We start from the raw sequence: 55,689 nt of genomic DNA, 5'->3' as shown, positions 1-55,689 counted from the left end.
CCAGCGCGGCTTTCGATCCTGCGATGACAATCTCGTTGTCGTTGACCATTACGCTGGACACCAGCAATCGAATATAGGCACGACGCATGGCCCTGTTTTCGGCAACGATCCGTGCGCAGAGTGCTTCCCCCAACCTCTGGATCGCCTCGTCGGTGATTTGGCGCGAGGCGCTGCCGAGTTGTCCGGTCAGGCTACGCTCGGTCTCGCACAGGGCGGCGATCGATGCATTGGCCTCAGCGAGCTTCGCGGCAAAGATCGGATCGCGCACGCTCATCATTCCCTCTTCGACGATCTCGAGCAGTCGGCGGAGCCGCGTATCCGCTCCGATCCGTTCACGGCGGACCCGGTCGAGGTCCTGCGCGCGGCGCTGTCTGGCGTCGTCGGAGCGGTCGAGAACATCCGCAAGAAGCTCGCGCAGGCGGTCGGGCGCGAGCACGCGGTGGAGGAGACCGTCCAGCATGATGCCGTCGAGCGCATCCTCCCGAATCGACTTGCTTCCACACGCATCCGCGCCGGCCGTCGCTTTCCGATTGTACACGTAACATCGGTATTGCCCACCCTTACCGCTTCGGATGACCATGCCGGCGTTGCATTCTGGATGCCCGCAGGTCGCAAGGCCTCCGAGTAGGACCGGGGAGTTGATAATACGCGGCGCCGTCACGCGCGGTGCCGCCTTCGAGCGGATCGCGGCGACCCGGGCCATCACGTCAGGCTCGATGATCTTCGGACATTCGACAACGATCTCATCGACGATACTGGGCGTCACGCATTGATCGTCACGAGTGTGGTCGCGGTAGGAGCCGGCGTAATGCTCGCGCGTCAGGATGCCGTCGACGTTGCTGTGGTAGAACCGTCTCCCGCGCATGGTGTAGCCATGGTCGTTGAGATGTTTCGCGATGGCTCGGGTGCCCATCGGCTGTCCCGTCAACCCGGAGCAGGCCAGCTGAACGGTCAGGCGAACCGTCTCCGCTTCATCCTCGCGCACGAACAGCCTCTTTCGCTCCTTGCGGCCATCGACGCTCACGACGCGGGATTCGTAGCCGAACGGCACCGGGCCGCTGTTCCAATATCCGACTTCGCGTTGCCGCGGCGATCCCGACAGGTGAACGTCGAGGCATCGTTGGCGTATTTCTCGTTCATCACCGCGATGAACCCGCGCATCATCCGGCTGTTAGAGTCATCGCCCATCCCCTCGATCACGGAGATCAGCTTCACACCGGCCTCGGTGAGCTTGTGCTCCGCGGTGACCTGGGTGAGCAGGCGCCGGGTGAACCGGCTTAACATGTAAACGACGACGAAGTGGACCGAACGTGCGGGGGACGTCGCCATGGCGATCATACGGTCGAACTGTCGGCGCTGCAGCTTTCGGCCCGACACGTTCAGTTCTTCGAACACCTCGGCGACCGCGATGCCCTCGCGTTCGCACAGTGATTGGCAGGTGGCCTCCTGCGCCGCGCTGGAGGCGTTGTTGCCGCCCTCATCGTCGTTGCTGACCCGCAGATAGATGAAGGCGCGTCGCTCATCCGTCATGATTTATCCCCTGCGATGCAAAGCTACGGATCGAATATGTTGGCTAGCGCATCTCCGAGATGCTGAAGGATGAGATCGCTTTCGCCGGGCAGGACCGGAAGCGTCTCCGAGATGTTGGTGTGGATCGAGCGTGGTTGGAGGGGACGCTCCATGACGCCACGCACGACCGCCGTGCGCGCGGAAATCTCGTCGCTGGCGGCCAAGCGGTCCATGGCCCGAGCCTGCCACCCCGGCCCACTCCTGAGCTTGGGACATTCTAAAAAAAATATTGGGTGAGGGAGTGGAATGCGATCCGGTTGGGATCGGAAAAAAGGAACTACAGCATGTTGCTCATCATCAGTATCTTGGCTTGGCCAATACTGGCTCACGCTGCTCGTCTGAGCACTGCAGCGATCGCGATCGGCTATGGCGTGGTGCTCGCCGTTCAGATCCGGCGCACAGACAAACCATTCTCGCCTTCGCTTCGGCGGGCGATTATTCGCTGGCCGACTTCGATCGCAAGCCAACGCGCGGTCAGCGCCGCGCGATGCGGACAAGCCTGAAGCTCGCGCTTCGTCAAACCGAGCTCACGAGCCTGTTTCCCGGCATTCACCGGGGTGCGGGCGATGGCTGGAGAAACGTCTTAAACCATCTACCTCGCAGCTTCGGCCTGTCCAAGTCGAAGATCACGATGTTCGAGCAATGCTCCAAGCGCCTGTCGCTATCGGTCCATCGCCGCGATATAGCCGAGCAGGATGAAGGTGCCGAGGCGCGCTTCGCCACCGGGCATGAGGTCGGAGCAATCGCGTGCGCATTGTTGCCGGACGGCGTGATGGTCGTGGCCGAGCCGGATCTGGGCGCTGCGATCGCCACCACGCGGTCGCTGCTCGATAACGGTCATGACCGCGCCCGGCGCCCATTGCGAGGCGCCGTTCCCGTGCGAGTTCGCCGGTTATTGCCACGCGGCGCTGCCGGCCGGGCCGGAGTGGCCGGTGACGGTGCTGCCGCACGGCGGAGGCAAACGCTGGGCCGAGCAGGGTATCGGCGATCTGCTTGCCGTCGATCCCGCGGCGCTGACCAACGTTGTCCACGCACGAGTCCACCGCGCCACGGTGTCGGACGAGGTGTATCACGATGTCGAGGGTGCCCGTGCGGCGATGGTCGGCTGGGCATTTCCGCGAACCTGGCTCGATTTCGAGACGATCGGCTTCGCCGTCCCGCGCTGGATCAGCACGCGCCCCTATCAGCAGGTACCGTTCCAGTTCTCCGCCCATGTCGAGACGGCGGACGGCGCCATCGTCCACCGCGAGTTCCTGAGCCTCGACGGGAGCGATCCCCGCCGTGCCTGCGCCGAGGCGCTGGTCGCGATGGTGCCGGCGACGGGCGCGGTGATCGGCTACAACGCCGGCTTCGAGAAGGCGCGCATCCTCGAACTGGCCGCCGCCTTTCCGGACCTCGCCGACGCGCTGACGGCGATGGCGGCGCGCGTCGTCGATCTGCTGCCGGTCACCCGCGCCAACTGGTATCACCGCGACCAGCGCGGCAGCTGGTCGATCAAGGCCGTGCTGCCGACGATCGCCGCCGAGATGGATTACGCCGCGCTCGAGGTGAAGGACGGCGGCAGCGCGCAGGAAGCCTATGCCGAGGCGATCGCTGCGGATTGCACGGCCCAACGCCGGCTGGCGCTGAACGCCGCGCTGCGCGCCTATTGCGGCCGCGACACCGAGGCGATGATTGCATTAGCGCGACGATTGATCTCAGCCTGAGTTTGCGGGTCGGCATGGACGGATACAATCTGGAGGTAACTAATGAAGCCGACTGCGATTCAGATCGATTGGCCGATCTCGCATGACTACGAAGATTTTAACATCCGTGAGCAACTCGAAGCTGGCGGCGACGAGGGGCCTCTGCTGGTGTTGTCCGCCGAGGGACGCCGGCGGCCAGGTCGCGAACAATTCGTCGCAGTCTTCCGCAATGTAGACTGGTATATTGCCAGCCTCGAGCACGACGGCAATGTACCGCGCGAGCGATGGGTTGGGCTGGTGCGAGGATCGGACCGAGAGAATGGCGATGCCGCAATTGTCGCGTTGCAGCGTCTGGCACATCGGCTTTTGTCGAAAGTCGCTCAACGTCCGAAGCCAATTGGGTCGCGCGACAGGGATCAGGTTTCCATAGCATATGGTGCGCTTACAGACGCCGTTGATTGGGATGGCGATTTGGCCATTGAAAATCGAGGCGAAGGATTTGCTAACGTATCGCGGATGTATCCGGCCTGGAACCCGCGATGCGGGTTTGATTGACCGGAAAGCTGAACATTGGTTCGGGTACCCGCGAGTTTTCCGGCGCGCGCGCTTGCCGATCTGGCAGCTGACCAGTTAGATCAGCACGTCAGTGGGACCGGGCTGCCGCTGTATATTTCGAACAGCTCGCGGAAGAAGCGGTCGCAGCTAAGCAGACGCGGATTACGCTTCACCGACGCCCGCAAGGTGACGTGGCGTTCACGAGACTGGCCGCGCCCGACACGCACGAATTCATCGTACCACACCTCGCCGATGACGCACACATTGTCCGCCTGGCGGGCAACTTCTATCTGGGAATAGCACCATAGCTGCGCTCAAACGTTCGGCCACAGGTTGGTCGGCACGAACATCTTAGTGTGCTTGATCTCGACGATCAGCACCTTCCAAAGCGACTGGTTCTGATACGTCAGGTCCGGCGACACCCGCAGGGGGCATGCCGCCGACCCGCAGGTAATCAACGGTCAGATAGTCCACCGGCTGGCCGTCCGGTTGCTTGATCCCGTTATGGATCAGCGCCCAGTTCGACACGGCTTTGCGCAGATAGGCGTTGTCGACGCCAAAGTAGATGGCGCGCCTGCGATCAAGCGCTGCCTGTTCGACTTCCTTGCCGCGCTCACGGTCATCATCCTTGCCGATCGCGCTGCTGGAGAGCGAGTAAATCCACGACGAGAACCCGATGCGGTGGGTTGTGGATCGACTGGAGGCTGTCGACGCGCCTCGGCAAGGAAGTCGGCAGGCACAATATTAAACGCTTCGGCCTCGCGTTGCCTTCGACGACGAAAGCCGGTCTCGTCGTCATAGTCTGGATCGTCGAGGTATGTGACGATCGGATCCTTCACCTCCAGCGATCTGAACAGAGAGAGCATCCGGCGTTCGTTGGCGTGGTTGATCCACTGTGGATGCGCCATCGGCTGCGCGACCATGACGTGTATTCCGGCACGAAGCTGACGCGCTGCCCGGACGAACCCGTCGGGGTCTCGTCGTGCACCCCCTCTTCCTGATCGTCTGGCTGCTCCTCGTCCATCGGCCGTGACGATATCGCTGATCAGTGCTCGTGTGAACGGCGCGCGGCTGGCGCGGGAATAGGGATTGACCCGCCCCTCGGTTACAGACGGCGTAGGGAAATTGTCCAGTAATCTGAGTGCCCGGGAAAGGTTCAGATCTCTGCAAGTCCCCCCTCGAGCCGCGCAAGCCGTTCCTCGATGGCTGCCCTCACGCTCTCATGGATCTCGGTCGCGAAATCTTCGGGCATCTTGGCAAGTGCCCGCTCGGAAGCTGATACCGCATTGTCGAGCACGTCGCGAATTGCCGCGAAGATCATGGCGCGACCCATCCCTCCTTCGAGGCCGGTCTCGACGAAATGGCGCCCGGAGATGTCGAGTATCTTATATTTCCGGCTCTTTCCGGCCGACATCGCCAGTCTGAAGCTCCTGTGGGGGATCTGTCTCCTGTCGAAGGCGGGCTGTGCGGTAAGCACGTCGTAGAAGGGCGTCAGGGCATATCGACCGCCCGGGCGGAGAAAGATGCTGAAGTTTTTTCCGTGTCCGTCGGTCGCGCCGATGAGCCAGAACAGAATGATGGCCCTGAAGAACGCCGCCTGATCGTCGATGGGTTCGTCAGCCTGCTGCAGCAGCTTCAGGATGCCCGCTGCGCTGGGACCGCCCTCGCTCTGGTACTTGCGGGCAGGCGGAACGCCGAGGGCCTGACAACAGTCTTCCTGAGGCAGGCGCAGCAGCTCTGCGCCGCCCCGCCACAGGCGATCGAAACGCTCGACCACGAGGACCCGGCGCTTCCCAAACGTGTCGATGCGGGTCTGTGCGACCTTGAGGCCGAACTCCTCGAGGAGCGTCAGGCAGTAGTGCTCGTTGTCGACGCTCGCATCCATGTCGATCGGCCCAACCGCGGTCGGTATCAGTCCGAGCTGTGGTTTCAGGATGTGGGTGGTTGGGGTGGTGCCTCTGGGTCGCAGCCACCTGCCTCGATGGTGGAGCAGTGCCGTCTTCTCCTGCGCTCCGGCAACCGAGATGCGGAATTCTTGTTCGACATCCATGCCGAGAGGCGCCCGTGCGAGGTTGGCCAGGATCTTTTCGATTTCCTCGATCAAAATCCGCTCTCCCTGAACGTCGCTCAGCGGGCTCGGCTGTTCGCCTTCATGGAGAAACTGCATGGCGCCCACGCAGTCCCGACCGATTTCCTCCAGAAGGCTGTATGCGTCAGTTCCATCTGCACCGGTCCGCTCGGCAACTCGTCTGCGGATATCGGGATTGTCGGGGAGCAGGTTGTCGAAGACAGCGGCCACGGGTGCGCCGGCATATTGCGTGGGTCGCAGCGGCAGAGACAGCGAGACAGCGAAGGCATTCTGCCATTCGAGCCAACGGCTGTCGTAGCCGAACCGGATAGCACCGTCGTTCTCCTTGGCCAAATGGCCGACAAGCCGGTTGTTGATGAAAATGTCGAGTGGGGCGTGTGCTCTCCTGCGTGGCATCAGAAGATGTCCTCGATGCCTTGCGTGTTGCGGGCGTTTCGTTCCTCGACGATTAGATCGAGGTCGAGCACCGCAAACAGCGATTGGATCGACGAAAGCTTCGTGCCCTCGTGGCCCGTCTCGATCCTCGAGATGAGTTCCTGACGCAGGCCAGAGAGGGCGGAAAGATCGTGCTGCGTCCATCCCCGCTCCTTGCGGGCGTTGCTGATGGCTGTTCCCAGTTGCAGTGGGGATCTGATGATCTGAAACATTCGGTGCATCCACTGAGGCATATGCCATAAATCGCATAAGAAGACAATATGCGCTTTTCCACATAAGACTATTTATGTCAAAAAACGCATAAATTGTCTTTATGTCATTAAGCGCATAAGATGGCGGTATGCTATTTTTCGCATCCGAACGCATTGCCCCTCGCAAGCTAACGCTGGCCTGACGGGAGGGGAGTGATTAGCACGCCGCCATGCCGCGCTCGTCTTTCCTCGCCTTCCTCAAGCCTCGCATTATCAAGGCCCATGAGGCCGTAATGCCAGAGCGACCGACGTTCTCACGGCTCTTACGGATCGCCTAAACAATATCGACGTCAACCATCGCGCGGACAGTTTCTACGCCATCCCCGCCTATGCAATCGTCAATGGGGTGGTGGGCGCTCGAGTCGATCTGGTGCTTGGCCTACTGCGTCAATGTCTGGGGGGCAGCGTTCAAGCTAGCGATGGAGAATGGCGAGACCGCGGTTTCGCTCGATCGGGTCGCCAACTCCTACATCGGCATGGGACTGTTCCATTGGGCGGTCAATAATCTCGCTAACGGAGGCGATGAGCCGTGGACGCATGAAAATACGCCGGACTTTCCTTATGACGTCGTGGGCCAGCCCTTTGACGAGAATGTAAGCTCGACCGAAAGCGTCTTCCTGGGCGCTGTCGGGTGGATCCTCCTGCACGAGCTTGCCCATATCGATCACAAGCACGGCGATAACCCGGATGTGCACGCTAAGGAGGAAGAAGCGGACCGAAGCGCCACGGAATGGCTTTTCAAGGACGCGCCATTTGGAACGGTCAATGACAGGTTCACGGGTCTCGCCACCGCCCTGCTTTACATGTGGATCCGCGAAGACCGGATGCTGGCGCCAGATGGCGACCACCCAACAGTCTCCAATCGGATCGAAGCCGCTATCCGCAATGCGGGCTTGATCGACAATGCATGGTGTCTTTGCGTTTTCGCCGCGATGATGGACGCACACGAGCAGCGCTACGGCTCAGGGCATCCGGTCGCATCCCTTACAACGTTCGATACGTGCAAGGACTATGTCGACGCGTGCCTTGAGACGAGGAGGACCAGACAGAGCGCTTAGCCGCTCTCGACGCAAACCTTTCCCGCCCACTGTCGGCCATTATCGACCGCGCCGAACCGATATTCTCCAATGATCTGAGTGCCCATCTTTGTCCTCTGTGGGGCACCATTTGCAGAAACCGCAGAAAAGCGCGGGTCTCTGCGACCCCATAGTGGACTATCTGAGAACCAGAGCCGATCGACCGACAGCTTAGCGCCCTAGTTCGGTCATCCAATGCGATCACCAAATTTTCCGAAAGCCGCCGTTCGGTTTGGTCGGTGGTTGAGGTCCGCGGATCGTGAGTTTCCTTCAGTCTGCTCGCACTAAGAATATGGAAAGCAGCATTTCGTAAAATCGCATAGGTGATGGGTCCTGCCCCCATCGGCCTGTGTCGCCGTTTACGCGCCCGGTGTCCGCGAGGCGCGTGACAGCACATTCAATATGAGGAACGCGCTGGTCAACGCGGTCAGGACCAGCAGCAGCTCGACTGCAAATATCTCCCGGTTTTCTGGAAGCAGGCCTGCCTGCAATCTCCCGAACACCTCGTTTGCCAGCGCCGGCTGCGATCCACCGAGATAGGAGGCCCTGGTATTTTCGTTCAGCGAGAGCGTGAAGGACAGGATGCCCGAGGCGGTGATCGCCCCCCAGTTTATCCATCGCACTACGTGCATCGCGACTGACGACGGCGTCCGGCCTAGCTCGAATGCGCCTTCGATGACGCTGCGTCCGATCGACGCGTTGGCGAGCATCAGGCTTCCGGTCGTAAACGGGACGACCCATACGAGCTGGGCGATGCCTGCGAGGAAGGGAGCGCCTTCCTCCACTCCCGCCAGCTTCGCCACCTGCAGCAACCCGAGGGAGAAGACCTCGCCCGGGAGCAGCGCGAGCACCGCCATCGCCAGGAGTATCCGCCGCGCACGTGCGGGATGCCATGTCGTCAGGCTCAACGCGAAGCCGAACGCCATCGCCAGGGTCCCAACAAAGAGCGCGAGTGTCGCCGACCTGCCTAGCGCCGCGAGCAGCTCGGTCGATGTCGCGAGAAGCCCGAAGTTATCCGGGGTCCAGACGCTTCCGTCGGGCGTGGTTCGCCGAAATGCCTCAAGCGATACCGCCACCAGCGGGCAGAGCGTGAGGAGCAGCGCGAGGCCGGTAGAGGCACCCGGCAGTAGGACGACGGCCAGATCCACCCCCGATCGTGCCGCCCGGCGCCTCGGTGCCGGCCCACTCGGGGCGTGGGGGGGGCGTCAGACCGATGACCCGGCGCGGAGCTCGGCTCGCTCGCTGGAATCGCCCAGATGGCGAGGACCGGCAGTGCAACGCCGAGCGCGAGCACCAGCATCAGCACGCCGAAGGCCATCAGCGCAGGGACGCCGATATTTGAGAGAGGACGCGATCGTCAGCATGCTCGAGCGGGTCGGACCATCGAGGAACTGCGGCTCGGCGGACGCGAACAGACAGAGCAGGAACGTCATGCACGTACCGAAGGCGACTCCGAGCCGTGCACGCCCCAGTGTCATCAGTCGGAAGATGTGTCCCGGCGAGCCGAGTTCGCGGGCCGCTCGCCATTCGCTGCTGTCGGTCCTGGGCAGTGCTGCGAAAGTACTCATGACCGAGGTCGGCAGCGTGGCGGAAACCAGGCCGACGAGAGCGGCGGCGTGGTTGTAGCGCAGCCCCTCGATGGGGGCGCGACCCGATAACAACGTCCAGGCTCCGTTGACAAGGCCGGCCGGCGAGAGCGCCAACTGCCAGCCGAAGGCGCGGAGCATATCGCTGACAAGCCACGGCGCGAGCATCAGCGCAAGCAGCAGAAGCTGGACCGATTGGTTCTTGAGCTGCCGGACCTGAAATGCCGTCGGCACGCCCAGCGTGACCGCGATCGACGTGGCGATGGCCGCCCGGAAGAACACCTGGGAGACTTCGACGACGCGTGCCGGATCCAGCACGACCCTATATCCCTCCAGTCCCAGGTGATCACCGTCCAGCGCCGTGAAGCTGAACACCACCGCCGCCATGAGCGGTGCCAGCCCGAGGACGAGTAGTGACATCCCGGCCGCAAAGGTCGCCGGCCGGGTTGCCATCCGGCCTAGTGAACTGGCGTGGACCGTGTTCATGGCACTGATCAGGCGCTTCTGAACCGGCTCCACCATTCCTCGTAGAGACGGTAGTTGTCGGGGCGGACATTCTGCCAGAAGATTGGACCCGACAGCTTCTGCTGGACGTGCGTCAGCGTCTCATTGATTTTCGCGCTGTCGGGCAGCGCGTTTCCACGCGCGAAGTCGATGGTCGATGCATTCGGAACGGCGTAGCCCCGTGAGGACGCCATGTCGGCGCCGTAGCGTCCGCCATGCAGCCAGTTCGCGACCTTGTGGCAGGCGTCGACGAGCCCCCGCTTCTCCGCGCCGCGGTGGAGCAGAAGGTCGATCGACCAGCCCTCGTATCCCTCCTTCGGGACGGCGTACTTGGCGTTGATACCCTGATCGACGAGCGCTTTCACAACGGGCTCCCAACCGGTCATGACCCAGACCTCGCCGCTGCGCAGCACCTCGACGCCCTGTTCCCATCCGTTCCAGAGCGTGCGGAACTGCCCGCCCTTCTTCTTGTCGGAGAGGAACTTCATCACGCCCTTCAACTCCCCCTCGGTCAGGTTGCCGGGATCGCCGATGGTCAGCTGGCCGCTCTGCTTGAGGTAGATGGCGGTGAAGATCGCGCTGTTGGTCCAAGTGTCCTCCATCGCCGTCCTGCCCCGCAGGCGCGGATCGAAGACCGCCGCGTAGGAATCGACGACGCCTCCCTTGTAGCCCGTAACGGACTTGATGCGATCGGGCAGGTAGATCATTGAATCGGCGTTCACCACGAGCGGGATGCCGTATTGCTGCCCTTTCCAGCGCGTGTGCTCGATCGACTTCGCCCACTGCCACGCGGTCGACCAGTTCGGAACCTTCGACATATCCCAAGGGAGGATGGTGCCCTTCTCGGCCAGCACGGCCTCAGCGCCGCCCAGCAGCCCACCGAGATCGTAGTCGGCGGCCGCGGTGCCCGCGATCATCTGCGCGATGACCGACCGGCATCGTTGCCGTTGTCCTTGAACATCAGTCGAGCGTATTCGTCCTCAAGGAGCTTGGCCCAGCCCTTGGCGCCGATGTCGAGCGTCCCCGTGCCGAAGAGCCGGATGTCGAAGTTGGACGTTGTTCGCGTACAGCCTGGCCCGATGAGCGCAATGCCGGGGAGTGCGACCATCGCCTGCAGTATCCGCCTGCGCGACAGGTTCATCTCCATGGCTCTTCCCTTCGATCCTCAATTGGCACGAATGAGACCGCGTCCTGCGCGATCGCGAAGCGGACCTCCGCGCCTGGCAGCAGGCCGGTGGGAAACAGTCGCCCGAGCGTCACCCCTGTAAGCGTCAGGTGATCCCCGATCCTCAGCGTGAAGCGCGTCATCGCGCCAAGGCTCGCGACCGAGGTAAGCATTGCGCCCTGATTCCCTCCATCTGGCTGTGGCTGGAGGATGACCGCGTCGTGCGGGATGAGGGCGATGCACGTGCCCACCTCTGACAGGTCGCCGGACTCCAGCGGGGGGAGGTGGATGTGCGAGAGGAACGATCCGTCCTGTTCCAGTCTGACCGCCACGAGGTTGTGGTTGCCGAGTATTTGGGCGACCCGAGCCGAGCCAGGTCGGCCGAGTACCGCGGTGGGATCGCCGAACGCAAGCAGCCGCCCTTCGTCCATCACGCCGATTCGGTCCGCCACAAGGCAGGCGAAGTCGAGGTCGTGGCTCACCAGGACGACCGGCAGGTCGGGCCGGGTAATCCGCAGGCGGCGTAGCAGCTCGTGAAGGGCGCCACGCTGCAGTTGGTCGAGCGCGGCCGTCGGCTCGTCGAGCAGGAGGAGATCCGGTTCCGCCATCAGCGCGCGAGCGATGGCGACGCGCTGTTGCTCGCCTCCGCTCATCAACCGCGGAAGTCGCCCGGCGCAATGCTCGATGTCTAGCTCGCGCAGTTGCTGGGCGGCGAGCCAAAGCCGCTGCGACTTCGTTCTGCCGACGAGCCGGTGTGCACCCTCCGCCACGTTCTCGAGCCCGGTCAAGTGCGGGAAAAGCCCGAAGTCCTGAAAGACCGTCACGATGCCGCGACGCTCGGTTTGCTGACCAGACACGTCTAAACCGTTGAGCCTCACGGCCCCCGTGGCCGGGATGTGGCCCGCGATCGCGCGAAGGAGTATAGTCTTACCGGCACCGCTGGGGCCGACGATCGCCGTCACGCCCCGCGCAGAGAATGAGACGTCGTGGAGGTCATTCGCGCGGAAAAGCGCGCTGGTCGAACGCTTGCCGCCCGCCAAATAGGACAGGCCATCGACGGCCAAGGGGGGCACATCGTCGTCGGGAACGACCGTCACGTGACGAAGGGCGAGCGAGGCGAAGGCCTCCAGTCGCCCGAGGAAGCGCGGCGGCTCTGCGCGCTGGACGCGCGCACCATCGAGCAGAAACGGGGCGCGCTCAGGCTGGTCTCTCCCGTGCGCGGCTTCTTCCGGCCGTGCACTGGCGCGCACCTTCAGCGGACGGGTGAGATCGGCGCGGTCGTCTTCAGGAAGGTGCGGCTCAGGGACGGAGAGCTCTCGATCAATTACGAACTGGGCTAGCAGCCCTTAGTGGGGCCCGGGCGAGCAGATGCTCATCCAGTAGCAGGACTCGCCGCCGACCGCCGCCCAGTCGTTCATGATTACGGTGTTGGTGTCGCAGCCGCGCGAAGTTGTGACCCCTTAAGCGACAATGGCTAGCGCGGCAGCACGGCCCGAAAACAGTAGGCCCGCTAACGGCCAAGGTAGAGCCGTTCACGTGCTCAACCTGGCGACGTCAGCTTTAATGTGCCGCAATTCCAAATGTCGACAGGCAGATAGCGGCCCCTTATCGGCCGCGCCGAACCGATATTTTCCAATGATCTGATTGCCCATCTTAGTCCTTTGTGGGGCACCACTTCCCGAAACCCGCAGAAAAGTGGCGTTTTGGTCGACCCCATAGAGGACTATCTGAGAACCGGCGCGTGTGAATGATTTCCGTGCGCTGTGCAGGCGTCATTCCTGATCCCAGAATGCCGTCATGAGCCCGGGAGATGAGCGGGGCGCATCTTCTTTGAATCCAAGCGTCGGGTCGGACGAATAGTAAGAAGTCAGCCGTTGTCGCATGTCGCGATAGGCGGTGCTGCCGTGCTCCAAGTCGTAAGGCGCTGCCTGCAGCCCTGTATACCAAGCCATCCCGGCGTGCATCCTCTTGAGATATCGAATTAACTCAAGGCCGTGCCGGTTGCCGGCGGCTTCTGGTTCAGTTCGGATCGCAATGATGCCGATGAAGCCCGACACGAACGGCTCGTCTTCACCATGGCGGCCTATCATAGATCGCCTTCGTTTCCGGACTTCTTCGGCGAGGCCAAAGGCGAAGGCACTATGCTCATCGAAGGCCGCAACCAGATTGTCGGCCCGACTGATTTCGAAACACGCTTCGGCCCACCGCAGGCAATCCAAAGTGCATAACAGTCGACCGTCTTCGGCCTTCCCCACGACCGTGATGGTCTGCATAGCGGGTCGATCATAGTCCGGCCAGCAGATCGCTTCGATGTTCATGTCCATGGTTGAGCGGGCTTCCAGCGGGAGCAACCGGAATGCAACCGGTCGCGGCGCTCGATATTGAGCCGAAGGCTCAGATTAGTTCAATGACAACCGATGTCGGAACGCCCGCAGGCTCGATCGCGACTGTACGCCGCGCCAGAGTTTTCACGATCTCTTCTACGAAATAGTGCCTCATGTCGTCCGGGAGATCGCCAGAGACGATCTTGATGGTGACCCTGGCGAGCATATCGCGGTCGATTGCTCGGCGGAGTATTCGCTCGGCGTCGACGGCCAGAATCAGCGAGACAGCCGAGACCATCTCCGGGAGAGTGGCAAGGTCGATATATTTTCTGCTTCTGTACAAAAGCAAATCGCTGAAGCTGGCTTCCAGCACCGCTTTGCCCGATATGTTATAGATCGACCTGTGCAAGGTTATGCACGTCCCCCAGAACTCCGTGGCACTGATGACAGCAACGGCCGCACGGCCATCAACGCCCGGCCGCTTGATCGTTTTGGGTCGCCATGGGAAATCTCTAAGGTCGTCGCCAGACGCGGCGATTCGCAACGCTCGAGGATATTCTGGAAACAGCTGCCTGCATTGGTCGGTCCAGCCGCGAAAGATATCGTAAGGCGAAACGGTTCCCCATCGGTCATCGCCTGCCACCCATCTAGCATCCATCGGCTGAAGCGGCGCGGGTGTGAGATCAGGCGCGACTGGCAAGGGATCGATGGTGTTCAGTCGCCCATTGGATTGTGGATGGAGAGGCACGATGTCGTCGTCGACACGGCCGCCCCGCGCGCGATCGTAGATGAGCCTGCAGGGCACTCCGAGCGAAGCCAGATCGTCCATTCCGTCTTTCGCGCCCGCCAACAGGGGGTGCCGACGAGCACCGAAGATTGCTCGGCGATATAGCCAGTCGATCCGATTCCATGGCCATGCCCAATCCCGCGGTGCGTCCGGGAAGTTTGTCAGATGTGTTTTGGCCTGACGGACTTGCGCGTCGAGGTTTTCAAAGCGCTCCGAACTTGACCTAGCTATGGCCAGATCGATGTCGCCAACGGCGGCCTCATCTCTCATCAAGCTCCCGAACAACCAGACTTCGTCGACCCGGCTAATCGCTTCTGGATCGTGATTGAGCTGGTCCACTCGCTCAAGAAAGCTATCAAGCACCACCTTCGCCTTTTCCAGCGGGGTGCGCGGCACCACCTTAGAGCGGACTAGGGTCAGTCCGGCCTCGGTAACTTTTCCGGTGGCGCGATCGATCAAACCACGATCTAGGCTTTCCTCATAAACAATCGCGCCGTCCCTACGGTGAGGAAACACGTTTTTGAGGTCAATCAGGCTGGCAGGGCTTATTGTTCGAAGATAGCCCGAAAGGGCGTTCTTAAAGGTCGATGTTCGGTAGCCTGCGATCCGTAGGTCGCGATCAAATGAGATGCCCATTCAGTGCTCGTGATCAAATGTATCGCATCCAATTGCCACAGCCCAGGGCCGTTGTCGCTACGCTTAAGGACAACCCTAGCAACGGCTGACGCAAATTCTCCAATGATCTGAGTGCCCATCTTTGTCCCCTGTGGGGCACCATTCCCGAGCAGAAGAGGGCACCGTCGGTGTCTGATCATCGGGGTCTTCGCCGACCGCGATTTCGAGCGGCTTGATTGGCCGCTGTTGGTGATCGTGCCGGGCGCGACGACCATTCTGTCGATGAACCGGCGGGCATAGCCCTGCCGCAGGATCTGGTCATCGGAGCGCAGCTTGCGGAGAATGACATCGCCGGACGGCCCGATCGCTTCGGACGTGACGCGACGATCGGTGGCGACAACTGTCGCTCGACCAGCACGATTTCCTGTTCGAGGTCGGCGCGGCGGGTGCGCCGGGCGGCGAGGCGAGCCGTGACTTCGGTGTCGCGAGCGCTGGCCACGCCCTGTTCGATGACGTCGAACATGTTCTGGATCGCGCCCTCGTCCCGCCTCCGCTAGGTCCGCAACGCCTTGAGATGCGCCTGCCGCTCGCGCGTCGCGGCCGACCTGTCGTCGAGAAGATTGGCGAGCAGTGGGTAAGACGGTCGGGCCGCCACAGCCACTCGGCCATCGCGTCGACCTGATCGTCTCGGGAGGCGGGCAGGCCCAAGGCATCGCCGCGGACCTGCCCCGACGTGCAACGCCGTGCCGCGACGCCGGATGCACGGCGCGGCTCGCGGCAGCGGTGCGCCCGGCCGACCGTGAAGGTCAGCGACTGGGGCACGACTAGCGCTCCGTTTTTGATATCGCCAAGACGAGTTTGGTATGTCCTTCGGAGCCTCCGCGCCGGTTACATGTCCGGCATAATAAACGTCGGAGGGGGGAGGATCGTGGCGCCATTGACGGCATTTAATGGATCGCCGCTTCGCTTTCTGGCGTGCGGTGGGGCGGCGACCGTCACGCTCCTGGCGTCGCTAGACCTCCCGCAAGCCGATGCTCACGCCCAGAAGCCTGCCGCACCTTCGGCCGCCGTTCGGTCCGCCGGATGCGAGGGCGCCCGCGATCTTGCGCTGCGCGGCGGCAAGATCGTCACGCTGGCGACACCGGCCATCGTTTCGGAAGTCGTCATTCGGGACGGACGCGTCGTCCATGTCGGCCCCGGCGGCCGCGCCGGCTACACACCCTGCACCAGGGTGATCGACCTGAAGGGGCGCACCGCGATCCCCGGGCTGATCGACGGCCATATCCATTTCGTCACCTGGGGTTTCCGGCCCGGGCGGGACGTCCGACTCGATCTCGCCGACGGGCTCGCCGATGTCCGCCGCGCGATTGGCGAGCGTGCCAGAGGCGTTCCCTCCGGCGAATGGATCACCGCGGTCGGCGGCTGGTCGCGCACGCAGTTCGCCGAGAACCGGCTGCCGACCCGCGCCGAGCTCGACGCGGCCGCGCCCGCCAATCCGGTGTTCCTGTGGGAGCGCGACGGACAGCCCGCCGTCGTCAACACGCGCGGGGCGCAGTTCCTGGCGGCAAGGGGCATCGCCGCCGCCGCCGACGGCACGATCGCCGCCGCCGCCGGCCAGGCCGCGATCGCCTATTCGGCGCTGGCGCGCACCCAGACCGACCCCGAGCGCGGGACGGCCGAGGCGTTGGCGCATCTCGCGACGCTCGGCGTGACGACTGTGTCCGACATGGGCGTGAACGCGGCCCCCGAAGGCAATCGGCCCCCGGAGAGATCGTGGCATTCGGGCCATGTCGACGTCGATACCGCCTATGACCCCGTGCTGGCGCTGGCCCGCGCGGACCGGCTGACGGCACGCGTCCGGATCAGCTTCATGGATACGCCCGACGGTCCGCCGCACGACGCGCAACGGCTGAGGTACCAGTTCCCGCTGTTCGGCAACGACATGATCAAGACCTTGTGCATGGGGGAGTTCATCACGCCCGATGCCGCCAAATATCCCGAAGCCGCGCTCGCCGTGGCGCGGCGCGGCGGCTGGTGCCACGAACAGCATGTGATGGGGCGGGCGGAGATCGACAAGTTCGTCGCCGCGTGGGAACAGGTCGACGCCAAGGTGCCGCTCGCCGGGCGTCACTGGCGGCTCGCGCATGTGTTCGGGATCGACGACGATGCGCTCGCTCGGCTGAAGGCGCTCGATGCCGGCGTCGATATTGCCGCGATGCTGTATGCCACGGGCAATCAATTGCCCGGCCCTTCGCGCGAGATCCGCTATCGGTCGATCGTCGCCTCGGGCGTGCCGGTCGGCGGCGTTTCCGACGGGCCCAATTACATGCCGATCGACCCCTGGGTGCATATCGCGCTGATGGTGCGGGGGACGGACAGCCTCGGGCGCCGTGTCGTCGCGCCGGACCAGACCTTGTCGCGGATGCAGGCGCTGGCGCTCTACACCCGCAACAACGCCTGGTTCATGGCCGACGACCGCTTCGGGTCGATCAGGCCGAAGGCGTTCGGCGACATCGTCGTGCTCGATCGCGATTATCTGACGGTGCCCGACGACCAGATCCGCCGGATCCACGCGGCGATGACGATCGTCGACGGCAAGGTGATCTACGGCGATCTGGCGCCGGGCCGCGCCGGACGCAGCCACACGCCGGGAACCAACTAGAGCGACACCAGCATGTCGCCTCACAGGGAGAGGATATTATGACAACAACGACATCACGGGCCGCGTTCCTGGCCGGGGTGAGCGCACTGGTGCTGTCGCCCGCCATGGCCAGCGCGCGGGCCGCCGCGCCCCAGACCACCGCGCCGGCTCAGCCCGCGCCCGATCAGCCCGCGCCCAATCAGCCCGCGACAGACGGCCGGCAGGACACCACCGCCCCGATCACCACCCCAGCCCCCGCGACCGCCCCTCCCGCCGCAGCCGCCCCCGCCGATGCCGCGCCGGCCGGCGATGTCGTCGTCACCGGTTCTCGCATCGCCCGCCAGGGCTATGCCGCGCCGCAGCCGCTGACCATCACGTCGGCTGCGGACATCGCCACCACCGCCAGTCCCAACGTCGCGCAGTATCTCAATACCCTGCCCGTCTTCGCCGGCAGCATCTCGGCGCAGGGCGGGCAGACCGGGGTCGGCATCGGCCTGTCGGGCGCCAACGTGCTCAACCTGCGCAATCTCGGCACGCAGCGCACGCTGGTGCTGCTCGACGGCCAGCGCTCGGTCGGGTCGCTCATCACCGGCGCGGTAGACATCGACACCTTTCCGCAGCAGCTCATCCAGCGCGTCGAGGTCGTCACCGGCGGCGCGTCGTCGGTCTACGGGTCGGATGCGGTCGCCGGTGTCGTCAACTTCATCCTCGACAAGAAGTTCTCCGGCCTGAAGGGCGAGGTCTCGGGCGGCCTGACGAGCTATGGCGACGACCGCAACTACCGGATCGCGCTGGCGGCGGGGTCCGACTTCGCCGGCGGGCGCGGCCACGTCCTGCTGTCGGGCGAGCACGTCTTCGATCCCGGCGTGCCCGAAGGCGTCGGCAAGCGCACCTGGAACGCCGACGGCTATCAGGACATCATCAACCCCACCTATACCGCGACCAACGGCCAGCCGCAGCATCTGCTGCTGCGCCAGGTCGGCATGGCGAGCAGCACTTTCGGCGGCATCGTCGTCTCTGGCCCGCTGATGGGCACCGCCTTCGGCCAGGGCGGGGTGCCGTACAAGTTCACCTATGGCGACATCGTCTCCTATCCGTTCATGCGCGGCGGCGACTGGCAGGCGACCGAGATCCAGCGCACGCCTTTGGTCTCGCTGACCCCGCGCGAGAACCGCAACAACGTCTTCGGGCGCGTATCCTACGATCTGAGCGACGCCATCAGCGTGTTCGGGCAGGCGTCGTGGTCGCGTTCGACGGTGATCGGGCGAGGGTCCAACTCGTTCCTGCCGGGCACCGCCGGGCCGCTGATCCGCGCCGACAACGCCTTCCTGCCGGCGTCGATCCGGGCGATGCTGACGCCGACGCAGACGCTGCAGATCGGCACGCAGAACCTCGACATGGGCCCGATCATCGCCAACAACACGCGGACGGTGCAGCGCTACGTGATCGGCGCGAACGGCAGGTTCGGCGCGCTCGGCACGCGCTGGAGCTGGAACGGCTACGTCCAGTTCGGCGTGTCGGACAATGACAACACGACCTTCGGCAACCTCAATCGCGCGAAATACCGCCAGGCGACCGACGCGGTCTTCGCACCCGCCGGCATCGCCGGGGTGACGCCCGGGGCGATCGTGTGCCGCTCGACGCTGACCGCGCCGACCGACGGCTGCGTGCCGTACAACGCGCTCGGCATCGGCGTGAACAGCGCCGCGCAGCTCGCCTATGTCCAGGGCAGCTCGTCGCAGCAGCTGCGCCAGCGCCAGCAGGTCGAGGCGGCGACGATCCAGGGCGAGCCGTTCTCGACCTGGGCCGGCCCGGTCTCGATCGCGCTGTCGGGGGAGCATCGCTTCGAATCGATCCGCGGCGTCGCCGATCCGATCAGTCTCACGGCGGGCTGGCTCGCCGGCAATTTCTCGAACATCTCGGGCCGGTATCAGGTGACCGAGGGGGCGGCGGAAACACTCGTGCCGCTCGCCAAGGACCTGAGCTGGGCGCGCAGCCTGGAGCTGAGCGGCGCGGTGCGCGTGACCGATTACTCCACCTCCGGAACGGTCACGACGTGGAAGGTCGGCGGCGTGTACGAGCCCGTCACGGGCGTGCGCTTCCGCGCGACGCGATCGAGGGACATCCGCGCGCCGTACCTGAACGAGCTCTACGCGCAGGGGTCGGTCGCGGCGGCCAACGTCTTCGATCCGTTTACCAACACCTCGCCGTCGATCCGCTCGACCAATACCGGCAACCCGCTGCTGACGCCGGAAAAGGCCGACGGCACCACCTTCGGCCTCGTCCTCCAGCCGGCCTTCGCGCGGGGCTTCAGCCTGTCGGTCGATTACTGGTCGGTGAAGATCAACGACGGCCTGGCGAACACGGTAGCGCAGGATATCATCAACCAATGCTTCCTCGGCAACCAGAGCTATTGCAACCAGATCCAGCGCACCAACAACGTCATTACCTTCGTCACCGGCGGCGCGTTCAACCAGGCGACGCAGAAGGTCCGCGGTATCGATATCGAGGCGGGTTACCGCGTGGCGCTGTCCGATCTCGCGGCATCGCTGCCCGGCACCGCGTCGATCCACACCAACATCACGCGCTATCTGGAGAACCGCACCGACAACGGCCTGACGCCGGCGACGATCAGCAGCTCGCTCGGGCTGCTGCCGCGCACGCTGGTGACGACCACCACCCTGTCCTATGAACTGGATACGCTTCGCGCGGCGCTGGTCGCGCGGACGTCGTCGGCCGGTCCGTTCAACCCCAACGGCATCACCTGCACCACCGGCTGCCCCGCCTCGACCACCCAGAACCCGACCTACAACTACAACCGCCTGCCGGGCGCCTTCTACCTCGATGCATCGCTCAGCTACGGGTTCAAGGTCGGCGGCGCGACGATCGAGGCGTTCGTCAACGTCCGCAACCTGCTGAACCGCGATCCCGCCGACGTGCCCAACGCCAACCAGTATTTCGCGGTGCGTACCAACAGCGCCATCTACGACGTGCTGGGCCGCGTCTACCGCGCCGGCCTGCGCTTCACGCTCTAGGCATGGCGACGGTCGCGCGGCAACGCTACACCAGGGTCGCGGTCGTCCTGCACTGGACGATCGCGGCGCTGATCGCCCTGAACCTGGCGATCGGCTGGTTCATGGAGGATCTGGCGGAGCCGTGGCGGACGATCGTCGTCCGCCTCCACCAGTCGTCGGGCATGACGGTCCTGGCGCTGACGGTGGCGCGGATCGCGTGGCGCCTGACCCACCGCCCGCCGCCGTTCGATCCGCGCGTTTCGGTCGGCGAGCGGCGGACGGCGGCGGTCGTTCATGCCGTTCTGTACGTCGCGATGCTCGCGATCCCGCTGTCGGGATGGGCGCTGATCTCCGCCAATCCGCCGCGCTACGAGACGCCGGTGGCCGGCCAGGGGCCACGCCAGAAGTACATCATGCTGTGGGGGATGATCCGGCTCCACCCGATCGCGCCGATCCAGGCGATCGCGGCGGCGCCGGGCGGCGTGGCGCGGCAGCATGTTCTGCACGACCGCATCGTCGGCGCGCACAGGATCGCGGGCTATGGGTTGCTCGCGCTGCTGACGCTCCACGTCCTCGCCGCGCTGAAGCATCAGTTGCTCGACGGGCAGGCGGCGTTGTCGAGGATGGGCATCGGTCGTGCGCGCAGCGACGACGCGCTCGGGCTCGAGGGTTAGGCGCGGGCGGCGTGCCGCCCCGCACCGCAGCATATTGGCCGCCTACGCACCATCGGATACGGATATATCATGATCAATGCAGCGATCCGCGACAAGGCCGCCATCCGGGACGTGATCGAGAATTGGGTACTATGGCGCGATAGCGGCGATTGGGAGGCGTTCGCCGGCGTGTGGCATTCCGACGGCGTGATGATCGCGACCTGGCAACAGTCGCGCGCGCAGGATTTCATCGCGGCGTGCAAGGCCGGATGGGAGAATGGCGTCGACGTTTTCCACGCCCTGGGAGGATCGGCGATCGAGCTCGCCGGCCGGCGCGCGATCGCGCAGACCCGGATGACGATCAACCAGCGCGCGACGGTCCACGACGAACGGGTCGATGTGACGTGCATGGGGCGTTTCTACGATTTCTTCGAGCAGCGCGACGAGCGCTGGGCGATCGTGCTGCGCCAGCCGATCTATGAGCGCGACCGCATCGACCCGGTCGATCCGTCGGCGAGGCTGACGCTGGACGACACGCTGCTTGCCCGCTTTCCGGCGGGCTATCGTCACCTGGCCTATCTGCAGACGCTGCAGGGCATGAACGTCAAGACCGACCTGCCGGGCACGCGCGGCGCGGGCGTCGAGCAGCTGTATGCCGACGGGGCGGCGTGGCTGCGCGACGGCCGCCTGCCGCCCGCGACCGGGCCACGCTAACCGGGGTGACCTTGCCCGCCGAGATCGCCGCCGCCGGGTACGAGCTGCGCATGGTTGGCGGCCGCGCGCCGGAACAGGTCGCACAGATGCTCGGCGGCCGGCGTGAGCGGCAGGCCGGCGCGCCGTACGCAGCAGATCACGGGGGCGGGCATCCGTTCGCGCACCATGATGCGTTCGACCAGCGCGGTCGCGGCCACGACGTGGAGCCATTGTTGCGGCAGCATCGCCAGCGTGTCGGACGCGGCGACGGCGACGAGCATGCCGACCGCGGTTTCCGCCTGGATGCCGATCCGCGGCCGCGGCAGGCCGAGGCTGTCGAATAGCGGCGCGAGTTCGGCTTCGCCGACCAGCGTGATCGAGGTGGTGACCCAACTGGCGGCCGTCAGTTCGACCAGCGATGTCGCACCGCGCAAGGGGTGCCCGGCGCGGCACACGACGACCTTTTCGTTGCCGAACCATCGTTCGACCAGCAGCTCGACCGGCTGGACGTGTTCGGCGAGCGGGCCGACGTAGAAATCGATCCGGCTCGCCTGGATGTCGGCCTCCATCGACGGAAACAGGCCTTCGGACAGCTTGACCAGGACGTCCGGGAAGCGCTGGCGGAAGGCGTCGAGCACTCTGGGCAGCAAGGCGATATAGGCGACGGTCGACAGGCCGACCGAAACGGTGCCAATGCCGAACCCCTTCAGCTGCTCGATTTCCGCGCGCGTCCGCTCCATCTCGAGCTGGATGGCGGTGGCCCGGCGCAGGAAGGCCTGTCCCATCGGCGTCGGCACCATCCCGGTCACCCGCCGTTCGAACAGCGTGACGCCGAGTTCATGCTCGAGCTCGCGGATGCTGCGCGAGATGTTGGGTTGCGGCACGCCGAGATACCGCGCCGCGCTGCGCAGGCTGCCGCATTGGGCAACCGCGACGACATCGCGCATGTGGTTCAGCTTCACGACGATCTCTACCTTGCCCACGATGGTCGACACGGGGGACGGACGCGGCGACCTCAATCATCTTCCGGGTCTGCTGGCAATCTGCACGGACGGACGATCCGGCGCACGAAGCGCTTCGAGGCGCGCCCGCGTGAATGGGCATCGCGGCGGGTGGGGAGGGCCCCTCGCCGCGGCCGATAAGAAACAATGGCAATTGCAGCCAGGCGTTGCTAATCCGGTAACATCATGAAGTTGACCAATATCCGTGACTTGGTTGCAGTTGCCGAGTTCGGGGGGCTCCGCCGCGCCGCGCGTCATCTCGGCGTGGCCCAGCCCGCGATCAGCCGCAGCATCCGCGACCTGGAGCACGAACTGGGGGTGACGCTGTTCGAGCGCGGCGCGACCGGCATGGTCCTGACGCCGATCGGCGCGGCCTTCGCACGCCGCGCCGCCGCCGTGCAGCTCGAGATCGAGCGCGCGCGCGACGAGGTCAACCAGCTGAAGGGTGCCGGTGGCGGCAGCGTCGCGATCGGCCTGTCCACGGCGCCGCACGTGTCGCTGCTGCCGCGCGTCCTGGCGCCCTTCCAGCGCCGCTTTCCCGACGTGCGTCTCAAGCTGGTCGAGGGACTGTTTCCGGCGATGGAAGCCGAAGTGCGCGAGGGCTCGATCGACTTCTACGTCGGCCCGCTCGCGGAGGACAGGCTGGCCGGCGACTTCACCGTCGAGAAGCTGTTCGACAACCGCCGGGTCGTGCTCGGGCGACGCGGACATCCGCTCAGCGGGGCCAGGGGATTGTGCGACCTGATCGGCGCGCGGTGGGTCGCCACCTCCGTTACCACCAACAGCGAGGCGGAGCTCAACCCGATCTTCGAACAGCGCGGCTTGCCCGCCCCCGTGATCGCGGTTCAGGCGCAAAGCGCGCTCTCGATGATCACCGTGGCGGCCACCACCGACATGCTCGCGATCCTGCCGCGCCAATGGCTGGGGTTCGCCCATGCCACCCGGCTCCTGACCCACATCCGCCTCGACGAGGACCTGCAGGCACCGGCGATCTGCATCGTCAATCGGTCGAAGCTGCCGCTGACCCCGGTCGCGCAGCATCTCTGCGACCTTTTCCGCCGCGCCGCCCTCAATCAGGAGCCGGAACCGCCCGATCTCGCCGCCGATCTGCTCGATCTGGGTTGACGGTCGCTGGCGGTCGCGCGGATCGCCATGCGTCCCGACACGGCCATCGGCGCGGCGACCGCGTCAGTGGATCGTCGTCAACTTGCGCGCTCGGGCTGCCGCTCCAGCGATGTCGGCGATTTCCGGTCCTCGGAAGGGTGGCTTCCCGCAAGGCGATCCCATCCCGCCGCAAAGGCGAGGATGCCCTCCGCCCAGCTGTTCCCGCGCCACGCCACGAACTGGTCCGGGCGCACCAGCGTGAGAGAGCAGGGATAGCGGTCCGCCGCCTCGTCGACGCTCAGGTCCACCACGACGAGCGGTTCGCCCTGTGCCGAGGCCTCGGCGACGGCGCGGCGGGCATCGGCCGGGTCGGCGTCCGGACGGCATAGCAGCGCAAAGCCCTTGCCGAACGCGTCGTAGAGCGAACTGGCGTCCGCGCGCCATGCGTGGGGGGCAAGACAGCCGGGGCGGCTGGAGGGTTCGTAGACCCGCGCATCCCCCCCGCCGGGAGCCGCCGGCGCCGGCTCGGTGGCAATGATCGGCGACGCGGCATAGCAACCACCGAGCACGGTCCCGAGCGTATGAAACTCGCGCTCCTTCGCAGCGTAGATCCGCTTGCCGACCGCCGCGCGCAGCGCGTCGCCGTCCTCGCCGGGCGTCTCCAGCCCCTCCGACCAGAAATCGTTCGACAGCACCGCATGATTGGCGGCGGCTTCGGCGATCACCTCCTCGTGGATCGCACGCCGCTCCGTCTCGTAGCTGTCCAGCAGCGCCGGACCGCCCCAGCCCTGCAGCACCGCCGCGATCTTCCAGCCCAGGTCGACGCCGTCGGCGACGCCCATGTTCATGCCGTATCCGCCGAACGGGGGATGCAGGTGGCAGGCGTCGCCGATCAGGAAGACGCCGCCCTGCCGGTATCGATCCGCGATGAGGCTGCTCGCCACCCACTCGTCGCTGCTCCGGATTTCGTAGGACAGGTCGATCGCGGTCGCCTCGCGGATCAGCGTCGCCGCATTCTCCCGGGTGATCGTGAAGCCCTCGGGCAGCCGGGTCGGCATGAAGAACCAGAGGTCGTCCTCGTCCATCGGCCCGATCAGGCTCGGCGCGGCGGGGTTGACCTGCCAGTACATGGTCGCCTGTCCGTGAGGATGGGCCCGGGCGAGGCCGGGTGCCCTGAACACGATGTTGTAATTGCGTGACAGCCCGTATTTACCGCTCATCGTGGCGCCGATCAGGTCGCGCACGGCACTGCGCGCGCCATCGCCGCCGACCAGGTAGCGGCAGCTTACCCGGCGCTCCGTTCCGTCCGTCACGTCCTCCAGCACGACGTCGACCCCATCCGCGGACTGGTCGGCGGACTTGAACGCGGTGTTGAAGACGATGCGGACCGACGGCAGTGTCTCGGCGTGCTCGCGCAGCACCTGCTCGAGCTTGTACTGGGGCACCCACTGGCCGTGCTCGGGATAGAAGTCGTTGCGCGCGGGGGCGCAGTTAGACGCGTTCTCGATCGTCGCCAGGCCGAAGCCGCCGAGCCGCGTCACGAACTTGACGTCGGAGGGATAGTCGATCCCGAAGGGGGCCACCGACGCCAACTTGTCCGCGATACCCCAGCGGCGCAGGTGGGTCCGGGTCCGCACGTTCGTCGTCTTGGCGCGCGGCGCGTAGCCGACCCGATCGTTGCGTTCGACCAACAGGCAATCGACCCCGCGCGAGCCGAGCTCGATGGCCAGCGCAAGCCCGCTGGGGCCCGCGCCGATCACCACCACCGCGTGTTCAGCCGCCTCGCTCATCGAATCGCATCGCCCCCACGTCCAGGTCGGCCGACGCCCGTTCGTCCGCCCGCCCCAGCTTTTCTTCCTATTGGCTCACGACTAGCGAAGGTCGCCAAGGTCCGAATGATGGCAAATCCGGCAAGGCGTTGCTCGACTGGCATCACGAATGGGCCCGTCCCCTCGTTGGCGGCGGTGACGGGCGCGCCGGCGGTCGAGCGAGCGCGATCTGGGCCTTGCGCTCGCGCCGGTGCCGCGGAACGTGGGTTCGCGAACGCCATCCGGAGCAGCCTGCCATGCAATCACGCCATCTCGTCACCGCGAGCCTGCTGGCCGCCGCCTGCGCGACCGTATCCGCCGCGCAGGCGCCGGTGATCCCCGCCAACCTGGACACGGCGGTGGTGCCCGAGACCGTGGCCGATCTCGGGCGGGGCGTGCACGTGATCACCGGCGCGCTGAACAACACCACGGTGGTCGAAGGACCGCGCAGGCTGATCGTCATCGATACCCAGTTTGCGCCGCGTTACCAGGCGATCGCCGCGCGCATCGCCGCGATCTCGACCAAGCCCGTGCTCTACGTGGTCAACACCCATTACCATTACGACCATACCGGCGGGAACGCGCAGTTCCGCGCGCATGGCGCGCGCATCTTCGCCCAGGCGAACGTCGCCCGGCGGATGGCCGCGCCGCCGGTCAACCCGCTCACCGGCCTGCCCGACGTGCCGGCGTCGCCGGACGCGCTGCCGACGGAGTCCTATGCGACCTCGCAACGATCGATGACGCTCGGCGGCGTCGCGGTGCGGCTGATCCACCCGGCGCGCGCGCATACCGATGGCGACACGGTGCTGGTGCTGACCGGCCGCGACGTGATCGCGACCGGCGATATCGTCGGCAACCACTATCCCAATATCGACGTCGCGGTCGGCGGCGGGATCGACGGCGTCATCGCAACGACCACGGCGATCATCGCGCTGCTGGACGATCGCACCCGCGTCATTCCCGGCCACGGCCCGGTGCTCGGCAAGGCGGACGTGATCGCCTATCGCGACATGTTGCGGACGGCCCGCGATCGTATCGCGCGCGCCAAGGCCGCCGGCATGACCGAACAGCAGGTGCTCGCCGCGAACCTGCTGGCCGATCTCGACGCGCGCTGGAAAGGCCCCAGCCCGATGGCGAACCGCTTCCCGGTCAACGTCTACCGGTCGCTGCCCTGACGGTCAGCCGGGCGCTGCCGCGGCCTGCGCCCACAGGTTCCACGCGCGATCGATCTGGCCATCGTTGGCGCGCGCGGCCGCGGCCGCCTCCTCCGCCGTCAGATAGATGGCCGGACCGAGCGCCGCCGCCTGCGTCTGGACGCGCGCCGCGACCTCCAGATAGACGGCGCGGAACACCGCCTGGCGCAGCGTCGCGCCGACCACCGTGGCGCCGTGTCCCCGCATCAGCACCGCCGCATGAGGGCCCAGCGCCGCCGCGAGCGCCGCGCCGAGCGGGCCGGAACGAATCAGCATATCGCTCCCGCCGCCCGCCGTGTCGCGGATCTCGAACACCGGGGCCCCGTCGCCGAGAAAGGCGGCCATATGATAGCTCGCGCGCAGCGGGGCGTCGCGCACGATCCCGAAGGGAATGACCGACGGCGAATGGCTGTGGACCACCGCCGTCACATCGGCCCGCGCGCGATAGATCGCCGCGTGGATGAACCGCTCGATGAAGGCAGGCCGGTCGTCGTCCAGGACGGCGCCATCGCCATCGACCGTCATCAGGTCGTCGATCGTCACCTGCGCGGGCGCCAGGCTGCGGGAGATCAGAAAACGGGCGGGGTCGCCGGGATCGCGGACGCTGACGTGGCCGAAGCCGTCCACCACCTCGCGCGCGGCGAGGATCCGGTTGGCCGTGACCAGTTCGCGGCGGATTTCCTGCGGGTCGGTCACGACGCCCCTCCCTCGACCCAGGTCCGCGCGATGAGTGATTCCAGTTCGGGTACGGCGGCCGCGACCTGACCCGGGGCGAAGCGGGCGGCGACATATCTGTCCGGGCGCAGCAGCAGCAGCATGCCCGCGTGGTCCGCCAGCTCGGGCGCCCACCCGGTCGCCACCGCGACCCGCCGCCCGAGCAGCGCGGTCCAGCCCGCCCCGAGCGCCACCGCGTCCACGCTCCGCTGGTCCAGCCCGACCCCGAGCAGGACGAAGTCGCCGCCGAGCAGTTCGTCGAGCAGCGCACCTGCCTGCGGGCCACCGCGGAGGCGGGGTTGCGGCAGCATCCGGCCCACGACGCCGCGGCGCGACGGCATCGTGCCGGCCACGAAGCCATCCTCGAAGCGCGGCGGCGGCTTGTAGCGCATCTCGGCGAACCACGTCCGCGCCGCCGGCCAGCGCGACAGCAGGCCGAAGGCGGCGCGGTGCAACGCACCGTGTCCCCGCGTGCGCGGCCCCATGATCGCGCCCATCCGTCGCGCCAGCCTGATCATCTCCCCGACATGCGCGCGACGCTCCGCCGGATAGGTGTCCAGCAATCGGGGTCCCAGCCGGCCCTGCACGATGGCGGTCAGCTTCCAGCCGAGATTGGCGGCATCGCGAATGCCGCTGTTCATCCCTTGCCCGGCGAAGGGGGGCGAGAGGTGCGCGGCATCGCCCGCCAGCCAGACCCGCCCACGGCCCCACACATCCGCGATGCGCGCGTGGAAGCGATACACGGTCTTGCGGACGACCTCGCTGCCGGGCGCCGCGCCGTGCGCGCGGACGAGCCTGGTGAGGTTCTCGTCGGCAAGCAGCGTCGCCTCGTCCTCGCCCGGCAGCACCTTGAACTCGTAGCGTCGGGTGCGGTCGGGGCCCGGGAGCGCGATACCGGGCCGTCGCGCGTCGCAATACACGATCGTTTCGGGGCTGGGCGCGGGCGAGTTGACCAGGTCGATGATGAGCCAGCGCTCGTCGGCGGTGTCGCCGACGAGGCGGGCGCCGAGGGCTTCGCGCACGCCGCTGCGCGCGCCGTCGCAACCGACGAGGAAGTCCGCGTGAACGGTCAGGTCCTCCCCGTCGGCGCGGCGCAGCCGGATCGACACCCGGCCGCGGGCATCCTCGAACCGCTCCAGCGTGCAGCGGAACAGTGTCGTCACGCAGGGGAAGCGCGCCAGCCCCTCGCGCAACTGGGCCTCGAACACAGGCTGGCGAAAGGCGTTGCGGCGGGGGTGGCCGTAGGGCTGCGTCCGGGGCTTCACCCGCAGGAACACGCGGCCGCGCGGAGACCGGTATTCCGAGCCGTAGCCGCCGACCACCCCGGCCCCCACGCGGTCGAGCAACCCCAGCGCCTGCACGGTGCGCAGCGACTCGTCGTCGATCGACACGGCCCGCGGCTCGCCTACCGTGGCGTCATTGGCTTCGACCAGCAGCGTATCGATCCCGGCGGCACCGAGCAGGTTCGCCAGCACCAGGCCGGTCGGCCCCGCCCCGACGATCACGACCCGATGGTCGACGCCGGAGCCCTCGGCGGGGCCCGCGCCGGGAGGGGCCGCACCCGGGGCAAGCCCGTCGACGGTCACGGCCTAACGCGCCCGGGCGATACGGTTTTCCAGCACGCCAATGCCGTCGATCTCGACCTCGACGACGTCTCCGACCGCCATGAACACCGGCGGCTGCCGCTTCGCGCCGACCCCGCCCGGCGTGCCCGACACGATCACGTCGCCCGGACTGAGCGGCGTAAAGGTAGAGATGTATTCGATCAACCGCGGCACGGAGAAGATCATGTCCGCCAGCGTCGCGTCCTGCATGATCCGGCCGTTGAGGCGGGTCTGCAGCCGCTGCGGGCCGAGCGCGCCGAACTCGTCGGGCGTCACCAGCCACGGGCCGAACGCGCCGGTCTCGGGGAAGTTCTTGCCGGGCGTGAACTGGATGGTGTGGTTCTGCCAATCGCGGACGGAACCGTCGTTGTAGCAGGCGTAGCCCGCCACGTGCGCAAGCGCCGAGGCGGCCGGGATGGCGCGCCCGCCGGTGCCGATCACCACCGCCAGCTCGCCTTCGTAATCGAGCCGGTCCGATACGGACGGCATCAGGAGAGGTGCGCGATGCGCGGTCTGCGAGTCGGCGAAGCGGATGAAGATCGTCGGGTTCGCCACCTCGGCGCGGCCGGTTTCCTTGCGGTGATCCTCGTAGTTCAGACCCACGCACAGGATCTTGCCCGGATGGGGAATGACCGGACGCCACACGATCTCCTCGAGGCCAGCCGTCGGCGCACCCGATACCATTCCGGCATCGCCCAGCGCGCCGGCCTCGATCGCGTCACGAATGGTGGCCCAGCGCTCATGCAAAAGGCTTACGCGGCCGCCTGCGACCAGTCCCCAGCTGTCATGGCCCTTTACCGAAAAACTAGCGAAACGCATCATCTTTTCCCATCTTTCGAGAAACGATACTGTCCGTCCGACGGCTTGGCAACGGGCTCAGCCGCCGGCGACCGGCCGCTCCATCGCCTTGCGGCCCAGCTCGCGCTCGATCGCGCGCGCCGCCCGCGCGACGTCGCCGAGCACCCGCTCGGCGGTCTGCCTGGGCAGGGCCGCCGTCGGCCCGGCCACCGTGATCGAACCGATCACGCCCGCGCCGACCGCCATGACGGGCGCGGACACCCCGCGCATTCCGACGTCGACCTCGCCGCTCGTGATGCAGCCCATGCTTTCCCGCTGGATGCGCAATGCCCCGCGCACCGCCGCCCAGTCGTCGCCGAGGCCGGCGCGGCCGAATCCCTTGGGGGTGCGCCGGTAGAGATCGCGCACCTGGCGCGTCGGCAGGTTCGCCAGAATCACGCGGGACGCGGAGCCCGCGAAGAGGGGCATCGGCCGTCCGCGCTCATAGCCGATCGCGAACGGCGGGTCATCGACCGCGGCCTGAGCGACGCACATCACCTGCTCCCCGAAGAGACGGCAGAGGAAGGCCACCGAGCGCCCTGGGACCAGGCGCGCGAGCCGATCGAGCTCGCCCGTCGCGGCCAACACGAGCGGATCGGTCAGGCGCAATTGCCGGTCGTAGCGGATGATGGTCGGCCCCAGGCCATAGCGCGCGCCCGCGAGCCCGGCGAGAAGCCCCCTCCGGCTGAGCTTGCCGAAGTAACGATAGACCGTACTGACCGGCACCCCGAGTTCGGCGGCGGCCTCCTCCACCGACCAGTCCGGCCGCCGGATCGTGAACAGGTCCAGCACCGCCAACAATCGATCGGACGTGGACAAGCGGGCACCCTCCTTCGCACGCACATCGAGTTGGCGTTGCACGCACACTGCGCGACGGCAAGCACTGACCTTTCCCAAGCCGACCGTATCGTGTATTCTCACCCACTGATAAATATTCCGGAGATTAGCTGGATGCTCGGTGCACGTCATGCCGCTCTCGATGCCTCGCTGAGAGAGATATCGCTACGGTCGCCCGATCCCGCCGCGCTCGCCGACTTTTACCGGCGGGCGTTCGGGTATCGGTTCTCGAAGGACGATCACGGGCTGCTCGGAATCGCTGCGAAACGCCGCTTGCGTATTGTCGAGGGGGGTGCCCGCACACTGGACTATGCCGGCTTCGGCCTGGCCGGCCCGGCGGAGGCGGAGGCGCTTCGGTCCCGACTCCGTGCCGCGCGCGTCGCATTTCGCGAACAGGCCTGGCCCGGGTTCGGTGCCGCCGCGATCCGGTTCGAGGATGTCGACGGCAACGGCTTCGTGTTCGGCGTGCCGGAGGATCCCGCGGGCGGTGGCGAGGAGAGCGAGACCGGCCGCCGGCCCGCGCGGTTGCAGCACGTCGTGTTCGCGACCACGGACATCGGCCGTCTGCTCGACTTTCACCTGCGGGTGACAGGGTTTACCCTGTCCGACCGCGTCGTCGACGAGGAGGGCGGGTTGCGCACCGCGTTTCTACGGTGCAGCCACGAGCATCACAGCCTGGCGATGTTCACCACCGCCGAACGGCGGCTCGACCACCATTGCCTCGAAGTGGGCGACTGGGGCCTGATCCGCGACTGGGGCGACCATTTCGCGAGCGTGCACATTCCCCTCAAATGGGGGCCGGGACGTCACGGTCCCGGTAACAACCTCTTCATGTTCGTCCACGACCGCGACGGCAACTGGGTCGAGCTGTCGGCCGAACTCGAACAGGTCGCGCCCGATCGCGCGGTCGGCGAATGGCCGCACGAGGAGCGCACCCTCAACAGCTGGGGCATCGGCTTGCTGCGCAGCTGAACGCGATGGACACGGGCATCTCGCGCCGCGCCGCCGCCAGGATCGCGGCGGGCGCGTTCGCCGCCGGACTCGCCGGGCCGGTGGCGGCGACGCCGCGTTCGGTTCAGGTCGTGCAGCATGCACGGCTGACGGGCGGCGATGCGGCGGCCGGCCGCCCGGCGGTGTATTACGACGTGCTCGAACCGGCCGGCGGGGTGACCCGCCCGCCGATCCTGATGATCCATGGCGGCGCGCATACTGGCGCGTGCTTCCTGGCGACGGCGGACGGACGCCCCGGCTGGGCGCAGCATTTCGCCGCGCGCGGCCACCGCGTGCTGGTGCCCGACTGGCCCGGAGTCGGGCGCAGCGGCGGGGTGCCGCTCGACCGGCTCGACGGCGCGCTCGTCCAGGCCGGGCTGGCGGACGTATTGGTCGCAGCGGGCGAGCCGGCGATCGTGCTGGCGCATTCGATGGGCGGCACGTTCGGCTGGAAGCTGCTCGAAGGCCACGGCGCGCGCATCCGCAAGCTGGTGGCGGTCGCGCCCGCGCCGCCGGGCAACATCCAGCCGGCCGCCGCCGTCGTCGCGCGCGGCACCGGCTATATCGACGTCCGCCAGCCCGCCGGTGTCATCCGCCTGCTGCCCGACGCGCCGTTCTTCCCGCCGCGCGCCTGGGCTGAGCGCAAGCTGATCGGCACGGGCGCGCAGTTCCCGGCCGACCGGCGCGAGGCCTATCTCGCCTCGCTGCAACCGATCGCGCCGCGGCTGCTGCTGGAGCGCACCAACGTCGACGGGCGGCAGCTGCGCATTGCCGACTTCGCCGGCTTCGCGGGCAAACCCGTGCTGCTGGTGGTGGGTACCGACGACTTCGACCACACCGAGGCGGCCGACCGGCCGATCGTCGAGTGGTTGAACGCCAATGGCGCGGATGCGTATTTCCTCGCGCTCGGGGAGCGAGGCATCTCGGGCAATGGCCACATGATGATGCTGGAGCGCAACAGCGACGCCGTTGCCGCGCTGCTGGCGAAATGGATCGACGGCTGAGCCGGATCAGGAAATCAGCGATATCGCCTTGATCTGGGTATAGCTGAGCAGCTCGTCCAGGCACTCCTCGCGCCCGATGCCGGAGTTCTTGAAACCGCCATAGGGGAAGGCGGGGTAGTGAGCGCCGACGCCGTTGACCCAGAGATAGCCGGCCTCGACCGATCGGGCCGCGCGCAGGGCGGTGCCGATGTCACGGGTCCAGATCGCGGCGGTAAGCCCGAACTCGACGTCGTTGGCGATCCGGATCGCCTCCTCCTCGGTCCGCCACTTCAGGATCGACAGTACCGGGCCAAATACTTCCTCGCGCGCGATGCGCATGTCGGGCGTCACGTCGGCGAACACGGTGGGCTGTACCCAGAACCCCCTGGCGAAGTCCGGGCCCTCGGGCCGACCGCCCCCGGTAACCAGTCGGGCCCCTTCCTCGCGACCGATCTGCATGTAGCGCAGCGCCTTGTCCGCCTGTGCGCGGCTGTTCATCGGTCCCATCCCACACGACGCGTCGCCCGGTGGCCCCACCTTGATCGCGGCCACCGCCGCGCCGACCGCGTCCACCATGCGATCGTAGATGTCCTCGTGGACCAGCAGGCGGCTGGTCGAACCGCAGGATTGGCCCGACCACACGAAGTTCATGCCCGCCACCGCGGCCCTGGCGGCCGCGTCGAAATCGGCGTCGGGATAGACGATCATCGGATTCTTGCCGCCCAGCTCGAGCGTGACGGTCTTCACGCAGGTCTCCGCCGCCGCCTGCTGGATCGCCCGCCCGGTCGCGGCGGAGCCGATGAACGCGATGCGCGGAATCAGCGGATGCCGGGCGATCGCGTCGCCGACCGGCATGCCAAGGCCACTGACGATGTTCATAACGCCGGCGGGCAGGACGTCGCGGCAAATCTCCCCCAGAATCATTGCCGACAGCGAGCTCGTCTCGGGCGGCTTCAGGACGACGCTGTTGCCGGCCATGAGCGCGGCGGCGGTTCGCGCGGCCGCGAACATGAAGGGATGGTTGAACGGGACGATGCGGCCGACGACGCCGAACGGCTGACGCAGCGTGAGATGCCAGCCGTCGGCGCTGGCCGGCACGGTCTCGCCCTTCAGTTCATAGCCCAGGCCGGCGTAGTGATCGAGCGACCAGATCGCGTTCTTCAGGTCGCCCCGCAACGATGCTTCGGTGTTGCCGGTATCCGCGACTTCCACCGCCAGGATCTCGTCATGGCGCGCCTCGATCGCGCGCGCGACGGCGCGCAATGCCGCGGCGCGTTCCTCGACCGAGCGCCGCCCCCAGCCGCCGGACGCCTCATGCGCGGCCGTCGCTGCGCGAGCGACGTCCTCCGCCGTGCCCGCAGGCACCTCGCCGACGAGGTGCTCGTCGACCGGATCGACGGATCGAAGCCATTCGTCCGACAGGCTCGAAACCAGTTCCCCGCCGATCAGCATCGGGCGTCGGCCGATGGTATATGTCACGCCACGTCTCCTGCAAGGCGGCAGCAGCCGCATTCTCAAAAGACGGGAATAGTGCACGAAAGCGGCCTGCCTAGTGGCTCCCATGCCGATAGTGTTACCGAGACGGTAACAGGGCGCTCCGTCTGTCATCTCCTTGCCGGCGGGCGGGCGCGCTAACCAGCCGCGGAGAACAGCCAGAGAGCGCGGCGGCGCCCGGCTCGGGGAGGATGCATGACGATGCCAACGATGTTCCGGAAACGATCCGACCGGCTGCGCCTCGGCGCGACGACGGCGATGGCCGTTGCGATCGTGACGGCCGCGCCCGCCGCCTCGCCTCCCGCCGCCGCGTTGTTGCGGGTGGACCATGGCATCGTCATTAGTCACGTCACGGTCGTCGACACGCGCGATGGTTCGCTGGCCCGCGACATGGCGGTGGTCATCGACGGCGACGCGATCACGGCCGTCCGCCGCGCCCGCGACGTCACGACATCGGGTGCCGCGAAGCTGATCGACGCGCGCGGCAAGTTCGTCGTGCCTGGCTTCCTCGACATGCACGCGCATCCGCTGACCTCGGGCAGCGCCGCGACCGACCTGCGCGTGATGCTGTCGCTGGGGGTGACCGGGTTCCGCCAGATGAACGGCTCGCCCGAGCTGCTGGCCCGGCGCAAGGCGGGCGAGCTGATGCCGCCGGGCGCGCCGACCCTGCTCGCGATGCCCGGCACCATCCTGGTGGGTCCACCATTCGCGACGCCGGAAGCGGCGGTGGCGGAGGTGCGGCGGCAGAAGGAGCAGGGCGCCGATTTCATCAAGGCCATCGACCTGCCGGCGGCGGCCCTCTTCGCCGCGCATGCCGAAGCGAAGGCCGACGGCCTGACGATCACCGGACACCTGTCGCCGTTTGTCGACGTGCGGCGTGCCGCCGCGATGGGGATGGACGGCATCGAGCACCTTGGTCCGCGCGAGTCGCTCCTGCTCGGCTGTTCCTTGCAGGAAGCTGCGTTGCGAGCCGACCCGCCGTCGGCATCGCAGCGGCCGCAATCTCCCGGCGTTCAGGCCGGGCAGGGCGGGCCGCCGCCGGGGGTGGCCGCGCGCGCGCTGGCGAACCCGATCGCCTTCACGCCGCCCGCGGCATTTGCGCGGTATGCCGTGGTACTCGACAGCTACGACGCGGCCAAGTGCCGCTCGCTGGCGGCCGAGTTCGTGCGCAACGGGACCTGGCAGACACCCACGCTGATCCGGCTGCGCACCATGGAGTTCGGCGACGACCCCGCCTATGTTCAGGATCAGAACCTGAAATACGTGTCGCGCCCCAATCGCGAGCTGTGGCTGTCCGTGGCGCAGCAGTTCCGCACCACCATCGGCGCGCCCGCGCGGGTCGAGCTCAACCGCCTGTTCGAGGCGCAACTGGCGCTCACCAAATTGTTCTACGACGCACATGTGCCGATGATGGCCGGGTCCGACCTGGGGGGCGGGTTCGTGGTCGCGGGCTATGGCCTGCATCAGGAGTTCGACCTGCTCGCGAAGGCCGGCCTGCCGCCGCTCGCGGTGCTGCAGATGACGACGCTTAACGGCGCCAAGTATCTGCACCGCGAGGATACGATGGGGACGGTGCAGGCCGGCCGGGTCGCCGACCTCGTCCTGCTCGACGCCAACCCCATCGCCAGCGTCGTCAACCTCCATCGGATCGGCGGCGTCGTGCACGGCGGACGCTATTACGCCCCCGCCGACCTCGAAGCGATCCGCCGCCAGGCGGCGGACGAGCTTCGATGAACGCCGGGCTGGCCGACGCGCCGGCCGGCATGATCGGCGAGGGCGTCGCGGACCCCCGCGCTCGCCTGATGGCGGCACCGATGAGCCGCTTCCAGTGGATGGCGGTGCTGCTCACCGTTGCACTTTGCGCGTTGGACGGGTTCGACGTGCTCGCCATCACGTTCGCCGCCCCTGCGATCGCGAAGGGCTGGGGGATCTCCAAGGCCGGACTGGGCTATGTATTCTCGGCCGGGCTGTTGGGCATGGCCGGTGGCTCGTTCTTCATCGCGCCCCTGGCCGACGTGCTCGGACGGCGGCCGCTGGTGCTGATCAGCCTGGCGATGATGGCGATCGGCTCCTTCTGCGCCGCGCTCGCCGGCAACATTCCGATATTGCTGCTCGCGCGCGTGTTTACCGGTCTCGGCGTCGGCGCCATGATCGCCGTCATCAACCCGCTGGGCGCGGAATACGCTAACGAGCGCCGCCGCGAGATCGCGCTGAGCCTGCTCAACATCGGCTATCCACTCGGCGGAGTGGTCGCCGGGTTCGTCGCCGCGATGCTGCTGCCCGCGTTCGGATGGCGCGCGATCTTCCTGACCGCGGGCGTGCTCGACGTCGTCATGCTCGGCGTCGCGTTGCTGCTGCTGCCCGAGCCGATGGCGTTCCTGATGGCCCGTCCGCGCGCCGACACGCTCGCCCGCGCCAACGCCTATCTGCGTCGCTGCGGCCATCCGCCGGTCGAGGCGCTGCCGGCAGCGCCGGTCAGGCAGGCCGCGCCGACCGTGCAGCTATTCCGCGACGGTATGGCCGCGCTGACGATCAAAGCCACGGCGATCTATCTCCTCTATGTCATGTCATTATTTTACATGCAGAATTGGCTGCCCACGCTGGTCGCCGATCTTGGCTTCTCGCCAGCCGTGTCCGCGGGGGTTGCGATGCTCATGAGCCTGGGCGGCATCGCAGGCGGCTTGCTCGTCGGCCTGCTGGCAAGCCGGTTCGGGCTGAAGCCGATAGTGGCCGGGGCGATGATGCTCGGGGCGTCCGCCATCGTGCTGTTCGGGCTCGTTCCCGCCGACCTGCTGCTGTTGCGCGTAGCCGCGATCGTGGTCGGTATTGCGCTGTTCGCGGGCATGATCGGCAATTATGCCGTCATGTCGCGCACCTTTCCGGTCCGTATGCGCGCCAGCGGGACCGGCTTCGTGATCGGCATCGGCCGGCTCGGCAGCGTGCTATCCCCGATCATCGCGGGCACCTTATTTGCCGCGGGCCTTGGCGGCATGAACGTGTCGGCCGTGATGGCCGTACCGGCATTGCTCGCGGGGCTGTTGCTGATCACCTTCCCCGTCGGCGCCGGCGAGCGGGCCTAGATCAATGTGCCGGCAGGGATTGCGTCGGGCAAGTGCCGCACGGCGCTCCGTTCAGGAGAGTTGACGATGTCACGAAGGCTTCTGCTGGCGAGCGCCGCCCCCATCCTGCTCGTCGCCGCGTCCGGCGCGGCGAGCGCGCAGACCTCGGCCGCGGGGGGCCAGTCGGGCGCGACGCCGGCGCCGTCGGACGTGACCCAGACCGGCTCGGCCACGACGGCCGCCCCCTCCCGGTCCGCGGCGGCCCCACAGTCCGGGACCGATGCTGCGACGACCGGGCTGGGCGACGTCATCGTCACGGCGCAGCGCCGGTCCGAAAACCTGCAGCGGGCAGCCGTGGCGGTCGACGTGGCATCCGGCAGCAGCCTGGTGGCCAACGGCATCACCGACACCAGTGCGCTCGGCTTCGTGGTGCCGGGGTTGACCGTCGTCGGGACCAACTACTTCCTGCGCGGCGTCGGCAACTTCACCGTCACGCCCTATGCCGACCCGGCCGTCGCGTTCAACCTCGACTCCGTGTACATCGGGCGGCCCGCCGCGACCGTCGGTCCGCTGTTCGACCTGGAACGCGTCGAGGTCCTCAAGGGCCCGCAGGGCACCCTCTACGGCATCAACGCCACCGGCGGCGCCATCAACGTGATCCCCGTGAAACCCGAGCTCAATCACCTGGGCGGCTATGTCGTCGCGAGCTACGGGAACTACAACACCTACAATGTCGAGGGGGGCATCAACCTGTCGGTCGGCGAGAACGCCGCCGTGCGCGTGTCCGGTAACGTGCTGGGCCATGACGGCTATCTCTCGGACGGTACCAGCGACCAGAAAAGCCGCGCCATCCGTGGGCAGTTGCTCGTCGAGGTCAGCCCCGCGGTGAACGTCCGGGTATCGGCCGACTATGCCCATATCGGCGGGGTCGGCGCGGGCACGTCGTTCCTCGCGACATCGGCCTATAACCGCGTCACGGGCCAGTATGTGTTCGGTCCCACCGGGCTCGGCGCGGACGTCGGGCTGTACGATCCGCGCGCCCAGGCGCTGCTGCAGACGCAGGTCGCCGGACCGTCGGGCCGCAACTTCGGCCCGCTGCCCCGCCGCCCCTATCAGGACAGCGACCTCTACGGCTTCAACGGCGAGATCAACGTCACCACCGGCGTGGGCAAGCTCACGATCATCCCTGCCTTTCGCCACAATTACATCAGCAACGTCACCGCCGCCCCCGCCTTCGTGACGGGACCGACGCCGGAGCGCGACAGCCAGACCAGCGTGGAAGCACGCTTCGCCGGGACGCGGCTCGGGATGTTCGAATATACCTTGGGCGCGATTTACTTCCACGAGATCGACAACGGCCATTTCACCGTCGACCAGCAGTTCCTGACCGCGTTTCAGGACTATCGCAGCAAGACGGACAATTACGCCGCGTCGGGCCGCCTGACGGCGCACCTGACCGAGGCGTTTCGCCTGGTGGGCGGCCTCCGCTATACCGACAGCGAGAAGCGCTTCGACGGGTTTTCCGAGCGTCTGACCGTCGTGTGCACACTGCGCGTCGCCGGCGTCCCCACCTGTCCCACGGCGCCGCTGTTCCCGTTCTCCCTGACGCCGCAGGGCCAGCCGCTGCCGGTGCCGACCACCAACGGCGGCGTCGCGCCGATCATCGGGACCGGCGCGATCGTGTCGCGTGGCGACGTCAGCGTCAACGCGCCGCTGTCGAACAAGCGGGTGACGTGGCGCGGGGCGGTCGAGGTCGACGTCGCCCCGCGTTCGCTGGCCTATGCCAGCGTGGAGACCGGGTTCCGCGCCGGCGGCTTCTCGCTGTCGAACGGCTACGAAACCTATCAGCCGGAATATATCACCGCCTACACCGCCGGGCTGAAGAACCGTTTCTTCGACAACCGGGTCGAGCTCAACCTCGAACTCTTCTACTGGAAGTATCGCGACCAGCAGATCTCGCACCTGGGCGTCGACCGCGCCGGGCAGACGGGCAATTTCACCCAGAATGTCGGCCGGTCGATCAATAAGGGGTTCGAGATTTCGGGCCGCGTGCTCGCGACGCAGGACACGGTGCTGACCGGTAACGTCCAGTATCTCGACGCCACATACCAGTCGTTCCTGTTCCAGGTGCCGGTCACCGGGGGCGTGCCGCCCCTGACCGGCTGCACCCTGACGGCCGCCAGCGCGACGCTCGACAACGTCGATTGCTCGGGCAAGCCGGCGTTCAACTCGCCACGCTGGACCGTCGATCTCGGCGTGCAGCAGACATTCCACCTGGGGGATTATCGTCTCCAGGCGCTGGTGGACACGCAATATCGTTCGGGCCGCTATATCGCCTTCGATTATGTCGCGCCGGAATATCAGCGACGCACCTGGCAGACCAACGCGCAGTTGATCTTCTCGCCGGAAAGCGGCCGCTATTCGATCGCCGCGTTCGTGCGGAGTGTCGAGAACAACCGCTATCTGACCGGCGGCGGCAACTTCGGGGGCCTGTTCGAGCTCGGAACCGCCAATCCGCGCACCTACGGCGCGCGGGTCTCGTTCAGCTACTGACCGGGGCCGACGGACCGGCGACGACCGGCGCATGGAGCGTGATGCCACGCGCCGGCCGGTCGTCGCGCCCGTCGCCGATCAGCGGAAGTTTACCCGCGCCGTCAATCCATACGTACGCGGCGCCTGACCGTAAGACGTCGGATAGCCGATCGCCTGGCTCGACGCATTGAAGATGATCCGCTCGTCGAGCAGGTTACGCCCCCAGATCGAGAAGGTGTAGCGCTTGTCCGCCGTCGTCCAGGCGAGCGAACTGCTAAGCAGGCCATAGGCCGGCTGGCGCAGGAAATTGTCCGCCTCGATGAAATAGTCGCCATTGTACGATCCGGTGACATTGACGTGCAGCGAGCCGGCATCAAACGCGCGTTCGTAATCGCCCGACAGCGAAGCGACGAACTCCTGCGCCTGCGGGATGCGGCGTCCGGAGGCGTCGATCGCGATTAGCGTCGCGCCGCCATCGACCCGGGGGGTGCTGCCGACCGCGTTGCGGTAGTCGGTGAAGTTGGCGTGGAGCGCCTCCAGCCCGCCCGACAGGCTGAGCTCGGGCGTCAGGCGCGCGTTGAAATCGACGTCCAGCCCGTAGAGCTCGGCCTTGGCGCCGTTGACGATGCTCTGCGTCACCCCGACGAACTGCGTGATCTGGAGATTGCTGTAATTGTAATAGAAGCCGCCGACGTTGAAGCGCAGGCGATGATCGAGGAGCTCGGTCTTCAGCCCGACTTCATAGGCGTCGAGCCGCTCTGGCAGATAGGCCGGATTGGACGGATTGAGGATATTGAACCCGCCGCTCTTGATGCCGCGATTGTAGGAGACGTAGCCGAGCACGTCGGGGCCGAACTGATGATCGAGCGCAATGCGCCAGGTCGGCTTGCGGATCGTCAGCGCGGGCGGGGCGAAGGGGACGTCGACGACCGTGCCGTTGAACCGGGTCATCCGGATCAGGCCGCCCGACAGCTCCCGCTTCTCATAGGTCCAGCGCGCGCCCAGCGTCAGCTTCGTACCCTCGAACAGGCCGATGCCGAGCTGCCCGAATGGTGCCACCGATTCGGTCGTCTCGCGGCCGAACGTATCGGTCCGCTGGTTCACCGTTGGCGGCCCCACCGCCGCACGGTAGAAGGGCGGGTAGAAGTTCCGCTGAACTTGGTTCGCCAGACGGTTGTCGTAATAGAAGACGCCGGCGGTCCAGGTGAAGCGGTCGCTGTTGCGCGAGACTAGCTGGAGTTCCTGGGTAAAGTCGCGGTTGGGCTGGTTGCCCGGATCGACGCGGACGTAGAAGACCGGTACGCCGACCGGTGCGTCGTCGAACAGATAGGCGCTCGATCCGCGACGGTACGAGGTGATCGAGACGAGCCTGGCGAAGTTGAAATCGTGATCGATCTCCAGGCTCGCGCCGCCGCCCTTGAAGGCGGTGTAGGGATCGATCGGCGAGTAGGTGTCGAACTTGCTGCCCAAGGCCCCGATCGGCCGCACCAGCGTCGTGCCGTCGTAGGGCACGAAGGTGAAGGCGCGCTCGCGGCGGTCCATATAGTCGCCGATGATCGTCACGTCGGTGCCCGGGCCGGCTTCCCATCGCAGCTTGCCGCGCAGCGACAGCGAATGCTGAAGCTGGAAGGTGTCGTTGCCGGTGACAAGGTTCGTGCCGTAGCCGTTGCCCTGATGGGCGTAATCGACCGAAACGCTCGCCGCCACGCCGTCGCCGAGCGGACCGGACAGAAACGCGCCGGTGCGGAGCGTGGCATAATTGTCGATCCCCGCATGCACCTCCGCCTGCGGCGTCCGCGACGGCGCGCGCGTTGTGATCTGGATAACGCCGCCGGTCGCGTTGCGGCCGAACAAGGTACCCTGCGGTCCCTTGAGCACCGCAACCTGTTCGATATCCGGCAGCTCGCGGATGCCCTCGCGTTGCTGCGGGATGTAGACGCCGTCGATGTACAGCGCGACGGGGTTCTCGACGACGTTGCTCGATGTGCCGATGCCGCGCAGATAGGGCTGGAATGCGCCCGACACGTTTCGAGAATTATACCCTGGCGCGACGGTGTTGAGAGTCGCCAGACTGGTGACGCCGGCGGTCGCGAGTTGCGGGCCGCTGATTGCGGTGATGACGATCGGCACCCTTTGCAGGTTTTCCGACCGGCGCTGCGCCATGACGACGATATCGCCAAGCCCGCCACTCGGCGTCGTCGTCTGGCCGGCGGGGGACGATGGATCGGGCGATACGCCGGCCGCTGGTGCCGCGTCCACGGGCACCGCCGGCGTCTGCCCCGTGCCGGGCGCAGTCTGCGCAGCCGCCGCCGTGCCGGCAATCATCAGCGCCGTGGCGACGGCGGTCAAGGATGTAGTCGTGTTCATGTGTCCTCCCCTTTTTTATGCTAATGCCACCGCCGGCCTGTTGGCCTGGTGATGGATGGTGTCGGTCGTTCAGATGGCAAGCAACTCGTGCCGCTCGGCCAGCGCCGCGAAATCCGGGTCCAGCCGTCGCAACCGGGCGTCGCTGACACGGCCGGTGCGCTTCATGTAATTATAGGCGAAGGCCGGCGGATCGAGGTGCATCCGCTCGTCTACCGTCTCGTACCACAGGATGCTTTTCATCGCCGCGTCCTGGAACTCGTCGGCGCCGCGGCGCCGGTTCTGTTCGAAGGTCGCCAGCGTCTCGAGGATGTTGCCGCCGCACGCCGCCAGCGCCTCGGCCAACGCGATCGCATCCTGCATCCCGACCCGCGTGCCCGAGCCGATCGAGGGGTGCACCGTCTTTAGCGCATCGCCGATCAACACGACGTTGCCATGGTGCCAGTGGCGGCTCGTGACGAACTCCGGGTTGAACCAGCCCGACCGGTTGCCGACCAGCGGCGCGCCCGCCAGGAACGGCTCGAACACCCGCGCGCAGAACGCCCTGCTCTCTTCTTCGCTGGCCGTGTCCAGCCCCGCCGAAGCCCATGTCTCGGGGCTGCACTCGATCACGAAGGTGCCGAGTTCGGGCGAGAAACGATAGCTGTGCGCTATAAAGGTGCCGTGCGGCGTCGACTGGAAGATGAGCCCGACCGAATCGAGCCGCTTGGGCGTGGCGTACCAGACCCATTTGTTGCGCCGCGCTTGCTTGGTCGCCTGGAAATGGTCGTTGAGCGTGGTGCGGATCGCGCTGTTGACCCCGTCGGCGCCGACGATCAGGTCATAACCGTCGAGCGTCGCCGGATCGCCGACCCGCCGTTCGAAGTGAATCGCGACGCCCGCGTCGAGCGCGTTCTTCTGCATCGCCTGCAACAGGCGGACACGGCTGATCCCCATGAAGCCGTTGCCTTTCACCGCGATCGCTTCGCCCTTGTGGACAATCGTGATGCGGTCCTGGAACTCGGCGATGGCGCTGATTGCAGCCTTCAGCCCGGGATCGACCGCGGCGAGGATGTCGAGCGCGACATCGGCGAGGACGACGCCGAAGCCATAGGTGGCATCCGGCGGGTTCTGTTCGAACACGTCGATCCGGTGCGCCGGGTCGGCCTGCCGGGCGAGCTTGGCGAACAGCAGCCCCGCGGGCCCGCCCCCAACCACCGCGATGCGCGCCATCGATCACCCCTCATGTCACGCATTCGTCGCGTCAGTCGATATATTGACGGTGGCGTGGAAGTTTGGCAAGCCCGGATTTAGACGGCCGGGCAGGGATGCACACGATGTCAGACGCTGTGACGACGCAAATGTTGACGCTGAACGGCGTCGATCACACCGCCCGCCCGACGTGGAAGCTGCGCGAGACGGTGGAGTTCTATCGCGACAAGCTCGGCCTGCCGCTGGTCCATGCCATCACCGCCAAGGGCTGGGGGCGCGAGAAGGAGGAACACGCCGACTTCATACATTTCTTCTTCGATGCGGGAAACGGCAGCACGATCGCCTTCTTCTATTATATCGGTACGGCCCAGCCGCCCGCATTCCAGATCCCGCGCGGCTACATGGCGATGGCGAACCACACCGCCTGGCGGGTCGAGACGGAGGAGGAACTGCTCGCCTGGCAGGCGAAGCTTGAGGCGGCCGGTGTGAAGGTCAGCCAGTCGATCAAGCACGAGATCCTGGAATCGGTCTATTTCCGCGATCCCAATTTCTATCCGCTGGAGATCACGCGTCCGCTGCGCGCGGTGGAGCGGATCGACGGCATCGACGCGGAGATCACGATCGCCGCAGCGCTGGACTTGGCCGATGCCGGCGAATGGACGACGATCGAGCAACTGTGGCGCGTCAAGGCGCGGTATGTCGCCGAGCACCAGCGCGAGGCCGCGCCCGCCGCATGAGCGGCTTCTACGTCCTCGACGTGCCCGAGTTCGCGCCCGTCGTCGCCGCGGCTGGCACGCTCGATCGATGCCGGGTCCATGCGGCGCGCGCCGGCTATATCTATGTCGAGTTCGATGGCGAGATCGAGCTTGCGCGCGCGGCGACCGGGCTCGGCGCGGCGGTGTGGTTCGGGTGCCTCACGGGCGGGCTCGACGGCAAGATTGTGCGGTTCGATGCCACCCGCATCCGGCTCGCGCCGACCAACGAGCCCGTGCTGCCGGACTGATCTACCCCGCAGGCTCGCCGGACATGGCCTCGATCAGGGTCAGGTTCCCCCGGATCTCGGCCGCCAGGCTGGCGATCGTCGCTGCATTCTTGTCTGGCGTCGTGCGGTGCAGCAGCGCGCAGGCGTTGTCCGCGATCATGTCCGCCACCGCCGCCAGCGTCGCACCGTGATCCGGCTGGAACCACCAGGCGGTCCACATCGCCATGCCGATGATCGAAAGCGCCGTGACCCGGCTATCGACCGCACGGGCCTCGCCCGCCAGGATCGCCGCGTCGACCAGTGCGATCAGCTCGTTCAGGATCTGGCGCTTTGCGGCGACATGGACCCTGGCGATCGCGGGCGGCAGCTCGGCCTCGCTGCGATCCATCAGGCGGAAATGCGTGTGGGGGTCGGCAACCCACAGCACCAGGCGTCGGACCACCTCGCGGATCGCCGCCGTGGGCGGCAATTCCCGCTCCCGCACCTCGCGCAGCATGGTCGCGATCGGCAGCGTCACGCCGCGGATCAGCTCGGCCAGCAACGCCTCCTTGTTGGGATAGTAATGATAGATCGACGAGCGGCTGAGCCCGACCGCGTCCGCCACGTCCTTCAGGCTCGTCGCCGCGAAGCCGCGCGCGGCAAACAGGCCGGCCGCCTTGTCGAGCACATCGCCGGCCAGCAGTTCGCGGCGCGTGGTAGAGGACGGTTCGGCCGCTCCCGGCCTTCCGGCGGGGGACGGCGCGGCCGAAGCCGGCATCCTCGCCTTTCGCACCCCCGATGCAACCATGTCATCCATCACCCGCTATACCGATCGCGCAATACGGCCCGGCGCGACCCCGGCGCAAGGGACCCCAAGCACCGGCAGGGTCGCGGATCTACAAGCAGCTTCAGAAAAAGGACGATCCCGTGGGCAAGGTAATAGCGATCACGGGCGCGAGCAGCGGCATGGGCGCGGCGACCGCTCGCTATCTGGCGGCGCGCGGCGACCAGGTCGTGCTGGGCGCGCGCGGCGCGGACCGGCTCGCGGCGGTGACGGAGCGCATCGTCGCCGCCGGCGGCGAGGCGGCGCAGGCGGTGATCGACGTGACCCGGCGCGCCGACCTGGCGAGGCTGGTGGCGTTGGCGGGGGAGCGGTTCGGGCGGCTCGACGTGTTGGTCAGCAATGCCGGCGCGATGCCGATCGGACCGATCGACGACCTCGCGGTCGACGATTGGGAGCGGATGGTCGACGTCAACATCAAGGGCGTGCTCTACGGCATCGCCGCCGCCCTCCCCGTCTTCCGCGCGCAGGGGACAGGGCATTTCATCACGATCGCCTCGACCGCGGCGCGCAAGACGGTGCCGGGACAGTCGGTCTATTCCTGCACCAAGGCGGCGGTCGTCGCGCTATCCGACGGGCTTCGCCAGGAGCTGGCGGGCGCGATCCGCGTCACCGTCATCTTGCCGGGGTTCACCGACACCGACTTCGTCGCGCACGTGAAGGACGAAGCGCTCCGCGCGCAGCTCGAACAGGCCGGCGCCAAGTTTGCGATGTCGCCCGAAGCGATCGCGCAGGCGATCGGCTATGCGATCGATCAGCCCGCGGGCGTGAACGTCGGCGAGATCGTCGTGCGGTCCACCGCCCAGCCGTGACGTCGTCCGGCGGAGCAGCGCAGCGGTCGGGCGCGTCGGGTCGCGGGGCGGTAGCGAGCGGCCGTCTTGCATGATGCGCATTCATTGCCACTTAGGAAGCCATCGGCGGCCTGCAGGAGACGAACATGAAGGTTGCGATTCTGGGTGCGAGCGGTCGCGCGGGTTCCGAGATCACCAGCGAGCTGGCCCGTCGCGGCCATGAGGTGCTGGCCATCGCGCGCAAGCCCGAGGCGATTCCCGCGGCCCCCGGGGTTACCGCGGTCGCAGGCGACGCATCCGATCCCGCGGTGCTGGCCGGCCTGATCCGCGGCAGCGATGCGGTGGTCAGCGCGCTTCATTTCGACGTGACCGCCGAGACCCTGCTGTCGGCGCTGCGGCAGGCCGGGGTCGCTCGGCTGCTCGTGACCGGCGGCGCGGCGAGTCTCAAGGTCGCTTCGGGCGAGCGCCTGATCGACACGCCGGACTTTCCCGAGGACTGGAAGAGCTTCGCGATGGGCGGGATCGCCTTCCTTGCGGCTCTGCGCGAGGAAAAGGCAATCGACTGGACGTTCTTTTCACCTGCCGCGGTCATCTTCGAAGGCCCGCGGACCGGCCGTTACCGGTCGGGCGGCGACGAGCTGGTGACCGACGATGCGGGCGACAGCCGGATCAGTTTCGCCGATTATGCCATCGCCATGGCCGACGAGCTGGAACAGCAGCGCCACAGCCGCGCGCGCTTTACCGCCGCTTATTGAGCCACCGGCGACGATCGCTTGCCGGCATTGTCGAAGTGGCCGCACCCTCAAGGTGCCGAAGCGTTGTCGAGGGCTGCCGAGGCACGGTGCGAACCCACCTAGCTACGCCGGAACCGCTCCTCCAGCCAGTCGCGGATCGCCTGTCCCGCCAGCGACCGGCCCGGCTCCTCGCCCGCCGCCAGCGGCTGGCCGTGATGGTCGCCGCGGAAACGGTGGCGGGTGCGGTCGGCGGCGGGGATCGCGGCGAAGATCCGCTCGACATCGGCCGGAAAGACCACTTGGTCGCCGCTATATTCGATCAGCAGTGCCGGCTGCTCGATCGCTGCCGCGGTCTCGAACAGGTTAGCGCGCGAGGTCAGCCCGGACCAGGTCGACAGCCACGCCTCGGGCGTGCAGAAGCGCGCGAAGCCGACCACGCCAAAATTGGTGGCGTAAGGGTCCCGGCTCCAGATCGAGCCGACCGCGCGGTCGGACGGGTCGAGCGACAGGTCCCAGCAGCGCAGGTCGGCGTCGGTGCGCCAGATCGTCATCGCATTGGTATGCGCGCCGCGGATACGGTCGGCGCGGTCGCCGCTTTGCTTGCCGCGCGCGCGCGCCGAGAGCCGGTCGGCGATGAGCGCCCGGGCGGTCGCGTTGAGCCGCGCGACCCGCGCGCGCTGGGCGGCGCGGAACCGTTCGACGAACGCGGCGGGATAGCTTGCGCCGCCGGGGGCATAGCCGTTGACCGGATCGAGGAAGTCGAGGTCCGGATCGATGCCGAGCGGGTCGTGCTCGTCGGTCACCGAGGGGTCGATGCAGTTCATCAGCACGACGCCCTGGCCGGGATGCGGCGACACCAGCACGATCCCGTCGGCGTGCGGCATCTCCGAGTCGCGCAGACCAGTGGCGCGGCCGCCCGGCGTCCGCTCTATCCTTGCCTGGGGTGCGAGCAAGGATTGCTGGTTGTAGAAGCCGTACAGGCTCGCGCCGCCCGAATTGCCGATCAGCACGATCCGGCCGAAGCGTTCCTTGAGGAACGACAGCCCCGCCGCCACGTCGAGCAGCGTGATCTCGTGTTCGAGCCTGAGGTCCGACCCCACCGCGCGCGAGGTCTGGGTGAACACCGAATAGCCGGCGGCGAGCAGCTCGGGCACCAGGTAATGCGTCGCCAGGAACTCGCGCGGGTGCATGATGCAGGCGACCACGTCCGATCGCCCGGCGGTGTAGAGGAAGCCGTTGACCGCCACGCCGTCCGCGGTGCGCAGCGGGTGGACGGTCACTGCCGCGCCGTCGGGCAGACCGCCCATCGTCCAGCCGGCGTTGCGAAAGCCGGCGGTCGCCTCGCGCTCGCTCACGCGTCCTGCCGCGTCTCGGCCGCGATCGCCGCGGCCACCAGCTCGCGCAACGCCGCCTTGTCGGCCTTGCCGACGCGCGTCAGGGGAAAGGCGTCGATCCGCTCCACACGCTCGGGCAGCTTGTACTTGGCGATACCCAGGCCGAGCAGGAAGGCACCGAGCGATGCCACCGTCGGACAGTCGCTGCCCACCTGCGGGATGACATAGGCGCACACCTTCTCGCCATAGATCCGGTCGGGCATCGCAACGACGCGGATGTCGGCGATATCGGGATGGCGCGCCGCCAGGGTTTCGATCTCCTCGGCGCCGATCTTCTCGCCGCCGCGGTTGATGTTGTCCTTGATCCGCCCCTCGAACGAATAGCAGGTGACGCCCTCGATGACGTGCGCGCGCATCAGGTCGCCCGAGCGCAGGAAACCGGTGGACGTGAAGCTCGCCGCCGTCGCCTCCTCGTCACCTACATAGCCGGTCAGCGTGCTCGGCCCCCGGAAGCACAGCTCGCCGACCTCGCCGAACGCGACCTCCGTCTCCTCGCCCGGCACCAGCAGCCGGACCTCGTCGCCCGGCGAGATCGGATAACCGATCGTGCGGTGCCGAATCGCGGCGCAGTCCTGCGGCGAGGCGGCGAACACCATGCCCTCGGTCATCCCGAACATCTGGCCCACCGGCAGGCCGACATGGCGTTCCACGGCTTCCGCACTGGCCAGCGCGAAGAACTGCCGCAGCGAGCCGATGTCGTGACGGTGGAGATCGCTTACCTCCAGCAGCTTCGCCGCGACCGGACCGACGCTGCCGGTGAAGGTGACCCGGTGGCGGCCGATCAGCTCCAGCATCTCGCGGACGTCGAGCCGCGACTGCAGCACCAGCGTGCGCCGGTCGAGCGTCACCGGCAGCACCGCGAACATCGTGCCGGCGTTGTGGACCAGCGGCAGCCCCCACAAGGTGACGTCCGCGTCCGTCAGCCCGTAGCGCTGCGACAGGTGCCGCACCGCGCCCAGGTATTCGCCGTGCATCCGCGGGATGATCTTGGGCAGGCTGGTCGACCCGCCCGACAGCTGAAACACGGCGACATCGGACGCGCTGGGCGCCACCGCCGCGGTCCGCGCCCGCGCCTGCGCCAGCGGATAGGCCCGCGCCGCCGCCGCCAGTGAAACGCAGCCCTCGCGCTCGCCCCGGACAACGACGACATGGTCGAGCGTGGCGCAGGTCGCGGCCAGTGCCTGCGCGAAGCCGACCTGGTCGAAGCTGGGATTGCAGTCCGCCTGGACGAAGATGGCCCTGGCGGCGGTCTTCGCCGCGAAATGCTCCATCTCGACCGTGCGATATTGCGGCAGCGTGCAGACCGGTACAACGCCGGCCTTCATGCACGCGTAAAAGGCAGTGAAATAGTCTCGCGTGGTACCGAGCTGGAACAGCACCCGGTAGCCCGGCCGCAGCCCCAGATCAAGCAGCGCCGCCGCGACCGACTCGCTGTCTGCGTCCAGCTGCGCATAGGTGGTGGCGCCGTCGCGGTCGATCACCGCGGCGGCGTCGGGCCGCTCGGCGGCGGCGTGGCGCAGCGTGTCGCCGATACTGAGGTCGAGCCAATTGCCCTCCGCGATCTGCGTCAGCGCCTCGGCCGCCGGCCGGTAGCGGACGCCGTCCAGGGCATAGCGAGGGACGGCGGCAGCACCGCTCGCTGCGCCGGTCGTTGTACCGCTGGCTGCCGACTGACCTTGCATCATCCTCACCCGTCCGATCCGTGGATCGCCGTCCCGCAACCCTGTCCACGATCGCGTCGGGTTTTCCACGCAAATGTCGACAGCGTCAAGCGCGGGGCGGTCGCGCTGCCCTCTTTCCACGCGGCTTGTCATCTCCCGTCGACGGGGATAGCGACACTTCGACGGATGTGTCGAAGGGAAACGACGGTGAACCAGCTCCTGCCTACCACGCTGGTCGGATCGTACGCGATGCCGGAATGGCTGATCGATCGCGCGCGGCTGGCCGATCGATTTCCCCCTCGGGTCCGCGCGCAGGAACTCTGGCGCGTGCCGCCGGAGCGGCTGGAGGAGGCGCAGGACGACGCCACGCTGATGGCGATCCACGAGCAGGAGCGCGCGGGGCTCGACATCATCACAGACGGCGAGATGCGGCGGGAGAGTTACTCGAACCGCTTTGCGACCGCGCTCGAGGGGGTCGACATGGACAATCATGGCACCGCGCTCGACCGCAGCGGGCATCCCAATCCCGTGCCGCGCGTCGTGGGCCGCATCCGCCGGACGCGTCCGGTGCAGGTGCGCGACATCGAGTTCCTGCGCCGCCATACGAGCAAGCCCATCAAGATCACCGTCCCCGGCGCCTTCACGATGGCCCAACAGGCGCAAAACGACTTCTACCCGACCATGCGGGAGATGGCGCTCGACTATGCCGCCGCGGTCAACGAGGAAATCCGTGACCTGTTTGCCGCCGGCGCGGACATCGTGCAGATCGACGAGCCCTATATGCAGGCGCGGCCCGATCAGGCCCGCGAGTTCGGCGTCGAGGTGGTCGACCGCGCGCTCGACGGCATCGCTGGCGAGACCGCGCTGCACATCTGCTTCGGTTATGCCGCGATCATCCATGGCGACCGGCCCAAGGGCTATGACTTCCTGCCGGAGCTGGCCGCCTCCAGCGTCCGTCAGGTCTCGGTCGAGACCGCCCAGCCGCGGCTCGACCCCGCCGAACTCGAGCCGCTGCGCGACAAGCGGATCATGGTCGGCGTGATCGACCTCAACGATCCGGCGGTGGAGACGCCCGAGGTGGTCGCCGACCGCATCCGGCGCGCGATGACCCGGGTGCCGGCGGAACGGATCATCGTCGCGCCGGACTGCGGCCTGAAATACCTGCCGCGCGACACCGCCTTCGCCAAGATGAAGGCGATGGTCGACGGCGCGGCGATCGTTCGGGCGGAGGTAGGGGGCTGATCGCGGAAACCGCTTCCGCGCGGTGACACGGATGCCCCGAAACGGACTATATGGCTTTCGCAGGGGCGAACACGATGGCGGCCTCGACACGATTGCGCCCGTGGTCCTTGGCGCGATACAGCGCACTGTCAGCTGCCTGGACGAGCATGTCCGGCATGGTGATCGTGCTGCCTGGCCGGGCGAAAACGTTGGCGACCCCGATGCTTACGGTCACCACCGCGCCCGGTCCGACGCCGGCATGATGAACCCCCAGCGCCACGACGGCCGTGCGGATGTCCTCGGCAATCTTGACGGCGTCGCCCATGGGGTCGCCGAGCAATAAGGCGAACTCCTCGCCGCCATAGCGAGCGGCTACATCGGTCGGCCCGCGCGCGGCAGCTTTCACCACGGTCGCGACCGCGTGCAGACAGCCGTCGCCCGCCTGATGGCCATAATGATCGTTGAACTTCTTGAAATGGTCGATGTCCAACAGGATCAACGCCATCTGCGATCCGGTGCGGACGGTGCGGCGCCATTCGTGATCGAGCGCCTCATCGAGGGCGCGGCGATTGGCAAGGCCGGTCAGACTGTCCTCCAGCGCCTGCGAGGCCCAGCGGGTTTCGGCGCGCTTGCGCTCCGTGATGTCCCGCAGGACGAGCACCGCTTCCGACACGGCTGGATCACTCCCGGGCATCAGCTTGGCGCTGGCCTCTACCCAGACCTCCCGGCCGTCGGGGCGAACGGTCCGTGCTTCCGTCCGGACTTCATCGAACTGTCCCGATCCGATCCGCGCCATCGCGGCGGCGACGGCGGGATGGTCGTCCGGCAGGATGTACAGCATGGCCGACGTCCCGACCATCTGCTCGGGCTCAACCCCGAACAAGACCGATGCAGAGGGCGAAACATAGCGAAACACGCCGTCGTGGCCGATGCGGCAGATCACGTCGGAGCTATATTCGGCGAGCGACCGAAAGGCTTCGTCGGCTACGGTCACACTGGCGGGCGCCAGCGGCTCGCGAAACAATTTGGCGAGGGAACCGATAAGCGGGATCACGTTACAGGCCTTGTAGACACTCCCCCTTGGCTCGTCTGCGTAAAGATATCCCTAAACGCCCTACGGCGCCGGATTAGCCGGAGATGACCGCGGCGTCGCGGCGGACCGACACCCAGGTGCGCCTTTCACCGCATGGCGCGCCGGCGCTTGCGAGGGAGGATCGGCTTGCCGGCCGGTCACGGCATGACGGTACGCCAATGCTCGGGTAGCCGGCCCGCCTTGCGAAAGGACTGGATGAAGCGGAAACGGTCGGTTCCCGTCTCGGTCGCTGCCCTTGCGCCGTCCGGCGCGATGGCGAGGACGTGCGATCCCGGGCCGGCATAAGCCGGCCAGGTCGGCAGCCCGGGGCCGTTGGGATCGCCCCGGGTCGCGAAATTGGTCCAATAGGCGGTCATCAGCTCGCCCGTCGCGCGGTCCCGCGGACCGGGTTCGCCGACCCCGCGCCCCAGCATCGGCGAGCCGAGGTTGCCGAACACGTATTTTACCTCGGCGGTATGGTTGGCGACCGGCGAATAAGGCGAGGTGAACGAGAATTGATAGGCGTAGACGCCGGTCCGCCGGGCGTGCTGTTGCAGGGCGAGCAGCTCCCAGGTCTGCTGCGAGATGACCAGATCGCCGATCAGCGTGGCCGATGACGTGGCCGGATCGGCCGAGGGATAGACCGCGTCGGCCGCTGCCGTCCGGTCGGTGCCGAACAGGCTGGCCAGGCCGGTCGCGAAGGTCCGGGGCGTGTCGTGCGGCAGGGCGCGCGGCAGGAACAGCGGTGCCTCCTCCTTGTCGTTCCAGCCGGCGAGCAGCGGCACCCTGGCCGCGGCGCCGCGCGTGAATACCGCGGCCGGCGCCTCGTGCAGCACATAGCCATCGACGCTCGGCGCGAACGCGGTCGTGCCGGGGTCGAGCCGGATATCCCACGCGGTCGCGGTGTTGAGCCGGTCGGCCGGCATCGCGCGCAGCGCGGCAAGATCGGTCGCGCCCATCCGCTGCTGGAAGGCCGTGCCGCGAGCGAGCGCCTCGCCATGCGTCGCGATCGAGCCGTGCTCGCTGTCCCAAAAGGCGCCGCTCTCGGCGATCGCCTTGGCGAACAGGCCCCTGGCCGGCGGCGACGCCATCAGCATTCCGACCGCGTGCGCGCCCGCCGACTCGCCGAAGATGGTGACGTTTGCCGGATCGCCGCCAAACGCCGCGATGTTGGCGCGAACCCAGCGCAATGCCGCGATCTGGTCCTGCAGGCCGTAATTGCCCGATGCCGGTCCCTCGCGGTCGAGCGCGGGATGCGCCAGGAAACCGAGCACGCCCAGCCGGTAGTTGATGCTGACCAGGACCACGCCGCGCTTCGCCAGCGCGGTCCCGTCATAGCCGGGCTGTGCCGATGATCCGAACACAAAGCCGCCGCCATGGATCCAGACCATGACCGGACGCTTGCCGGTCACCCCCGCTGGCGGCGTCCACACGTTGAGCGTCAGGCAGTCCTCGCTTTCCACCACCCTCGACGGAGGGCCCGGCAGCGGCGAGGCGAAGCAAGGCGTGCCGAACCGCGTCGCATCGCGCGGGCTCGTCCAGCGCGCCGCCGGCTGCGGCGGGCGCCAGCGCAACGGCCCGACCGGCGGCGAGGCATAGGGAATGCCCTTGAAGGCGACGACGCCGCCGTCGGCCACGGCACCGTGTACCGGGCCCGAGCCGGTGACGACATCGAGCGTCTGGGCTGCGGCAGGGGTGGCCGTCATGAGCAGCAGGGCAGTGAGGGGCGGGACGGAAGGTTTCATGAACGACCTCTGGGGGTAACAGGACAGGGGGAAGGCACGGGGCAGTCGTCAGCGATCGCCGGTGCGCGTGAGCAGCGGGTGAACGATGCGTTGCTCGACCGCCACGCGCCGGCTTAGCCGGGCGAGCATGTCGGCGACCGAATGGCGATACCCGTCCCAGTCGGCCGTCACGGCCGCCGAAGGCCAGCGCGCGACATGGTGCGCCGCAGCCTCGTGATAATCGTGCAATACGCGCCGATACTCGTCGATCGCAGCCCGCATACGCGCATCGGCCGCACGACGCAGGGCCGGGAGGACCGCGCCGTCGACGTGCTGCAGGTGGACGCGCAGCGCCCGCGAGAAACGCAGCCTTGCGCTCGCGAGAACCCCGCCGTCGGGTGACGTCCCCAGCGCGATCAGACGTTCCAGGTCCAGCGCGGCGGCCTGGACGTCGTCGTTGAACGCCGTCAGGTCGATCGACAGGCGGTCGATGTCGGCTCCGCCACCGGCATACGATGGGGCGTCAGCCATCTCGCGGCTCCGCCCCGTGCATGAAGGCCGTCAGGATGGGGTTGAAGGCGGGCACGAGGTTGGGAAAGTGATTGGGGGAGGCGACGATACGGTGCTGACCGCCGCCGACCGACGCCACGCGCGCGCCGACCGCGTCGAACGACTGGCTCCAGCCCCCCGTCACGACCAGCAACGGAATGCCCGCCGCCATGACCACCTCCAGTTCCGTGCGGAGCGTCTGCGCGGAGGGAACCTTGAGCCTGGCGATGCCGCGTCCCATCGCCTTCCGCTCTTCGCGGGTCGAGCCGCCGCGAATGCCGCCGGGGATGCCGATCAGCCTGGCGAAGCGCATCGCGCGGCGCTCCGGCGAAAACGAAAAGACGAGCGTCGCCACCAGCTTCAGGACGAAACGGCGGACATGCGGATCGTCGATCGCCAGCTTCTGCATGCCCGGCTCGATCAGCGTCAGCGAGCGCACCGCATCCGGGCGGCGGGCGGCGGCGGCGAGCGCGACGCAGCCGCCGAAGGAATGGCCGACCAGGTGCGCACCGTCGCCGAGCAGGTCCGCCACCCAGGCACCGTCGGCCTCGGCATCGTCGGGCCGGCCGGGGGCGGGGCTGGCGCCATGACCGGGGCGATCGGGCACGACGAGCTGCCAGCCCTCTTCGCCAAGCGCGCGCTGCGCGGCGAAATGATGGTCGCCCCCGACCTTGCTTCCTTGCGCGCTGCCGTGGACGAGCACGACCCTGGGCCCCGATCGCCCCCAGCGGGTGAGGTGGATGTGGTCCGGGCTCGACATGGCGTCCTACGGTCTCACGATACGGCCGCCGGACAGGGCCGTCCGGCGCGCTCCTGAAGTGGCAATTCCATGCGGCAAGCACCGCGCCTGCGCCGCACGCCGCCGGAAGCGCAGAGGCCGGATGCCGATCACGGCGCCCCCGCGCCTGGACGGTGGACCCGCGCCATGGCTGCCGAACGCGTCCGGGTGCTCGGATGGACCCGGCGCATCAGGCCGGAACCGGTTCCTTGCGGTCCGCCCGGAAAGGCTCGGCGTCGACTTCGTAATTGTGGACGAAATCGTGCGGGACGTCGGGACCCCAGTTCGCCAGGCTGTCTTCCATCTCGTAGTTGGTCGGCGTCCACAGCGCGTAATCGTCGATGTGATCCATGTCGGAATAATATTCGAACCAGCTGCCCCACGGGTCCTGGATATAATGGAAGAAATTGGACCCGATCGTGTGCCGCCCGAACCCCCAGTCGCCGAGCTTCGCCTTGGCGAGCAGCGCGCGGCCGCCGCGGCCGACCTCGTCGGGGTCGTTGACCATGAAGCTGCCGTGATGGAAGCCGACGCCCGGCGATTTCGCAAAGGCGACGACATGATGGTCGCTGTCCTTGCGCGCGCAGCAGAAGGCGATGATGTCCTGCGC

Annotated in this window: 51 protein-coding genes and 2 pseudogenes (1 of these 53 only partly in view); 23 read left to right on the top strand and 30 right to left on the bottom strand. The window is 67.2% G+C overall.

The annotated features are described in order from the left end of the window. Window positions 1–628, top strand: partial view of a hypothetical protein gene (locus ACFE7K_RS10510; protein ID WP_375398143.1) — the 3' portion only. Its footprint begins 14 nt before the window's first position; the window shows 628 of its 642 coding nt (coding positions 15–642); its start codon lies off the left edge, out of view; its stop codon occupies window positions 626–628. Here ACFE7K_RS10510 and ACFE7K_RS10505 read toward each other — a convergent pair. The 3 genes and pseudogenes from ACFE7K_RS10505 to ACFE7K_RS10495 all read right to left on the bottom strand — a co-directional run. Continuing rightward, window positions 509–985: pseudogene (locus ACFE7K_RS10505) on the bottom strand (recombinase family protein); the annotation flags it as partial. The gene ACFE7K_RS10510 and the pseudogene ACFE7K_RS10505 sit on opposite strands and share 120 nt — an antisense overlap. Before the next feature lie 35 nt (window positions 986–1,020). Beyond that, complete coding sequence (locus ACFE7K_RS10500; protein ID WP_375398142.1) at window positions 1,021–1,530, bottom strand: recombinase family protein; 510 nt, start codon at window positions 1,528–1,530, stop codon at window positions 1,021–1,023. A 23-nt stretch (window positions 1,531–1,553) separates the two neighbouring features. Then, the gene (locus ACFE7K_RS10495) at window positions 1,554–1,742 is read right to left on the bottom strand and encodes a hypothetical protein (RefSeq protein WP_375398141.1); all 189 of its coding nucleotides are present in this window, start codon (window positions 1,740–1,742) and stop codon (window positions 1,554–1,556) included. Window positions 1,743–1,853: 111 nt separating this feature from the next. Between ACFE7K_RS10495 and ACFE7K_RS10490 the strand changes: the two genes are divergently transcribed. Further along, the gene (locus ACFE7K_RS10490; protein ID WP_375398140.1) at window positions 1,854–2,072 is read left to right on the top strand and encodes a hypothetical protein; all 219 of its coding nucleotides are present in this window, start codon (window positions 1,854–1,856) and stop codon (window positions 2,070–2,072) included. Between the two features lie 158 nt (window positions 2,073–2,230). Here ACFE7K_RS10490 and ACFE7K_RS10485 read toward each other — a convergent pair whose 3' ends face one another. Next, window positions 2,231–2,410, bottom strand: a complete 180-nt coding sequence (locus tag ACFE7K_RS10485) for a hypothetical protein (RefSeq protein ID WP_375398139.1) — start codon at window positions 2,408–2,410, stop codon at window positions 2,231–2,233. Between ACFE7K_RS10485 and ACFE7K_RS10480 the strand changes: the two genes are divergently transcribed. The 3 genes from ACFE7K_RS10480 to ACFE7K_RS10470 all read left to right on the top strand — a co-directional run bounded on the left by ACFE7K_RS10480 (window position 2,409) and on the right by ACFE7K_RS10470 (window position 4,810). Further along, window positions 2,409–3,275, top strand: a complete 867-nt coding sequence (locus tag ACFE7K_RS10480; protein WP_375398138.1) for a DUF2779 domain-containing protein — start codon at window positions 2,409–2,411, stop codon at window positions 3,273–3,275. The genes ACFE7K_RS10485 and ACFE7K_RS10480 overlap by 2 nt on opposite strands. Before the next feature lie 42 nt (window positions 3,276–3,317). Beyond that, window positions 3,318–3,809 (top strand): hypothetical protein, encoded by a 492-nt coding sequence (locus ACFE7K_RS10475; protein ID WP_375398137.1) that lies wholly within the window; start codon window positions 3,318–3,320, stop codon window positions 3,807–3,809. Window positions 3,810–4,495: 686 nt separating this feature from the next. Further along, window positions 4,496–4,810 carry a hypothetical protein gene (locus tag ACFE7K_RS10470; protein WP_375398136.1) on the top strand — a complete coding sequence of 105 codons (315 nt, stop codon included), beginning with the start codon at window positions 4,496–4,498 and terminating at the stop codon, window positions 4,808–4,810. 155 nt (window positions 4,811–4,965) lie between these two features. Here ACFE7K_RS10470 and ACFE7K_RS10465 read toward each other — a convergent pair whose 3' ends face one another. Both ACFE7K_RS10465 and ACFE7K_RS10460 read right to left on the bottom strand, forming a co-directional pair. Beyond that, complete coding sequence (locus ACFE7K_RS10465; RefSeq protein ID WP_375398135.1) at window positions 4,966–6,294, bottom strand: type II toxin-antitoxin system HipA family toxin; 1,329 nt, start codon at window positions 6,292–6,294, stop codon at window positions 4,966–4,968. Beyond that, window positions 6,294–6,545 (bottom strand): helix-turn-helix domain-containing protein, encoded by a 252-nt coding sequence (locus ACFE7K_RS10460; RefSeq protein ID WP_375398134.1) that lies wholly within the window; start codon window positions 6,543–6,545, stop codon window positions 6,294–6,296. The genes ACFE7K_RS10465 and ACFE7K_RS10460 overlap by 1 nt, the downstream gene beginning before the upstream one ends. Before the next feature lie 368 nt (window positions 6,546–6,913). On the opposite strand from ACFE7K_RS10460, the gene ACFE7K_RS10455 reads away from it, so the two are divergent. Continuing rightward, entirely contained in the window at window positions 6,914–7,642 is a 729-nt protein-coding gene (locus tag ACFE7K_RS10455; protein WP_375398133.1) for a phage exclusion protein Lit family protein, read from the top strand. Window positions 7,643–8,019: 377 nt separating this feature from the next. On the opposite strand, the gene ACFE7K_RS10450 is transcribed toward ACFE7K_RS10455, so the two are convergent. The 5 genes from ACFE7K_RS10450 to ACFE7K_RS10430 are packed head-to-tail and all read right to left on the bottom strand — an operon-like array spanning window position 8,020 to window position 12,012. Beyond that, window positions 8,020–8,808 (bottom strand): ABC transporter permease, encoded by a 789-nt coding sequence (locus ACFE7K_RS10450; protein ID WP_375398132.1) that lies wholly within the window; start codon window positions 8,806–8,808, stop codon window positions 8,020–8,022. Between the two features lie 57 nt (window positions 8,809–8,865). After that, a complete protein-coding gene (locus ACFE7K_RS10445; RefSeq protein ID WP_375398131.1) occupies window positions 8,866–9,732 on the bottom strand; it encodes a hypothetical protein in 867 nt (288 codons plus the stop codon). A gap of 8 nt (window positions 9,733–9,740) precedes the next feature. Further along, entirely contained in the window at window positions 9,741–10,667 is a 927-nt protein-coding gene (locus tag ACFE7K_RS10440; RefSeq protein ID WP_375398130.1) for a PotD/PotF family extracellular solute-binding protein, read from the bottom strand. Next, window positions 10,664–10,897: a hypothetical protein gene (locus tag ACFE7K_RS10435; protein WP_375398129.1), complete on the bottom strand. Its 234-nt coding sequence runs from the start codon at window positions 10,895–10,897 to the stop codon at window positions 10,664–10,666. The genes ACFE7K_RS10440 and ACFE7K_RS10435 overlap by 4 nt, the downstream gene beginning before the upstream one ends. Further along, a complete protein-coding gene (locus ACFE7K_RS10430) occupies window positions 10,888–12,012 on the bottom strand; it encodes an ABC transporter ATP-binding protein (protein ID WP_375398128.1) in 1,125 nt (374 codons plus the stop codon). The genes ACFE7K_RS10435 and ACFE7K_RS10430 overlap by 10 nt, the downstream gene beginning before the upstream one ends. Here ACFE7K_RS10430 and ACFE7K_RS10425 point away from each other — a divergent pair, their 5' ends adjacent. Beyond that, a complete protein-coding gene (locus tag ACFE7K_RS10425; RefSeq protein ID WP_375398127.1) occupies window positions 12,013–12,255 on the top strand; it encodes a hypothetical protein in 243 nt (80 codons plus the stop codon). A 432-nt stretch (window positions 12,256–12,687) separates the two neighbouring features. Here ACFE7K_RS10425 and ACFE7K_RS10420 read toward each other — a convergent pair whose 3' ends face one another. Further along, on the bottom strand, window positions 12,688–13,239 hold the full coding sequence (locus ACFE7K_RS10420) for a hypothetical protein (protein WP_375398126.1): 552 nt from the start codon (window positions 13,237–13,239) through the stop codon (window positions 12,688–12,690). 70 nt (window positions 13,240–13,309) lie between these two features. After that, a complete protein-coding gene (locus ACFE7K_RS10415; RefSeq protein WP_375398125.1) occupies window positions 13,310–14,662 on the bottom strand; it encodes a hypothetical protein in 1,353 nt (450 codons plus the stop codon). Between the two features lie 916 nt (window positions 14,663–15,578). Here ACFE7K_RS10415 and ACFE7K_RS10410 point away from each other — a divergent pair. From ACFE7K_RS10410 to ACFE7K_RS10395, 4 genes are all read left to right on the top strand, one after another. Continuing rightward, window positions 15,579–17,303 carry an amidohydrolase gene (locus ACFE7K_RS10410; RefSeq protein ID WP_375398124.1) on the top strand — a complete coding sequence of 575 codons (1,725 nt, stop codon included), beginning with the start codon at window positions 15,579–15,581 and terminating at the stop codon, window positions 17,301–17,303. Window positions 17,304–17,341: 38 nt separating this feature from the next. Next, entirely contained in the window at window positions 17,342–20,317 is a 2,976-nt protein-coding gene (locus tag ACFE7K_RS10405; RefSeq protein WP_375398123.1) for a TonB-dependent receptor domain-containing protein, read from the top strand. 2 nt (window positions 20,318–20,319) lie between these two features. Next, entirely contained in the window at window positions 20,320–20,970 is a 651-nt protein-coding gene (locus ACFE7K_RS10400) for a cytochrome b (RefSeq protein WP_375398122.1), read from the top strand. A 69-nt stretch (window positions 20,971–21,039) separates the two neighbouring features. Then, on the top strand, window positions 21,040–21,663 hold the full coding sequence (locus ACFE7K_RS10395) for a nuclear transport factor 2 family protein (protein ID WP_375398121.1): 624 nt from the start codon (window positions 21,040–21,042) through the stop codon (window positions 21,661–21,663). Here the strand turns inward: ACFE7K_RS10395 and ACFE7K_RS10390 are convergent. Further along, the gene (locus ACFE7K_RS10390; RefSeq protein WP_375398120.1) at window positions 21,660–22,637 is read right to left on the bottom strand and encodes a LysR substrate-binding domain-containing protein; all 978 of its coding nucleotides are present in this window, start codon (window positions 22,635–22,637) and stop codon (window positions 21,660–21,662) included. The genes ACFE7K_RS10395 and ACFE7K_RS10390 overlap by 4 nt on opposite strands. A gap of 192 nt (window positions 22,638–22,829) precedes the next feature. On the opposite strand from ACFE7K_RS10390, the gene ACFE7K_RS10385 reads away from it, so the two are divergent. After that, window positions 22,830–23,768: a LysR substrate-binding domain-containing protein gene (locus ACFE7K_RS10385; RefSeq protein ID WP_375398119.1), complete on the top strand. Its 939-nt coding sequence runs from the start codon at window positions 22,830–22,832 to the stop codon at window positions 23,766–23,768. A 77-nt stretch (window positions 23,769–23,845) separates the two neighbouring features. Here ACFE7K_RS10385 and ACFE7K_RS10380 read toward each other — a convergent pair whose 3' ends face one another. Next, window positions 23,846–25,537, bottom strand: a complete 1,692-nt coding sequence (locus tag ACFE7K_RS10380; protein ID WP_375398118.1) for an FAD-dependent monooxygenase — start codon at window positions 25,535–25,537, stop codon at window positions 23,846–23,848. A 275-nt stretch (window positions 25,538–25,812) separates the two neighbouring features. Here ACFE7K_RS10380 and ACFE7K_RS10375 point away from each other — a divergent pair, with 275 nt between their 5' ends. After that, window positions 25,813–26,730, top strand: a complete 918-nt coding sequence (locus ACFE7K_RS10375) for an MBL fold metallo-hydrolase (RefSeq protein WP_375398117.1) — start codon at window positions 25,813–25,815, stop codon at window positions 26,728–26,730. A 3-nt stretch (window positions 26,731–26,733) separates the two neighbouring features. On the opposite strand, the gene ACFE7K_RS10370 is transcribed toward ACFE7K_RS10375, so the two are convergent. Genes ACFE7K_RS10370 through ACFE7K_RS10355 form a run of 4 tightly spaced genes read right to left on the bottom strand, consistent with a single transcriptional unit; the run spans window position 26,734 to window position 30,722 of the window. Then, the gene (locus ACFE7K_RS10370) at window positions 26,734–27,444 is read right to left on the bottom strand and encodes a class II aldolase/adducin family protein (RefSeq protein ID WP_375398116.1); all 711 of its coding nucleotides are present in this window, start codon (window positions 27,442–27,444) and stop codon (window positions 26,734–26,736) included. After that, complete coding sequence (locus ACFE7K_RS10365; RefSeq protein WP_375398115.1) at window positions 27,441–29,048, bottom strand: bifunctional 3-(3-hydroxy-phenyl)propionate/3-hydroxycinnamic acid hydroxylase; 1,608 nt, start codon at window positions 29,046–29,048, stop codon at window positions 27,441–27,443. The genes ACFE7K_RS10370 and ACFE7K_RS10365 overlap by 4 nt, the downstream gene beginning before the upstream one ends. 3 nt (window positions 29,049–29,051) lie before the next feature. Continuing rightward, window positions 29,052–29,888, bottom strand: coding sequence for a fumarylacetoacetate hydrolase family protein (locus ACFE7K_RS10360; protein ID WP_375398114.1), 837 nt, complete (start codon window positions 29,886–29,888; stop codon window positions 29,052–29,054). 54 nt (window positions 29,889–29,942) lie between these two features. After that, the gene (locus ACFE7K_RS10355; RefSeq protein ID WP_375398113.1) at window positions 29,943–30,722 is read right to left on the bottom strand and encodes an IclR family transcriptional regulator; all 780 of its coding nucleotides are present in this window, start codon (window positions 30,720–30,722) and stop codon (window positions 29,943–29,945) included. Between the two features lie 132 nt (window positions 30,723–30,854). Between ACFE7K_RS10355 and ACFE7K_RS10350 the strand changes: the two genes are divergently transcribed. Both ACFE7K_RS10350 and ACFE7K_RS10345 read left to right on the top strand, forming a co-directional pair. Then, window positions 30,855–31,712, top strand: coding sequence for a VOC family protein (locus ACFE7K_RS10350; RefSeq protein ID WP_375398112.1), 858 nt, complete (start codon window positions 30,855–30,857; stop codon window positions 31,710–31,712). A 5-nt stretch (window positions 31,713–31,717) separates the two neighbouring features. Then, window positions 31,718–32,734, top strand: a complete 1,017-nt coding sequence (locus ACFE7K_RS10345) for an alpha/beta fold hydrolase (RefSeq protein ID WP_375398111.1) — start codon at window positions 31,718–31,720, stop codon at window positions 32,732–32,734. A gap of 6 nt (window positions 32,735–32,740) precedes the next feature. Here ACFE7K_RS10345 and ACFE7K_RS10340 read toward each other — a convergent pair whose 3' ends face one another. Next, window positions 32,741–34,192 (bottom strand): aldehyde dehydrogenase family protein, encoded by a 1,452-nt coding sequence (locus tag ACFE7K_RS10340; protein ID WP_375398110.1) that lies wholly within the window; start codon window positions 34,190–34,192, stop codon window positions 32,741–32,743. Between the two features lie 210 nt (window positions 34,193–34,402). On the opposite strand from ACFE7K_RS10340, the gene ACFE7K_RS10335 reads away from it, so the two are divergent. From ACFE7K_RS10335 to ACFE7K_RS10325, 3 genes are all read left to right on the top strand, one after another. Next, a complete protein-coding gene (locus ACFE7K_RS10335; protein WP_375398109.1) occupies window positions 34,403–35,941 on the top strand; it encodes an amidohydrolase family protein in 1,539 nt (512 codons plus the stop codon). Further along, a complete protein-coding gene (locus tag ACFE7K_RS10330; RefSeq protein ID WP_375398108.1) occupies window positions 35,938–37,287 on the top strand; it encodes an MFS transporter in 1,350 nt (449 codons plus the stop codon). Before ACFE7K_RS10335 ends, ACFE7K_RS10330 begins: the two co-directional genes overlap by 4 nt. 66 nt (window positions 37,288–37,353) lie before the next feature. After that, entirely contained in the window at window positions 37,354–39,819 is a 2,466-nt protein-coding gene (locus ACFE7K_RS10325) for a TonB-dependent receptor (RefSeq protein ID WP_375398107.1), read from the top strand. Window positions 39,820–39,897: 78 nt separating this feature from the next. Here the strand turns inward: ACFE7K_RS10325 and ACFE7K_RS10320 are convergent, their stop codons facing one another. Together ACFE7K_RS10320 and ACFE7K_RS10315 are read right to left on the bottom strand one after the other, a co-directional pair. After that, window positions 39,898–42,165: a TonB-dependent receptor gene (locus tag ACFE7K_RS10320; RefSeq protein WP_375398106.1), complete on the bottom strand. Its 2,268-nt coding sequence runs from the start codon at window positions 42,163–42,165 to the stop codon at window positions 39,898–39,900. Between the two features lie 69 nt (window positions 42,166–42,234). Next, window positions 42,235–43,374, bottom strand: coding sequence for an FAD-dependent monooxygenase (locus ACFE7K_RS10315; RefSeq protein ID WP_375398105.1), 1,140 nt, complete (start codon window positions 43,372–43,374; stop codon window positions 42,235–42,237). A 104-nt stretch (window positions 43,375–43,478) separates the two neighbouring features. On the opposite strand from ACFE7K_RS10315, the gene ACFE7K_RS10310 reads away from it, so the two are divergent. Then, window positions 43,479–44,090: a VOC family protein gene (locus ACFE7K_RS10310; protein ID WP_375398104.1), complete on the top strand. Its 612-nt coding sequence runs from the start codon at window positions 43,479–43,481 to the stop codon at window positions 44,088–44,090. Then, on the top strand, window positions 44,087–44,356 hold the full coding sequence (locus tag ACFE7K_RS10305; RefSeq protein ID WP_375398103.1) for a hypothetical protein: 270 nt from the start codon (window positions 44,087–44,089) through the stop codon (window positions 44,354–44,356). Before ACFE7K_RS10310 ends, ACFE7K_RS10305 begins: the two co-directional genes overlap by 4 nt. Before the next feature lies 1 nt (window position 44,357). On the opposite strand, the gene ACFE7K_RS10300 is transcribed toward ACFE7K_RS10305, so the two are convergent. Further along, on the bottom strand, window positions 44,358–45,092 hold the full coding sequence (locus ACFE7K_RS10300; protein ID WP_375398102.1) for a TetR/AcrR family transcriptional regulator: 735 nt from the start codon (window positions 45,090–45,092) through the stop codon (window positions 44,358–44,360). 149 nt (window positions 45,093–45,241) lie between these two features. On the opposite strand from ACFE7K_RS10300, the gene ACFE7K_RS10295 reads away from it, so the two are divergent. Next, window positions 45,242–45,967, top strand: coding sequence for an SDR family oxidoreductase (locus tag ACFE7K_RS10295; RefSeq protein ID WP_375398101.1), 726 nt, complete (start codon window positions 45,242–45,244; stop codon window positions 45,965–45,967). Window positions 45,968–46,092: 125 nt separating this feature from the next. Beyond that, a complete protein-coding gene (locus ACFE7K_RS10290) occupies window positions 46,093–46,701 on the top strand; it encodes an NAD(P)-dependent oxidoreductase (RefSeq protein ID WP_375398100.1) in 609 nt (202 codons plus the stop codon). 98 nt (window positions 46,702–46,799) lie between these two features. Here ACFE7K_RS10290 and ACFE7K_RS10285 read toward each other — a convergent pair whose 3' ends face one another. Together ACFE7K_RS10285 and ACFE7K_RS10280 are read right to left on the bottom strand one after the other, a co-directional pair. Then, window positions 46,800–48,035, bottom strand: a complete 1,236-nt coding sequence (locus ACFE7K_RS10285; RefSeq protein WP_375398099.1) for a hypothetical protein — start codon at window positions 48,033–48,035, stop codon at window positions 46,800–46,802. Further along, on the bottom strand, window positions 48,032–49,759 hold the full coding sequence (locus tag ACFE7K_RS10280; RefSeq protein WP_375398098.1) for an AMP-binding protein: 1,728 nt from the start codon (window positions 49,757–49,759) through the stop codon (window positions 48,032–48,034). Before ACFE7K_RS10280 ends, ACFE7K_RS10285 begins: the two co-directional genes overlap by 4 nt. 183 nt (window positions 49,760–49,942) lie before the next feature. On the opposite strand from ACFE7K_RS10280, the gene ACFE7K_RS10275 reads away from it, so the two are divergent. After that, window positions 49,943–50,977, top strand: a complete 1,035-nt coding sequence (locus ACFE7K_RS10275) for a uroporphyrinogen decarboxylase family protein (protein ID WP_375398097.1) — start codon at window positions 49,943–49,945, stop codon at window positions 50,975–50,977. Window positions 50,978–51,023: 46 nt separating this feature from the next. Here ACFE7K_RS10275 and ACFE7K_RS10270 read toward each other — a convergent pair whose 3' ends face one another. The 5 genes and pseudogenes from ACFE7K_RS10270 to ACFE7K_RS10250 all read right to left on the bottom strand — a co-directional run. Next, window positions 51,024–52,010 (bottom strand): GGDEF domain-containing protein, encoded by a 987-nt coding sequence (locus ACFE7K_RS10270; protein WP_375398096.1) that lies wholly within the window; start codon window positions 52,008–52,010, stop codon window positions 51,024–51,026. Between the two features lie 176 nt (window positions 52,011–52,186). Further along, the gene (locus ACFE7K_RS10265; RefSeq protein WP_375398095.1) at window positions 52,187–53,773 is read right to left on the bottom strand and encodes a carboxylesterase/lipase family protein; all 1,587 of its coding nucleotides are present in this window, start codon (window positions 53,771–53,773) and stop codon (window positions 52,187–52,189) included. Window positions 53,774–53,821: 48 nt separating this feature from the next. Beyond that, complete coding sequence (locus ACFE7K_RS10260) at window positions 53,822–54,283, bottom strand: hypothetical protein (RefSeq protein ID WP_375398094.1); 462 nt, start codon at window positions 54,281–54,283, stop codon at window positions 53,822–53,824. Beyond that, window positions 54,276–55,061, bottom strand: coding sequence for an alpha/beta fold hydrolase (locus ACFE7K_RS10255; protein WP_375398093.1), 786 nt, complete (start codon window positions 55,059–55,061; stop codon window positions 54,276–54,278). Before ACFE7K_RS10255 ends, ACFE7K_RS10260 begins: the two co-directional genes overlap by 8 nt. Before the next feature lie 208 nt (window positions 55,062–55,269). Further along, a pseudogene (locus tag ACFE7K_RS10250) lies at window positions 55,270–55,689 on the bottom strand (hypothetical protein); the annotation flags it as partial.

This window comes from uncultured Sphingomonas sp. (assembly GCF_964244265.1).
Lineage (GTDB): Bacteria > Pseudomonadota > Alphaproteobacteria > Sphingomonadales > Sphingomonadaceae > Sphingomonas.
Note: the sequence above shows the minus strand (reverse complement) of the source record. Positions and strands in the feature narration are given on the sequence as shown.

Excerpts from the sequence above, each read along its gene's own strand:
- ACFE7K_RS10305 (WP_375398103.1), top strand. The coding sequence starts at position 44,087 with ATGAGCGGCTTCTACGTCCTCGACGTGCCCGAGTTCGCGCCCGTCGTC.
- ACFE7K_RS10255 (WP_375398093.1), bottom strand. The coding sequence starts at position 55,061 with ATGTCGAGCCCGGACCACATCCACCTCACCCGCTGGGGGCGATCGGGG.
- ACFE7K_RS10385 (WP_375398119.1), top strand. The coding sequence starts at position 22,830 with ATGAAGTTGACCAATATCCGTGACTTGGTTGCAGTTGCCGAGTTCGGG.
- ACFE7K_RS10445 (WP_375398131.1), bottom strand. The coding sequence starts at position 9,732 with ATGAACACGGTCCACGCCAGTTCACTAGGCCGGATGGCAACCCGGCCG.
- ACFE7K_RS10330 (WP_375398108.1), top strand. The coding sequence starts at position 35,938 with ATGAACGCCGGGCTGGCCGACGCGCCGGCCGGCATGATCGGCGAGGGC.
- ACFE7K_RS10290 (WP_375398100.1), top strand. The coding sequence starts at position 46,093 with ATGAAGGTTGCGATTCTGGGTGCGAGCGGTCGCGCGGGTTCCGAGATC.
- ACFE7K_RS10320 (WP_375398106.1), bottom strand. The coding sequence starts at position 42,165 with ATGAACACGACTACATCCTTGACCGCCGTCGCCACGGCGCTGATGATT.
- ACFE7K_RS10315 (WP_375398105.1), bottom strand. The coding sequence starts at position 43,374 with ATGGCGCGCATCGCGGTGGTTGGGGGCGGGCCCGCGGGGCTGCTGTTC.
- ACFE7K_RS10480 (WP_375398138.1), top strand. The coding sequence starts at position 2,409 with ATGACCGCGCCCGGCGCCCATTGCGAGGCGCCGTTCCCGTGCGAGTTC.
- ACFE7K_RS10455 (WP_375398133.1), top strand. The coding sequence starts at position 6,914 with ATGCAATCGTCAATGGGGTGGTGGGCGCTCGAGTCGATCTGGTGCTTG.
- ACFE7K_RS10490 (WP_375398140.1), top strand. The coding sequence starts at position 1,854 with ATGTTGCTCATCATCAGTATCTTGGCTTGGCCAATACTGGCTCACGCT.
- ACFE7K_RS10420 (WP_375398126.1), bottom strand. The coding sequence starts at position 13,239 with ATGGACATGAACATCGAAGCGATCTGCTGGCCGGACTATGATCGACCC.
- ACFE7K_RS10485 (WP_375398139.1), bottom strand. The coding sequence starts at position 2,410 with ATGACCGTTATCGAGCAGCGACCGCGTGGTGGCGATCGCAGCGCCCAG.
- ACFE7K_RS10260 (WP_375398094.1), bottom strand. The coding sequence starts at position 54,283 with ATGGCTGACGCCCCATCGTATGCCGGTGGCGGAGCCGACATCGACCGC.
- ACFE7K_RS10415 (WP_375398125.1), bottom strand. The coding sequence starts at position 14,662 with ATGGGCATCTCATTTGATCGCGACCTACGGATCGCAGGCTACCGAACA.
- ACFE7K_RS10325 (WP_375398107.1), top strand. The coding sequence starts at position 37,354 with ATGTCACGAAGGCTTCTGCTGGCGAGCGCCGCCCCCATCCTGCTCGTC.
- ACFE7K_RS10400 (WP_375398122.1), top strand. The coding sequence starts at position 20,320 with ATGGCGACGGTCGCGCGGCAACGCTACACCAGGGTCGCGGTCGTCCTG.
- ACFE7K_RS10405 (WP_375398123.1), top strand. The coding sequence starts at position 17,342 with ATGACAACAACGACATCACGGGCCGCGTTCCTGGCCGGGGTGAGCGCA.
- ACFE7K_RS10345 (WP_375398111.1), top strand. The coding sequence starts at position 31,718 with ATGGACACGGGCATCTCGCGCCGCGCCGCCGCCAGGATCGCGGCGGGC.
- ACFE7K_RS10460 (WP_375398134.1), bottom strand. The coding sequence starts at position 6,545 with ATGTTTCAGATCATCAGATCCCCACTGCAACTGGGAACAGCCATCAGC.
- ACFE7K_RS10500 (WP_375398142.1), bottom strand. The coding sequence starts at position 1,530 with ATGACGGATGAGCGACGCGCCTTCATCTATCTGCGGGTCAGCAACGAC.
- ACFE7K_RS10440 (WP_375398130.1), bottom strand. The coding sequence starts at position 10,667 with ATGATCGCGGGCACCGCGGCCGCCGACTACGATCTCGGTGGGCTGCTG.
- ACFE7K_RS10375 (WP_375398117.1), top strand. The coding sequence starts at position 25,813 with ATGCAATCACGCCATCTCGTCACCGCGAGCCTGCTGGCCGCCGCCTGC.
- ACFE7K_RS10380 (WP_375398118.1), bottom strand. The coding sequence starts at position 25,537 with ATGAGCGAGGCGGCTGAACACGCGGTGGTGGTGATCGGCGCGGGCCCC.
- ACFE7K_RS10335 (WP_375398109.1), top strand. The coding sequence starts at position 34,403 with ATGACGATGCCAACGATGTTCCGGAAACGATCCGACCGGCTGCGCCTC.
- ACFE7K_RS10465 (WP_375398135.1), bottom strand. The coding sequence starts at position 6,294 with ATGCCACGCAGGAGAGCACACGCCCCACTCGACATTTTCATCAACAAC.
- ACFE7K_RS10360 (WP_375398114.1), bottom strand. The coding sequence starts at position 29,888 with ATGATGCGTTTCGCTAGTTTTTCGGTAAAGGGCCATGACAGCTGGGGA.
- ACFE7K_RS10280 (WP_375398098.1), bottom strand. The coding sequence starts at position 49,759 with ATGATGCAAGGTCAGTCGGCAGCCAGCGGTACAACGACCGGCGCAGCG.
- ACFE7K_RS10435 (WP_375398129.1), bottom strand. The coding sequence starts at position 10,897 with ATGGAGATGAACCTGTCGCGCAGGCGGATACTGCAGGCGATGGTCGCA.
- ACFE7K_RS10350 (WP_375398112.1), top strand. The coding sequence starts at position 30,855 with ATGCTCGGTGCACGTCATGCCGCTCTCGATGCCTCGCTGAGAGAGATA.
- ACFE7K_RS10495 (WP_375398141.1), bottom strand. The coding sequence starts at position 1,742 with ATGGACCGCTTGGCCGCCAGCGACGAGATTTCCGCGCGCACGGCGGTC.
- ACFE7K_RS10265 (WP_375398095.1), bottom strand. The coding sequence starts at position 53,773 with ATGAAACCTTCCGTCCCGCCCCTCACTGCCCTGCTGCTCATGACGGCC.
- ACFE7K_RS10395 (WP_375398121.1), top strand. The coding sequence starts at position 21,040 with ATGATCAATGCAGCGATCCGCGACAAGGCCGCCATCCGGGACGTGATC.
- ACFE7K_RS10300 (WP_375398102.1), bottom strand. The coding sequence starts at position 45,092 with ATGCCGGCTTCGGCCGCGCCGTCCCCCGCCGGAAGGCCGGGAGCGGCC.
- ACFE7K_RS10475 (WP_375398137.1), top strand. The coding sequence starts at position 3,318 with ATGAAGCCGACTGCGATTCAGATCGATTGGCCGATCTCGCATGACTAC.
- ACFE7K_RS10310 (WP_375398104.1), top strand. The coding sequence starts at position 43,479 with ATGTCAGACGCTGTGACGACGCAAATGTTGACGCTGAACGGCGTCGAT.